Origin of the sequence: Hahella sp. CCB-MM4, from assembly GCF_002260525.1 — a bacterium.
GTDB lineage: Bacteria > Pseudomonadota > Gammaproteobacteria > Pseudomonadales > Oleiphilaceae > Hahella.
Genome location: NZ_MRYI01000016.1, coordinates 57,672 through 115,342, shown reverse-complemented (window position 1 = coordinate 115,342; position 57,671 = coordinate 57,672). Strand labels below are relative to the sequence as shown.

Annotated in this window: 49 protein-coding genes (2 of these 49 cut by a window edge); 18 read left to right on the top strand and 31 right to left on the bottom strand. The window is 50.3% G+C overall.

Annotated elements, in window-relative coordinates:
• From BTA51_RS22545 to BTA51_RS22505, 9 genes are all read right to left on the bottom strand, one after another.
• Positions 1 to 933: the 5' portion of a Gfo/Idh/MocA family protein gene (locus BTA51_RS22545; protein ID WP_094711343.1), read on the bottom strand. Its footprint begins 36 nt before the window's first position; the window shows 933 of its 969 coding nt (coding positions 1–933); its start codon is at positions 931 to 933; the stop codon falls past the left edge of the window.
• Between the two features lie 157 nt (positions 934 to 1,090).
• A complete protein-coding gene (locus BTA51_RS22540) occupies positions 1,091 to 1,918 on the bottom strand; it encodes a hypothetical protein (RefSeq protein ID WP_141215651.1) in 828 nt (275 codons plus the stop codon).
• Positions 1,919 to 2,071: 153 nt separating this feature from the next.
• Complete coding sequence (locus tag BTA51_RS22535) at positions 2,072 to 2,443, bottom strand: cytochrome c5 family protein (protein WP_094711341.1); 372 nt, start codon at positions 2,441 to 2,443, stop codon at positions 2,072 to 2,074.
• Positions 2,444 to 2,446: 3 nt separating this feature from the next.
• On the bottom strand, positions 2,447 to 3,121 hold the full coding sequence (locus tag BTA51_RS22530; RefSeq protein WP_246841140.1) for a DUF3365 domain-containing protein: 675 nt from the start codon (positions 3,119 to 3,121) through the stop codon (positions 2,447 to 2,449).
• 142 nt (positions 3,122 to 3,263) lie between these two features.
• The gene (locus BTA51_RS22525; RefSeq protein ID WP_094711340.1) at positions 3,264 to 4,592 is read right to left on the bottom strand and encodes a cytochrome c3 family protein; all 1,329 of its coding nucleotides are present in this window, start codon (positions 4,590 to 4,592) and stop codon (positions 3,264 to 3,266) included.
• A gap of 46 nt (positions 4,593 to 4,638) precedes the next feature.
• Positions 4,639 to 6,666 carry an FAD-dependent oxidoreductase gene (locus BTA51_RS22520; RefSeq protein WP_094711339.1) on the bottom strand — a complete coding sequence of 676 codons (2,028 nt, stop codon included), beginning with the start codon at positions 6,664 to 6,666 and terminating at the stop codon, positions 4,639 to 4,641.
• Positions 6,667 to 7,088: 422 nt separating this feature from the next.
• Complete coding sequence (gene mqo / locus BTA51_RS22515; protein WP_094711338.1) at positions 7,089 to 8,591, bottom strand: malate dehydrogenase (quinone); 1,503 nt, start codon at positions 8,589 to 8,591, stop codon at positions 7,089 to 7,091.
• Positions 8,592 to 8,970: 379 nt separating this feature from the next.
• Positions 8,971 to 10,233: a flagellar assembly protein T N-terminal domain-containing protein gene (locus BTA51_RS22510; protein WP_246841139.1), complete on the bottom strand. Its 1,263-nt coding sequence runs from the start codon at positions 10,231 to 10,233 to the stop codon at positions 8,971 to 8,973.
• Positions 10,230 to 10,895: an LPP20 family lipoprotein gene (locus tag BTA51_RS22505; protein WP_246841138.1), complete on the bottom strand. Its 666-nt coding sequence runs from the start codon at positions 10,893 to 10,895 to the stop codon at positions 10,230 to 10,232. The genes BTA51_RS22510 and BTA51_RS22505 overlap by 4 nt, the downstream gene beginning before the upstream one ends.
• A gap of 307 nt (positions 10,896 to 11,202) precedes the next feature.
• Between BTA51_RS22505 and BTA51_RS22500 the strand changes: the two genes are divergently transcribed.
• From BTA51_RS22500 to BTA51_RS22465, 8 genes are all read left to right on the top strand, one after another.
• The gene (locus tag BTA51_RS22500) at positions 11,203 to 12,435 is read left to right on the top strand and encodes a multifunctional CCA addition/repair protein (protein WP_094711336.1); all 1,233 of its coding nucleotides are present in this window, start codon (positions 11,203 to 11,205) and stop codon (positions 12,433 to 12,435) included.
• A gap of 170 nt (positions 12,436 to 12,605) precedes the next feature.
• The gene (locus tag BTA51_RS22495) at positions 12,606 to 13,784 is read left to right on the top strand and encodes an acetyl-CoA C-acetyltransferase (protein ID WP_094711335.1); all 1,179 of its coding nucleotides are present in this window, start codon (positions 12,606 to 12,608) and stop codon (positions 13,782 to 13,784) included.
• A gap of 189 nt (positions 13,785 to 13,973) precedes the next feature.
• Positions 13,974 to 14,438, top strand: a complete 465-nt coding sequence (locus BTA51_RS22490) for a chemotaxis protein CheW (RefSeq protein WP_094711334.1) — start codon at positions 13,974 to 13,976, stop codon at positions 14,436 to 14,438.
• Positions 14,419 to 16,125 carry a CheR family methyltransferase gene (locus BTA51_RS22485; protein ID WP_168188261.1) on the top strand — a complete coding sequence of 569 codons (1,707 nt, stop codon included), beginning with the start codon at positions 14,419 to 14,421 and terminating at the stop codon, positions 16,123 to 16,125. Before BTA51_RS22490 ends, BTA51_RS22485 begins: the two co-directional genes overlap by 20 nt.
• Before the next feature lie 2 nt (positions 16,126 to 16,127).
• On the top strand, positions 16,128 to 16,733 hold the full coding sequence (locus BTA51_RS22480; RefSeq protein WP_094711332.1) for a chemotaxis protein CheW: 606 nt from the start codon (positions 16,128 to 16,130) through the stop codon (positions 16,731 to 16,733).
• Positions 16,734 to 16,806: 73 nt separating this feature from the next.
• Positions 16,807 to 19,071, top strand: coding sequence for a response regulator (locus BTA51_RS22475; RefSeq protein WP_094711331.1), 2,265 nt, complete (start codon positions 16,807 to 16,809; stop codon positions 19,069 to 19,071).
• Positions 19,072 to 19,192: 121 nt separating this feature from the next.
• Complete coding sequence (cheB, locus tag BTA51_RS22470; RefSeq protein ID WP_094711330.1) at positions 19,193 to 20,218, top strand: chemotaxis-specific protein-glutamate methyltransferase CheB; 1,026 nt, start codon at positions 19,193 to 19,195, stop codon at positions 20,216 to 20,218.
• Between the two features lie 26 nt (positions 20,219 to 20,244).
• A complete protein-coding gene (locus BTA51_RS22465; RefSeq protein WP_094711329.1) occupies positions 20,245 to 23,880 on the top strand; it encodes an EAL domain-containing protein in 3,636 nt (1,211 codons plus the stop codon).
• Positions 23,881 to 23,967: 87 nt separating this feature from the next.
• Here BTA51_RS22465 and BTA51_RS22460 read toward each other — a convergent pair whose 3' ends face one another.
• The 6 genes from BTA51_RS22460 to BTA51_RS22435 all read right to left on the bottom strand — a co-directional run bounded on the left by BTA51_RS22460 (position 23,968) and on the right by BTA51_RS22435 (position 30,049).
• A complete protein-coding gene (locus BTA51_RS22460) occupies positions 23,968 to 24,498 on the bottom strand; it encodes a response regulator (RefSeq protein ID WP_094711328.1) in 531 nt (176 codons plus the stop codon).
• Positions 24,499 to 24,500: 2 nt separating this feature from the next.
• Positions 24,501 to 25,868, bottom strand: a complete 1,368-nt coding sequence (locus BTA51_RS22455; protein ID WP_094711327.1) for an HD domain-containing phosphohydrolase — start codon at positions 25,866 to 25,868, stop codon at positions 24,501 to 24,503.
• Positions 25,869 to 25,872: 4 nt separating this feature from the next.
• On the bottom strand, positions 25,873 to 27,732 hold the full coding sequence (locus tag BTA51_RS22450) for an ATP-binding protein (RefSeq protein ID WP_094711326.1): 1,860 nt from the start codon (positions 27,730 to 27,732) through the stop codon (positions 25,873 to 25,875).
• Positions 27,733 to 27,758: 26 nt separating this feature from the next.
• Positions 27,759 to 28,598, bottom strand: a complete 840-nt coding sequence (locus tag BTA51_RS22445; RefSeq protein ID WP_094711325.1) for an HDOD domain-containing protein — start codon at positions 28,596 to 28,598, stop codon at positions 27,759 to 27,761.
• A gap of 36 nt (positions 28,599 to 28,634) precedes the next feature.
• A complete protein-coding gene (locus BTA51_RS22440; protein ID WP_246841137.1) occupies positions 28,635 to 29,480 on the bottom strand; it encodes a response regulator in 846 nt (281 codons plus the stop codon).
• Positions 29,481 to 29,620: 140 nt separating this feature from the next.
• Positions 29,621 to 30,049, bottom strand: coding sequence for a hypothetical protein (locus BTA51_RS22435; protein ID WP_094711324.1), 429 nt, complete (start codon positions 30,047 to 30,049; stop codon positions 29,621 to 29,623).
• A 218-nt stretch (positions 30,050 to 30,267) separates the two neighbouring features.
• Here BTA51_RS22435 and BTA51_RS22430 point away from each other — a divergent pair, with 218 nt between their 5' ends.
• The 5 genes from BTA51_RS22430 to trmL all read left to right on the top strand — a co-directional run bounded on the left by BTA51_RS22430 (position 30,268) and on the right by trmL (position 34,094).
• A complete protein-coding gene (locus BTA51_RS22430) occupies positions 30,268 to 30,636 on the top strand; it encodes a response regulator (RefSeq protein WP_094711323.1) in 369 nt (122 codons plus the stop codon).
• Positions 30,637 to 30,639: 3 nt separating this feature from the next.
• The gene (locus BTA51_RS22425) at positions 30,640 to 31,242 is read left to right on the top strand and encodes a chemotaxis protein CheC (RefSeq protein WP_094711322.1); all 603 of its coding nucleotides are present in this window, start codon (positions 30,640 to 30,642) and stop codon (positions 31,240 to 31,242) included.
• A 92-nt stretch (positions 31,243 to 31,334) separates the two neighbouring features.
• Positions 31,335 to 32,648 (top strand): ATP-binding protein, encoded by a 1,314-nt coding sequence (locus tag BTA51_RS22420; RefSeq protein ID WP_094711321.1) that lies wholly within the window; start codon positions 31,335 to 31,337, stop codon positions 32,646 to 32,648.
• Between the two features lie 87 nt (positions 32,649 to 32,735).
• Entirely contained in the window at positions 32,736 to 33,458 is a 723-nt protein-coding gene (locus tag BTA51_RS22415; protein WP_094711320.1) for a hypothetical protein, read from the top strand.
• A 171-nt stretch (positions 33,459 to 33,629) separates the two neighbouring features.
• Entirely contained in the window at positions 33,630 to 34,094 is a 465-nt protein-coding gene (gene trmL, locus BTA51_RS22410; protein WP_094711319.1) for a tRNA (uridine(34)/cytosine(34)/5-carboxymethylaminomethyluridine(34)-2'-O)-methyltransferase TrmL, read from the top strand.
• On the opposite strand, the gene BTA51_RS30265 is transcribed toward trmL, so the two are convergent.
• From BTA51_RS30265 to BTA51_RS30810, 4 genes are all read right to left on the bottom strand, one after another.
• The gene (locus tag BTA51_RS30265) at positions 34,091 to 35,041 is read right to left on the bottom strand and encodes a hypothetical protein (protein WP_094711318.1); all 951 of its coding nucleotides are present in this window, start codon (positions 35,039 to 35,041) and stop codon (positions 34,091 to 34,093) included. The genes trmL and BTA51_RS30265 overlap by 4 nt on opposite strands.
• Positions 35,042 to 35,559: 518 nt before the next feature.
• Positions 35,560 to 36,546, bottom strand: coding sequence for a cytochrome d ubiquinol oxidase subunit II (locus BTA51_RS22400; protein ID WP_246841136.1), 987 nt, complete (start codon positions 36,544 to 36,546; stop codon positions 35,560 to 35,562).
• On the bottom strand, positions 36,547 to 37,992 hold the full coding sequence (locus tag BTA51_RS22395) for a cytochrome ubiquinol oxidase subunit I (RefSeq protein WP_094711317.1): 1,446 nt from the start codon (positions 37,990 to 37,992) through the stop codon (positions 36,547 to 36,549).
• Positions 37,985 to 38,110, bottom strand: a complete 126-nt coding sequence (locus BTA51_RS30810) for a hypothetical protein (RefSeq protein ID WP_256385751.1) — start codon at positions 38,108 to 38,110, stop codon at positions 37,985 to 37,987. Before BTA51_RS30810 ends, BTA51_RS22395 begins: the two co-directional genes overlap by 8 nt.
• A gap of 231 nt (positions 38,111 to 38,341) precedes the next feature.
• Between BTA51_RS30810 and BTA51_RS22390 the strand changes: the two genes are divergently transcribed.
• From BTA51_RS22390 to BTA51_RS22380, 3 genes are all read left to right on the top strand, one after another.
• Positions 38,342 to 40,279 carry a sensor histidine kinase gene (locus tag BTA51_RS22390; RefSeq protein WP_094711316.1) on the top strand — a complete coding sequence of 646 codons (1,938 nt, stop codon included), beginning with the start codon at positions 38,342 to 38,344 and terminating at the stop codon, positions 40,277 to 40,279.
• Positions 40,276 to 41,637, top strand: coding sequence for a sigma-54 dependent transcriptional regulator (locus BTA51_RS22385; RefSeq protein ID WP_094711315.1), 1,362 nt, complete (start codon positions 40,276 to 40,278; stop codon positions 41,635 to 41,637). Before BTA51_RS22390 ends, BTA51_RS22385 begins: the two co-directional genes overlap by 4 nt.
• 151 nt (positions 41,638 to 41,788) lie before the next feature.
• Positions 41,789 to 44,272 (top strand): RICIN domain-containing protein, encoded by a 2,484-nt coding sequence (locus BTA51_RS22380; RefSeq protein WP_168188260.1) that lies wholly within the window; start codon positions 41,789 to 41,791, stop codon positions 44,270 to 44,272.
• 91 nt (positions 44,273 to 44,363) lie between these two features.
• Here the strand turns inward: BTA51_RS22380 and BTA51_RS22375 are convergent, their stop codons facing one another.
• The 8 genes from BTA51_RS22375 to BTA51_RS22335 form a co-directional block, all read right to left on the bottom strand.
• On the bottom strand, positions 44,364 to 46,217 hold the full coding sequence (locus BTA51_RS22375) for a carbohydrate-binding protein (RefSeq protein WP_094711313.1): 1,854 nt from the start codon (positions 46,215 to 46,217) through the stop codon (positions 44,364 to 44,366).
• 1,167 nt (positions 46,218 to 47,384) lie between these two features.
• Positions 47,385 to 47,726, bottom strand: a complete 342-nt coding sequence (locus tag BTA51_RS22365; RefSeq protein ID WP_210404897.1) for a hypothetical protein — start codon at positions 47,724 to 47,726, stop codon at positions 47,385 to 47,387.
• A 255-nt stretch (positions 47,727 to 47,981) separates the two neighbouring features.
• Positions 47,982 to 48,332, bottom strand: coding sequence for a hypothetical protein (locus BTA51_RS29985; protein ID WP_141215650.1), 351 nt, complete (start codon positions 48,330 to 48,332; stop codon positions 47,982 to 47,984).
• 147 nt (positions 48,333 to 48,479) lie between these two features.
• Entirely contained in the window at positions 48,480 to 48,794 is a 315-nt protein-coding gene (locus BTA51_RS22355) for a DUF4288 domain-containing protein (protein ID WP_094711309.1), read from the bottom strand.
• Between the two features lie 24 nt (positions 48,795 to 48,818).
• Positions 48,819 to 49,214, bottom strand: coding sequence for a GFA family protein (locus BTA51_RS22350; RefSeq protein ID WP_094711308.1), 396 nt, complete (start codon positions 49,212 to 49,214; stop codon positions 48,819 to 48,821).
• Positions 49,215 to 49,298: 84 nt separating this feature from the next.
• Positions 49,299 to 49,757 (bottom strand): hypothetical protein, encoded by a 459-nt coding sequence (locus BTA51_RS22345; protein ID WP_094711307.1) that lies wholly within the window; start codon positions 49,755 to 49,757, stop codon positions 49,299 to 49,301.
• A 41-nt stretch (positions 49,758 to 49,798) separates the two neighbouring features.
• Positions 49,799 to 50,020, bottom strand: a complete 222-nt coding sequence (locus BTA51_RS22340) for a hypothetical protein (RefSeq protein ID WP_094711306.1) — start codon at positions 50,018 to 50,020, stop codon at positions 49,799 to 49,801.
• Between the two features lies 1 nt (position 50,021).
• Complete coding sequence (locus BTA51_RS22335) at positions 50,022 to 50,462, bottom strand: hypothetical protein (RefSeq protein ID WP_094711305.1); 441 nt, start codon at positions 50,460 to 50,462, stop codon at positions 50,022 to 50,024.
• A gap of 323 nt (positions 50,463 to 50,785) precedes the next feature.
• Here BTA51_RS22335 and BTA51_RS22330 point away from each other — a divergent pair, with 323 nt between their 5' ends.
• Positions 50,786 to 51,502, top strand: a complete 717-nt coding sequence (locus BTA51_RS22330) for a YebC/PmpR family DNA-binding transcriptional regulator (protein ID WP_094711304.1) — start codon at positions 50,786 to 50,788, stop codon at positions 51,500 to 51,502.
• Between the two features lie 71 nt (positions 51,503 to 51,573).
• Here BTA51_RS22330 and BTA51_RS22325 read toward each other — a convergent pair whose 3' ends face one another.
• The 3 genes from BTA51_RS22325 to BTA51_RS22315 form a co-directional block, all read right to left on the bottom strand.
• Positions 51,574 to 53,562, bottom strand: a complete 1,989-nt coding sequence (locus BTA51_RS22325; protein ID WP_094711303.1) for a methyl-accepting chemotaxis protein — start codon at positions 53,560 to 53,562, stop codon at positions 51,574 to 51,576.
• Positions 53,563 to 53,789: 227 nt separating this feature from the next.
• Positions 53,790 to 54,566, bottom strand: coding sequence for a hypothetical protein (locus tag BTA51_RS30535; RefSeq protein ID WP_210404896.1), 777 nt, complete (start codon positions 54,564 to 54,566; stop codon positions 53,790 to 53,792).
• Between the two features lie 71 nt (positions 54,567 to 54,637).
• Positions 54,638 to 55,261, bottom strand: a complete 624-nt coding sequence (locus BTA51_RS22315) for a SatD family protein (RefSeq protein WP_094711302.1) — start codon at positions 55,259 to 55,261, stop codon at positions 54,638 to 54,640.
• 295 nt (positions 55,262 to 55,556) lie between these two features.
• Between BTA51_RS22315 and BTA51_RS22310 the strand changes: the two genes are divergently transcribed.
• The gene (locus BTA51_RS22310; RefSeq protein ID WP_094711301.1) at positions 55,557 to 56,354 is read left to right on the top strand and encodes an ABC transporter substrate-binding protein; all 798 of its coding nucleotides are present in this window, start codon (positions 55,557 to 55,559) and stop codon (positions 56,352 to 56,354) included.
• 29 nt (positions 56,355 to 56,383) lie between these two features.
• Here BTA51_RS22310 and BTA51_RS22305 read toward each other — a convergent pair whose 3' ends face one another.
• Positions 56,384 to 57,671: the 3' portion of a LemA family protein gene (locus BTA51_RS22305; protein WP_094711300.1), read on the bottom strand. The gene runs 965 nt beyond the window's last position; the window shows 1,288 of its 2,253 coding nt (coding positions 966–2,253); the start codon falls outside the window, past its right edge; its stop codon occupies positions 56,384 to 56,386.

Here is a 57,671-nt window from a genome sequence, read left to right as displayed (position 1 = left end):
CGTCCTGGCCAGTCGTATGGAGTCCTGTGGAGTGTAGAGAGGACTATGAGTTCTACCTTCACTCAAGCACTCATTTACGTGAGTCGCTTCAAGATGCCAGCCAGCCCCGGCAAAGTCGAAAGAGGCCCATTCAGGCTCTTTGCCTTCCAGGCAATAACGTAGCGACTTCGCGGCAAACCAGTGGCCGGGAATTTCGATATATCCCCTGGTCCCACTGATAATCGCATTATTGGGCAGGAAGCGATCAATACTCGCCGTCAGGGAAGATGTTCCACCTCCGGCGTGTTCCAACCAGATGTCCTCGTGCACATCGACTCCAGTTTCACCAATTTCCACTCGGGAATCCATACTGGCGACCTCCCCCAGCACCAATTGCGCCAGAAACAGAGGATAGATACCAACGTCCAACAGGGCTCCGCCTCCCAGAGCGGGATTCAGCAGGCGATGATCTGGTTCCACATTCACGGCAAAACCAAAATTCGCATGAACGGTTTTGACTTCTCCTATCCGTCCCTCTCTGATCCACTCAAGCATTTCAATAATGGCGGGATTAAACCGGGTCCAGAGAGCTTCCATCAGAAACACACCCGCTTTATCTGCCGCCTCATACAAAGCTTCAGTGGCTTGCAGCGTGGTGGTCATTGGCTTTTCACACAAGACGGGAACTCCCGCTTTCAGTGCAGTCATTGCCGCGTCAAAGTGGTGACTGTGGGGACTGGCGATGTAGAGCAGATCCAACTGCCCTCCTCTTAACATGTCCTCCAGAGAGGAATACGCATGTTCCAGTCCGAATTCCCGGGCAAAGCCTTCCGCATCATTCTGTCTGCGGGAACAGACGGCAGATAGAACACCTCCCCGGCTATATTGAAAATCCTCGGCAAACTGGCGGGCCATGTTACCGGTAGACAAAATTCCCCATCGAATAGCACTCATTACAGTCCCCTGAATGAAAATCGAAGCAAACTGCAAGAGTATCGGTAATTTTAGGCGGCTGCGAGAAATAACTCTGTATCCCGAACGACTTATCCGGGATACAGGCCGTCCGTGGAAGCGGATTAGAAGCCCACTACGGGAAGCAATTAACCAGCGGCTAACTTTTCAATAAAGCCGAATCCCTGAAATCTAACGACTCTATAATCTGGCGAGAGTAACGGTTTACCACGAAGTTTACGTTGTTCTCGTTGTAGTTCATGTAGGAATTACGGATAAAGTTCCATTTGATCTGAGCCTTACGCAGAAGATCAAGGGTTGAGGCATCCGCGTACTCAAGCTGAAGTAGCTGCTGAAGATCGCGATCAAACTCAGATGCCAGTATATCCAGGGTTTCCTCTGGATCTTCCCCCTGGAACACCTGGCTGATATTGGAAGTACTGCGGGCGGCATATTTGGTCATCATCACCGCCATGGTATAAGCCGAGCGACGGCTTCGTGCCTGCACATCCGACAACACCACTTTTTGCTGGTCCGATACCAATTGATACATGCGCCCAAGCGTGGTGCCCACATCCACATTCAGCTGGGCAAGCTGAAATACGAGTTGCAGCTCGTGGTACCCAAGGGTCTTGATATCTTCAATGTTACGTTCCAGGAGAGCTTTATAATTCACCCAGTGTTCCTGCAACTTACTCAAAGCCGCAAGATATTCCGGCGAATCGTAGCCTGACGACAGGCTACTCACCAGGGAGTCCATTGAGGACTTGCCCTCGTCAAGCGCAATCATCAGCTGCTTGTCACCTGCATTGGCACTGAAATTATAGTAATCGGTTAACAGCAGGTATGCCTGCAGACGTGCTTGATGGATATCTTCAAGAAGATTATTCGCGTCCCGGGCAGCCAGAACGTTCATGGAGCCGAAAACTCCAGAGAAAAGCAGCAGAAGGCATAACGCTCTGCTGGTCCAGCGTTGATTATCGTGCATGGCGGAATTCTCACTCGTATTTTATTTTTATCAGTGAAGGCCGGCAGTTCCGTAGAGCTAACCGGCCTGTAGCTTTAAAGCATAACCTGACTGAGCCGGCTAGCCAGCGCCAAAATGTAATAACATGTAATATTCGTAGATATCTATCTGGCGTTAGCGGCTTTGGGACACCATATAGGCAACAGCCAGTTTCAATTGCTCATCCGGCAGATCGGGATTCCCTCCCCGTGGGGGCATCACTCCTGTTGCTCCCGAATATCCCTGTGTCGCATGCTCGATCAGCACGGGCACTCCTTGAGCAATCCTTGGAGCCCATTGCTTCTGATTCCCTATCATCGGAGCGCCTCCCAATCCCTGCTGATGACATACTCTGCAATTGGCTTCCCAGACTGTCTTACCGGCACTGACAAGCTCATTCTCGGCTCCACCACTACAACCTGCCAATCCCAGCGTCGCCAGAGCAGCAATCAGCAGGTTGATTGAAAATTGTCGCCAGTACCCCAATCGATTATCGGGCAGTTGCATGGCTTAGGATCCGACGGGCACCCTGATGACCACACCGCCCATCACATCGCCAATTTTGAAGTCGGTGCGCGGAGTATCCTTATGCTCATTGTGGCAGGATGCACAAACCGGAGCGACGGCAATGTCAGGATAGACAGCTGTAAAGTATTTCTGGCCACCGAGTTCCTCCTCGCTGTAGTAGTTCTGCCCCGGATTATCGGCGATAAACTTGAGCCCGGTTTTCTCCACTTCGGTTACCGGGGCATTCTGCTTGTTGATGGGCCACAGAGACTGTAACGAGTAGCTGAAATCATCTGTTTTTCCCGCCACCATTTCAGCTCCGAAACGGAACATCTGGGCAGGTAACGGCAGGGCTTTTTCATCCATGAAATGCTCACTCGCCTTGATAACCTTTTCTTCCTTGGCCAATCGGTTAACCACCTGCTTGGTATATACAGCCCGATCAGACTCCATAACTTTATGCAGCGCATCAGTAAACTGTTGTGGGGAGATACCCTGGGGTTCGCTTTCACACCCAGTCATCATCAATCCCGCCGTCACGGCCAACCCAAACACAGCGCCTTTGGTCCCGACATAAGACAAGTCCGCGATAGAAGACCAAGCCTTTACAGAAGACCGGCCCCATACAGATACTTTTTCCGATTTAGAATTTTTGGTTAGTAATTTCAGTTGTTTCATGTGTTTTTCCTCTCACCTTTTAGCGTTAACCCGACATGAATTGCCGAAAGCATTTCCACGCTCTGCTTTTTATGATTCCAGCCTTCTTGTGAGACTGTGTTTGGATTCATAAGATCCCGACAGGTAAAACATGTTGAAACGACTACTCTTCCCGGCGGCCCGTCGCCCAATCGATACTCTCCACATGCGCTGCCGGCTGCCCTTTGAAGTTGTTTCTGATCAGCTCAGGGTCTGCCAACGCATCCAGAGAAAAGGGGAATCCATGACAATCCATACAAACCGAGCGAATCATCTTTTCATTGGGACGAAGATTGTCATTCTGGTTGTGCATCACCTGTATTGCCTCACCACCGAGTCCGGCACTTTCAAGTCTGGGCATATGACAGGTGGCGCAACTTACCCCGGTACCAGGATCCGCCAGCCCCTGATGTTCCAGTTCGCGCAACGTTGCGTGAGGTGAATCCGGATAATTTCGTGAATGTTCATCGTTGTGACATCCCAGGCAACTTTCCACTGCGGCTTTCCAGGTATCGAACCGATGGGCGCCATGGCAAGTGGTACACGTAAGTTCAGTCTCCAGCGCATCTGTTTTGAAAGGTAACCGCCCCATGGCTGGAGTCATCGGAGAGAGTGGTAGATCCCCACTTCCAGCCAGACGCATACCATGTTTACCCTGCAGGAAAGTTTCGGCTTCCTGCTGATGGCAACTCTGGCAGGATTCGAGCCCCGGCTTATCCACCCAAGTGCTACCAGAAGACTGGTGACATCCGCTACAGTTAACCCCGGCAGCAGCATGAGAGGTCTGCAGCCAGTCATCCATTACTTCGGAACCTACATGTAAGGTTTGAGGTTTATCCGCTTCATTCAAGGTCAGGGGCCGGACCGCCCCTTTTTCTGCCACCACCTGCTCCAGCAGGTTACGCATGGGCTGGTGGGGATCCAGGCCAATGGCCGCTTGATCTGCATGCTTAACCAGAAAATCCTCATAGAGGGCCCGGTTATCGTGATAGTTATGACAGCCGGAGGTAAGACAGTCGGAGAACGGTACATTTTTATGGGTCGGACGATCCTCTCCGATATCCTCGTGACAGTAGAAACAGAAATCCTCCGGCAGTGTGACTCCCATCTCATGAGTTTCTTCATTGCGGTGTTCAATGTGGCAAGTAACACAGTACCGGGCGTCCAATACTTCTATTCGGGCCGCGTTACGTGGATCGGTAAATTTTGATTTCGGATGACTGTCATCAGCCCTTGCCAGTTCAGCACCATGGCAGTTCGTGCAAGCTTCCTGTATCAACTCAGCACCACCAAAGGGCTCCAGGTGACAACTTTCACAGGCCAGCTCGATTTGATGGTGACCGTCTGTGGTCTCACCGATCAGGTAACGGGCATTCTGTTCTTTGGTGAACAGACTCCACCCCCAGAAGACACCAAGCAAGATGCTGATCAGCCCCCAGCTCAACCACTTCATTTTGTGCGCTCGCTAATCATTATTTTGCTTCTCTTTCGTGCAACCATCAAAAGTAATAGACACTAAGAATATGGAACCCAAGCAATACAGGCAGAGGCCAGATGACCACCACATGCAGCCAGTACATCCACTCCCTTAATCGCTTGCCAGGTTTCCTTCCTATTCGGTGTTGCAAGGCAATCACGTAGGTGGTTAACGCTCCCAGAGCTGCAGCTGCCAAAAAATCCAGCATCAACCATTGATTCAGGTTGTAGCCAATCGCCAATCCGGTATGTATCACCAGTGCAGCCAATGCCAGCCCACCAAGAATCACATGAGCCAGGCGCCAATAATCGAATCCGCCGATGGCTCCCCTACCGGTTGAAAAGAAACGCACCCGTTTGCGCAGGGACAAAGCCAGACCAATAACCAGCAGCCCGAGTAAGGTAAAACCGGAGATTTGCTTGAACAGACCATCTCGCCAAAGAATATCCAGAGGCCAGACCTCCTGAACCGAATTGCGCACGCCAAAAGCAGGGTAGAACGACAAGAATAGCGCCAGTAACATGGCGGCAATCCCCCAACCGAGATGGGAACCTTTCGCTTTGATTGGCTCGATCCCGGCTGGTGAACCGACCATTTCCGCCAACAACGGTTTACAGCTACCACATACCGTAGACGCACCTGTGCAGGCTGCCAGTTGGTCCGTGGTGGAGGCTCCCTCCTCTATGGCAGCACTGAGCTTACCGCGGGAAACCGCCATGCACTGACACACCAGCGCATCTGCCGGCCACTGACTGACCCGGCTTTCTTCTGCGTCGCCCCATAACAGTCCTTTGCGCAAGAATGCGAAACGCTGCCAGGGCCACAGATAACGCCGGGTGGTCACGGCTTCCTGCAAACGATTTTTTTCAGGCCAATCCCCTACCGCCATGGCGGCTTCCAGCCGCCCTTCCCGAACGATTATCTTTCGGTAGTGCTGTTGATCGCTGTACACCAGTGCCCGCACCCGCGGTTGTCCTTCCAGTTTCTCCCACGGACCGATACTGGTAACGGGTATGCCGGCGACTTTCAGTTGGCTGGCCATCATGGAACCACGATAGACCGCCTCCTCTCCGTATATATGAGCGGCGGCCACGGCTGCCTGCTCCAATCCAGGAGCAACCAGGCCATACACATGCCCCTGATGTTCGGCACACTCCCCTATGGCATATATATCCGACTGGGAAGTCTGCATGACATCATTCACGCGTATCCCACGACCAACTTTTATCCAGGCAGACCGGGCCATTTCAATATTTGGGGTAATACCTGTCGCCAGCAGCACACTGTCACAGGGAATTTCGGTTCCGTCTCGAAGCCTGATGGAGGTCACTTGATGGTCACCACAGATTTCAGCGAGACCACTCCCCACCCTCACCCGGATACCAAGCAGCCGCAAATAATCGCTGACCCTTTCACCACCTCGTGAATCCAACTGACGGTTCATGACATGGGACGCCTGCTGCACAACTTCCACTTCAGTACCGTCCCGGGCCATGGCCTTGGCAGCTTCGAGGCCGAGCAATCCTCCACCGATCACCACCAGCCGACGGACTCTTGCACGCCTGGCCAACAGGGCTTCGGTATCGCTTAACGAGCGCAGAGAATAGACTCCACTGAGATTCACGCCGGGGACATTGGGAATAAAGGCTTTGGAACCTACGGCCAAAACCAGCTTGTGGTAGGCATGGATACGTCCATGTTGATCACGAATAGTCCGGGTATCAGGATCGATCGCCACGACCTGACATTGTTTGATCTGTACGACTTTGCTCATTGCCTCCGCCGGGAGGCTCATATTGATATCGCTCAGCCGAATGTCGCCGGCCAGCAGGCTGGAAAGTCTTACCCGGTTGTATGGATCCCAACGCTCTTCACCAAACAGCCAGATCGGCCGCTTCAACTCGTAACGCAACAACTCTTCCACACAGCGAAGACCCACAGGCCCCGCACCCACCACGATAACGGGATGCAGCTCCGAAGAAGCAACGGCTTCCGCAGAAGAAGGCTGATCGTCAGTCGATTCGGGCATGACAGCTGCCTCGCTGTGCATGGGCAAAAACTCCAAGATGGCTACCAATATTTTTAAGCTTTGGTAGGACTCAGGAGCAAAGTACTTGCCAACCTTAGCAACCTGCTGTTTTCCCTATAAATTTCATATTGTTATTTTTAGTCGCACAGAACTGGTGCAGCTTGCCGCAGCGGCTCGCACCAGAATTTGCCCTAATTTGGTATTTCATTTACCAGTTATAGCGTCAAAATGAATCACGGATTACCAGGATGATGTGCGGCCGCTTCAACAGGAGTTGGAGATACGTATAAAACGATCAACAAGCGGAACTACCGGTGGCAGTAGTAAGAGGAAGGAAGCGAAAGGAGAAAAGGGACAGAAGGGGGAAAGGGAAAGAAAGGTGAAATACGAAAAGCACCGAGCCAGTACCGGCTCGGTGCTTTAGGATGTGATCAAAAAAGAGATCAGGCAGAAGCCGTTTCAGCCGGCTTCAATCCCAGAGTCCCCAAAGTCCGCTGGCGAACCCTATCGGCAAGCTCAGCATCGTCAACCAGGGACTGACCATAGGAAGGTACCATCTCTTTCATCTTCGCCTGCCATTCTTCTGAGGCCATCCTGTCAGCAAAGCAGTTCTCAATGATATTGACCATGGTCTGTGCCGCCGTAGACGCACCTGGAGATGCACCGAGAAGCGCAGCGAGGGTAGAGTCTTTGGAAGAAACCACCTCGGTACCGAACTCCAGTTTGCCGCCATCTTTCGCACAGCGTTTAATGATCTGTACCCGCTGCCCGGCAACTGCCAGATGCCAATCTTCATCTTTGGCTTCGGGGAAGAAATTACGCAGCGAATTGACCCTGGCTTTCTGTGACTGGAACACTTCCTTGATCAGGTAACGGGTCAAATCCAGATTGTCCATGCCCGCCGACCAGATCGGTCCGAAATTGTCTCCTTTAAAGGAAGAAGGCAGGTCAAACACCGATCCATCCTTCAGGAAGCGGGTGGTAAATCCGGCAAATGGTCCGAACAACAAAGCAGGCTTGCCGTTGATAATCCGGGTATCCAGGTGAGGTACGGACATTGGGGGCGCTCCGATCGGGGCCTTACCGTATACCTTTGCATAATGCTGGCTGACAATCTCCGGCTTCTGGCACACCAGCCATTGACCACTGACAGGGAAACCACCGTAACCTTCGCCTTCTGGAATACCTGATTTCTGCAGTAACGGAAGCGCTCCGCCACCAGCGCCAAGAAAAACAAATTTGGCGTTGATGTACATGGATTCTTTGGTTTTACGGTCTTTCACTCTAACGTTCCAGCGTCCGTTAGGCTGTTGTGTCAGAGCTTTCACGGAATGGCTCAACATGAGCTCGAAGTCCGGTAGTGACTGGAGATGGCTGACCATATTTCGGGTCAGTGATCCGAAATCCACATCTGAACCATACTCTACTTTGGTCGCGGCCACTTTATGAGAGGTATCCCGCTGGCCCATTACCAATGGAACCCACTGTTTCACAACGTCAGGATCGTCGGTGAATTCCATATCCTTGAACAAATGATGCTTATGCATCATTTCGTAACGTTGCCGTAAAAATTGGATGTCATCCTCTCCCCACACAAAACTGAGGTGAGGAGCTCGGTTGATAAATTGGGTAGGCGTAGGTAGGGCCCCTTTTTCAACCAGGTAAGACCAGAATTGCAAAGACACTTCGAAAGCCGCATTGATCGATATGGCTTTGGAAATATCAATACTGCCGTCAGCAGTACGCGGGGTGTAGTTCAGTTCACAATAGGCGGCATGTCCGGTGCCGGCATTGTTCCATCCATCCGTGCTTTCGTGGGCGACATGGTCAAGTCGTTCGACCATGATGATTTTCAGGGACGGGTCCAGTTGCTTGAGCATCATTCCCAGGGTTGTGCTCATGACTCCGGCGCCGACAAGTAGTACATCAGCAGATTTTACAGTCATTCTGTTTTGCCTTTCACGAGAATCAGTTAGCTGAGGGTCATGTTTGGAACCCCAACGATAGACCTGTGCCACGATGATGTATGGCCCAGGCTGCCTGCCGGCTTAACGGTCATGTATAAGCCGCTCGAGATTTAGGTTCCGGATTATCTGTGTACCCGGTGGGTAGTGTCACCCGAGCCGATGTCACGGCCCTCCATCGAATTTGGCCCGCGCATTATACTTATATCTAATGCTGAATCCTAATTACCTTACGTTTATTACGTCTAGACAGACGATAGGAAGGGATGTTAATAGCGAGAATGGAGAAGAGAAATGGGACAGAGCCTCTGTATTGAATACCTTTTCGCACGTCCCAGAAAATACGACAACCTTTTATATATCACCAGCTTACAACAACATCATCGGCCTGGATATTAATACGGGTGGGGTCCAGACTAAGGTCCCCACTGGACATCTCCGGTTGAACCAGCCCAACCTGAAGAGCAAGTTTCATATCCGCCAAATGGGTTCCCTGAAACCGGGTACCATCGTATAACTGACGAGAGCGGTAGATCTGAAAGCGGTCTCCGGGCCGAATTCCTGAATTAGCACCGGCCTCAAACAGGATATTACGCCCCTCCACCCGGGTTATCCGGGTCATAAACGGCTGACAGGATAGATTGGCCTCAATATCCGCCGCCATGCTATGCAGAACATTGGCAACTTTTTTACCGTAATCCAGTTCCCGAAACTCCGCTGACAATAATGGGCGGTTCTGTTCCGGGTCCGCATCCCATTCACCGATGGTGCTGTAACGCTTTTCAAACATGATGGCACCGCTGAAACCGTCATGGATAAACAGATCCACCACAAATACCCTTTCCAGGTCACTGAGGGTCAGCCAACGGCTCACATTTTTAACAATTGAGCGGTTATAAGCATCCGGACTGCGCAGCGAGACATCCCTCACGACTCCCGAGACAATGAACTGAACACCAAGTTTCCGCGCTTCGTCCACCGCCTTGGTTAGAGTACGCTGCTCTGTTTCGTGGGTCGGTGCGTTAACCAGCTCCTGATACAGCTGAATATGGCTGGCCTGGCTCACCAGTAACCGGGGTGAATTCAATAACATGCCATTCAGCGCCGTGGGCAATTCACGATCGATATCATAAAGGCCACCAACACTGGCCTGAGTCTGATTTTCCAGGGCAAAACTGAGCAGGGCCACATGACGGCGATATTGGTTGGTCTGCATTCCTGCACATAATTCTGACTTCTGTGCCTGCATGTCCAGATCCAGCGTCAAGCGCAAGGTACCGTCAATAATTTCCTCAGATACCGGCACTATCCTGCTGGCATATGAATGACTTCTCACTTTGATGGTGGATTCAGTAAGAAGTCCCTGCTCCACGGTATCCTGGCTTGAAATAGACGCCCCGAACTGCAATGAAGCCTGGCTGATAGCATCCTGTTGAGCCGCCTTGCGTGCAGCGGCAACATCTCCGCCCCGAACCAGGGATTCCCCCGTGACACGCACCCATTCTGCCGAAGCCGGCTGGCCCACAAACAGGAGTATCGCCAATAGGCCGTTCAGAATGAGAGTATGAGCTGTTTTAAAGTGCATCAACGTCATTGCATTCACCGCAGATCTGAGAAGGATCATTCCTTCATGGTCTCGCCGCTTTCACTATTGCCAGACTGGCTGCCATTTTTATTTTCAGGCTGACTACCGATGTAGTACATACTGCTGGTTCCAGTGGCAGGGGCCTCCATGCTGGCATGGATTTCCGGATCACCGTGAGGCAACGGCATGCGGCATTCTTCTGTATAGCGGAAGTAGTTCACATTGGTAAGACACTGTCGGAACCTGGGCTCCAGAACCACTTCCAGGACTGTTTCAAAACCACCGCCCTTCATTTCTGAAATACTCATGACCCGAGCTCCCCGGATCACACTGTCCACCATGGTTTTGAATTCATCATGCTGCAGCACCAGTGCCTGGACAGATGAAGAACCATAGATCACAGTGCCATAGATTCGCTCCGCCAATGCCCGATAGGCATCGAGTTTGGACGCTCGCATTGCCAGCAATCTCATGCGTTGAGACGACGCATGCTTGGGGTCTTCATAGGTACCATACCCGGACACCCGGATCACGATCGGATCGTAGTCCTGCATGGCAGACTGTTGCCCATTGGCATTCTGGTTCTGAACAGGGGCCTGACAGGCTGCCAGAACGACTGAAACAGCCACCAGCGCCAACCAGCCAATCCCCGGACTGAGACGGAAATCATGGTTACGGTCAGAGGTTTTTGAAATCGTCACGTGCATTTACCTTTATTTATGGAACGTGCATTTGCCTTTTATGGAAGAAGGAGAGCAACGTTGCTACCTATTCTCTTTTGCCACCCTGCTCATCATTCACCGCCCTATTAACACCTATAACCAAACATAGGACATAGGTGAAGGCATGAGTGAGGACAGTGGCCCGGCACAATTTTGCCGCAATTGTGCGATGTCACGGTTTTATACAAGCAATGAAATTTTCGTGCCATAACAGCATCGGTCATGCCTTGTGGACGATCCACAAGCCGGGTAATCTAGCCGGTCAATATTCAGAATCAGGAAGTTTATGCAACGTTATCTGGTCGGTGGTGCAGTCAGGGACCAACTACTCGGTATCCCCAGCAAAGACCGGGACTGGGTAGTCGTAGGAGCTACCCCCGAGGAAATGCTGGCCCAGGGTTATCAGCAGGTCGGCGCAGATTTTCCGGTGTTTCTGCACCCGGAAACCAAGGAAGAGCATGCACTTGCAAGAACCGAGCGCAAGAGCGGCCGAGGCTATACCGGGTTCATCTGTGACTTTGCGCCGGATATTACCCTGGAGGAAGACCTGAAACGACGGGATCTCACCATTAATGCGATCGCTATGGACGAATCCGGCGAACTGGTGGATCCATATAATGGCGCAGAAGACCTGAAAAATCGGGTGCTGCGCCATGTCTCTGACGCATTTGCAGAGGATCCCCTGCGGGTGTTGAGAGTAGCCAGATTTGCAGCCCGCTTTCATCGCCTGGGGTTTGAAATCGCACCGGAAACGCTGCACCTCATGTCCACCATTGCTGCCTCCGGTGAGCTGGAAGCCCTGACCGCAGAGAGAGTATGGCAGGAAACCCAACGGGCATTGGGAGAAAAGTCGCCCTGGATTTTTATCAATGTCCTCCACGACACCCAAGCATTGGGACCTCTATTCCCGGAACTGGAAAGCTTATTCGGTGTTCCCCAGGAGGAGAAGTATCATCCCGAGGTGGATACCGGTATCCATCTCCTGCTTTGCCTGCAGGAAGCGGCAAAACTGAATGTCGACACGGACACCCGGTTCGCCGTGCTATGTCACGATATCGGCAAAGGGCTGACCCCGAAGGAAGAGCTACCCCGACATATCAACCATGGTGCCAACGGCTTACCGACCATCAGGGCATTGTGCGATAGACTGAAAACGTCCAAATCGGCCAAAGAGCTCGCTCTGCTGGTGGCCGAATGCCATACCGAATGTCATAAGGTACTGACACTAGAGCCGGTGTCTGTCGTGAAGCTGCTGGACCGCTGTGACGCCTGGCGCCGGCCTGAACGATTCAATCTATTTTTGCTGGCTTGTGAAGCTGATGCCCGTGGCCGCCCCGGATGGGAAACCCTCCCCTATCCCCAGGCAGACTTCCTGCGGTTGGCATTGGCTGCCTGCAAGAACATCAGCCCCAAGACCCTTGTCGAAAAAGGTTTTAAGGGTACAAAGCTCAGGGAACAATTGGACATGCTGCGAATCGACGCAGTCACACAGATAGACAAGGCGTCTCTGGAATCATAGGGGCGATCAGATATTGAGACAGAATTTCCAACTTTGACAGAGCGACAGGGGCAATTGGCGCTCAAGCATCGCAACAAGCGGTAAAATGGAACGCCAACGACCCCTTAATACGACGATAAAAATAATAACAATACACATTTTGCACACATCCAAATAAGGAGAGGCACATCATGAAAAAAGTGGTTATCGCAGCCGCCACACGAACCCCTATAGGAGCTTTCGGCGGAGCACTTTCCACAGTCAGCGCAGACACCTTGGGCAGTATCGTCATACAACACCTTTTGGAACAAACCGGCGTGGCCCCCACCCAAGTGGACGAAGTTCTATTGGGCCAGGTGTTGACGGCCGGAAGCGGGCAGAATCCTGCCAGACAGGCCGCCATCAGGGCTGGTCTGCCCAACGGAGTCCCGGCCATGACCATTAACAAAGTCTGTGGTTCCGGACTCAAAGCCGTTCATCTGGGGGCACAGGCGATTGCGTTAGGTGATGCGGATATCGTCATCGCCGGCGGCCAGGAAAACATGAGTCAGGCTCCTCATGTACTGCCCAACTCCCGCGGCGGTCAGCGCATGGGCAACTGGGAACTCGTGGATACCATGATCAAAGACGGCCTATGGGATGCTTTTAACGACTACCACATGGGAATCACGGCGGAAAACATTGTTGCCAAATACGACATCAGCCGGGAAGAACAGGACGCCTTTGCCGCTGCATCACAGCAGAAAGCCGAAGCGGCTCAGGTGGCCGGTCGTTTCGCCGACGAGATCACGCCAGTCAGTGTCCCGCAGCGTAAAGGGGATCCTCTCATTGTCGAGCAGGATGAAAATCCCCGTCACGGGACAACCGCTGACGCACTTTCCAAACTTCGTCCGGCATTCAAAAAGGATGGCTCTGTCACCGCGGGCAATGCTTCAGCCCTGAATGATGGGGCAGCAGCTGTTCTTCTGTGCAGCGAAGAAAAAGCCAAAGAGCTGGGCTTGACCCCGCTGGCCACTATCGCAGCCTACGCCAACGCCGGCGTAGACCCATCGATCATGGGAACTGGTCCGGTCCCTGCTACGCGTCGCTGCCTGGAAAAAGCCGGCTGGAGTGTCGACGACCTTGACCTGGTGGAAGCCAATGAAGCCTTTGCCGCGCAATCGATTGCCGTCAATCGTGATCTGGGCTGGAACACAGAAATTGTCAACGTCAATGGCGGGGCAATTGCGCTGGGTCACCCTATTGGCGCTTCAGGCTGCCGAGTGTTAGTAACCTTGCTGCATGAGTTGATCAAGCGGGATGCCCGCAAAGGGTTGGCGACCCTATGTATTGGTGGCGGAATGGGAGTTGCCCTGGCCATCGAACGCTGATCCCTACAGGCCCCGTTTCTCAACGGGGCCGGTTTCTTCTCTGCATCTTTCCGATGCCTGCTCTCCCCTTTTGATACCCACTCAGCCCCTTTTACAAACTGTAACTTCATAAGTTCATTTGCACCTCCACTCCGTTTGTACAAAAGACAGCATGGGGGCTATGCTTAAACTGATCTGAGGAGATATGCCATGCAGGAAGTCACGGAAGTTCAACTGCTGCGCTTTAGTCTCGATGAGCAAAGCTATGCAATTGAGCTGGACAGTATCAGGAAGGTACTACGGACTGTTGCGATTTGTCCTATACCACAGGCACCGCATGCTATTTGCGGGGTCATCAATGTGCAGGGAAAACTCCTGCCAGTGGTAGACTTACGCCAAAAATTCGGCCTCCCGCCCCGCCCGCCACATATTGAAGACCGTCTCATATGGGCTTCCTGCACAAGGCTTGATTTGCTTCTTCTGGTAGACAGCGTTGACGATGTGTTCTGTACAACGGTATCAGAATCCATCGCTAACGGAATTCTGCCATCTCCTTCTGCCATGCTAAAAGGCATTGCTTCGTTACCCGATGGCATATTACTGATTCATGATGTCTCTGCTTTGCTGAATCTGAATGAGCAAAAGGAGCTTAGGGATGCCATGCCTGACCACTAGTGGACACAGGAAATCAGAAGTTTCCAGAGTCAAACAGAAGCTGATTCAGCAGAAGATTGAGTCTTTGTGGGGACTCCACTTTCCCTTGGACAGATGGAGTGAACTCAGATGCCATCTGAGCCAGGCCGCCATGAGCGCAGGTTGTGAAAATGACAGCCAACTCATTCGGGAATTGTTGAAAAAACATCCTTCCCCCCACATCCTCCATCACCTTTCCCAGGAATTAACCATCGGCGAAACCTATTTTTTTCGGGACCCTGAATTCTGGCTGCACTTTGGTTCAAACTTTCTACCGGAGCTCGTTGCCGAGCGACGTCAGCAAGGCAGGAGACGACTAAGGTTCTGGAGTGCCGGGTGTTGCAGTGGAGAGGAAGCCTATACATTGGCTTTCCTGTTACATCAACTCATTCCCGATGCCGATCAATGGGATATTCGGATACTCGCAACCGATATTGATGCCAAGTCCCTGTCTAAGGGCCAACGGGGAGAATACAGCTCCTGGTCTTTCAGACAGACCAACCCCAGTTGGCGAAACAGATATTTCACGCCATTGACCGGCAAACGACATTGGAAGATAAAACCCGAGTTCACTCGGTGGGTTCAGTTCAGTCAATTCAACCTGATTGATGTAGAACGCTCCGGAAAACCTGATGTATTGGCGCCAACAGATGCAGAGTTTGACGCTATTCTGTGCCGCAATGTCCTCATGTATTTCAGTACTGAGCAGGCCAGCAATACTTTGCTGAATCTGTTGAAACGTCTGTCTGGAAATGGCGTTCTGTTGCTTTCTGCCGCTGAAAGCCTGATATGCCAGAATGCGGGAGTGGCATTGGATCACTGGCCGAGTTCCGTCGTCTTAAAGCAAACGCCCTTCGACCTTTACCAAGCAATGCCCCTGCCTCCGGATGACAGTGCCTGGACATCCTCTTCCGGAGAAATACAGGGGTTTGAGGCTGAACCTGCCCACTTATCGAATACTCCTCATTCTCTTCACTTTTCTGACTCATCTCACGTTTCTGACTCTTCTGGCTTTCCTGACTCCTCTGGCTTCCCCGAGTCTTCTGGTTTATCCGGCTTTTCTGATTTGGCTGAGCAGGCTCGAGAAAATTCTCAGGAAGAGCGCTGGTCGCCCGACACGCAACACTCTGCGGAACCGGACATCAGTCATCCTCTTGAATCACCTGGAACCGATTTTATAGTCGAAGCCAACAGGCTGTTCGTAGAGGGCGCCTACGCAGATTGCCTGGAGATTATCAAAAACCGGCCACCACATTCTCTCAGCCCGGGACAACGGATTCAATGCGGATTACTGAATGCACGCTGTCACGCCAATTTGAATCAACTGCTGCAAGCTGAAGAGTGGGCACGGGCAGTCATTGAATTGAACCGTCTGGAGCCGGCCCCCTATTGGATTCTAGCGACAGTCGACATTGAAAGAGAACAACCACACAGAGCCCTCAAATGGTTGGGCAATATGCTCTATTTACAGCCTGATTTTATTCTTGCCCATTATTTCACAGGACTTCTGAACCTGAGGTTGCAGCAGCCGAAAGAAGCCAAAAAGCATCTTAGAAATTGCCGGGAACTTTTGCTGCAATGGTCTCCTGAAGCACCAATCCCGGAGGGTGACGGACTGACAGTCAGTGACCTGAATACATTGATTGCTGAAACGTTAAGGGAGCTTTAGACATGTCATCAGTCTCCGGGGCCATTGACTGGGAAGCTCTCAAGCAGCAGCTGAGGCATAGCCAACACGTGCTTAGCGAAGAGTTCAGCCCGTCGCCGGAAATGACAAACCGGCTCTTAAAAGAGCGTGCCAAAACGCTCGCCACCGTGCAGGAAGATCTTCAGGAGCGAACCAGCAAAGATTGGCTTTTATTCCTGATTGCAGGAGAGGTATACGCCGTCCCCCCGGAATACGTGGTTACGGTAATACCCGCCAGGCAGATTGCCCCGATTCCCTGCACGCCGTCTCATATTATGGGCGTGGTCAGTTACATGGGCAGAATGGTTTCCATCGTCGACCTGAGGGTGTTGTTCAAACTTCCCCAAAAAGGCCTCACCGACCGTAACAGCCTGCTGATCATTGCAGAGGAAACCATGGAATTCGGACTGCTCACAGACCAGGTTATCGGCATGCACGCCATATACGAGAACGACATTTTACCGACGCCGGAATATCTGGGCGGCCCCCAAAGTGACTACCTTTACGGCATAACGTCGTCGCAATATGCCGTTCTTGATGCGGCCAGACTACTGGCCGACCCAAAATTGATTGTGAACGCACTGGGTTGAGGAAGGTTGTATGGCAAAAATTCTCAATATTGATTAAGCCAACGTGTAACACCAATGATTATCGGTCTCAGCTATGGGAAAGTATAACGAAAGTCTTCGCAAACGCCTGCTGGTCGCTTTTACTGCGGAGGCAGGGGAGCGCCTTGGTAACCTGGCCGATCGTCTTGCAATGGCAACCCCACCTGTCGACCCGGCATTGCTGGAAACCGTTTATCGTGAGATTCACAGTCTCAAAGGAGCTTCCCGCGCTGTCGCACTGGGAGACGTGGAAATCCTGTGTCAGGCCTGGGAAAGCCTGTTTGCCCGGATCAGGAAAAACCAACAGGAGTTTAATCAGCAGCACCTGGAGCTATGCAGACAAGCCGAAAAAATGTTGCATCACTTGATCAAACATCCGGATGCCAAAGCGCCGGACTCTTTACCAATGCTTTGCATCCAACTGGAGTCGGACAGCCTGGCAACAGGCGAACCGGACGCCAGCGCAACGTTTCCACAAGAAGAAGCCGCGTCAGATTCCGCTCAGGTATTGGAGGACTCGACTTCACCATTGCCCCCCATTGGTCCGGTCAACTCCAAGCGGCGCTTGAAGGTAGACGTTACAAGCCTGGACACTCTGCTGTTTCATATTGAAGACCTCCAACAATCCAAACTTGAAGCGGTCCAAACACACTCCCATGCAGAAGAGGCCGCCAATAATTTCACTGAGTGGCACAGACATCGTCACAACATTGCGATTGCCTGTCGTCAGATCAGGCAGCAGTCAGAGCATTTAAAACAGGCAATCCCCGACGAGCAGCAAACGCTTCTGGAATTCAGCGATTGGGTCATTGACTACCTTGGGCAATGGGAATATCGCCTGAGCATACTGGCCCGAAATGCTGAACAGGTTGCCAGGAACATTGCCACGGCCAGTGAAGCTCTGCATCTGGAAATGCAGAATGTCTTGCTGCTCCCCTGCAATGTTCTGCTGGAAGGTATTCCAGTCATGGCCAAGGAGATTGCCCAGGCATCGGGCAAGCAGATTAACCTGACAGTTGAAGGGGATTCGCTGACGGTGGACAAACGTATTCTGGATGAACTGAAGATTCCATTGCAGCATCTGATCCGGAATGCAATTGATCATGGCATTGAGCCTCCATCTGAAAGACTGGTCGCAGGTAAATCGGCCGCAGGAATATTGTCGATTGATTTTTCCCAGGATGACGCATCCAGATTTGTGATCACCATCAGTGACGATGGACGGGGACTGAATGCGGATAAGATCAGGAACAAAGCCGTCGAACAGAAAATTCTCAATGAAGAGGATGCTTCAGACCTGAGCGATCAGGAAATTTATCACCAGATATTCAATTCGGGATTATCCACCAGTTCCATGATTACTGACATTTCGGGGCGCGGACTGGGTCTGGCCATTGTTCGTGACAATATTGAACAGATCGGCGGACAGGTGCAGCTGGAGAGCACTCCCGGCCAGGGAACATCCTTCAGCATGCGCTTACCGGTAAGTATGGCGACTTTCCGTGCCCTATTGGTCAAGGTGGATGAATTCATCATGGCGATTCCGGCACAAGCGGTTATTCGAGCGATGCGTTTACCGCTGGAGTCAGTCAGAACCATTGAAAACAGGATGACCGTCACCGTCGCCGACAGAGTGCTTCCTGTCTGGAGGCTTGCCGAAATACTGCAGCTGGACGGCGAAACGGAAAGAAGAATTTCAGGCACCAGGTTGCAGACCGTGCAACTCTACGCCGCCGGCAAAGACTTCTGTCTGCAGGTGGACGAAATCATTGATGACACAGAAATCATCCTGAAATCACTGGGGCCACAACTGATCCGCGTTCCCAATATTCTGGGCGCCACACAACTAGGGGACGGCAGGGTCATACCTGTACTCAATCCCCAGGATTTATATCAAACGGCCTGTGCCACAGCCCACTCCTCCATAACAATGTACTCAGAGGAAGCCCCCGGACAACGATCAAAGATCCTGGTGGCAGAGGATTCCATCACCTCGCGAGGCCTGCTGAAAACCATTCTTGAAAACGCAGGGTACGAGGTGACGACAGCCAATGATGGGATGGAAGCCTGGAGCATGTTAAGACAATCCGATTTTGACCTGCTGGTCTCGGATATCGAAATGCCCCATATGGATGGATTCACGCTCACCGACAAAGTCCGCAGGTATCGATCATTATCCAGCCTGCCTGTGGTTCTGGTCACCGCTCTGCAAAGTCCGGAAGACCAGGAACGCGGACTCGATGTGGGCGCTAACGCGTATATCGTAAAAAGCAGTTTTGACCAGGTGAACCTGCTCAATACCATCAGACAGCTGCTGTAGAAACGCCGGACAATTGTTGCAGTTTCGTCGGATAACGGTTGTAGATACATCAGGCAACTGTTTTAGAAAATAGCGAGGATATGACCGTGAGCGGGAAAAGGAATCGACCAGAGGTCACTCTATGAAGGTACTCATCGTGGATGATTCATCCGTCGTCCGGGAACTATTACGGCATATCATTGAAGCAGCCGGGATGACGGTTGTCGGAGAGGCTGAGAATGGGCATCAGGCGGTGGAAATGGCGATGCTTTTCCACCCCAATGTCATCACCATGGATATTGATATGCCGGAAATGGATGGCTGCGAAGCATCTTGCCTGATCATGGAAAACCAACCTATACCCATTGTCGTCGTGACTGCCAGCTACAGCTATCACGATACAGCTTTGGCCATGAAGGTTCTCGAAGCCGGAGCCATCACCGTGCTCCAAAAACCACAGGGCCCCGGGCATCCGAACTTTGAAAAGGATGCGGCAGCACTGATCAGTACCATACGGGTCATCAGCGATATCAAACTGATACGCAGAACGCCCAGGCAACCATTGATAAAGGCTACCCCCAACCTGCTGAGTCGACAGAAACCGGAAATCATTGTGATCGGGGCTTCAACAGGAGGCCCGGTAGCGCTCAAGTTACTGTTGATGCATCTGACTCCGCCGGTCCCGGTTCCCATTCTGGTCGTACAACATATTTCACAGGGTTTTCTGAGCAGTTTTTGTGAATGGCTGGCAAATACCACCGGTTTTCCAGTTCAGATTGGTGAATTCGGAAGACTGGCCGAACCCGGCCATGTTTATCTGGCACCGGATAATTGTCATATGGAAATAGACAGTGACGGCCATATTCGCTTGTCAAACGGCCCGCCGCTGCGTCACAACCGACCGTCGATAGGGCACCTGTTCGAGAGCGTGGCGAAGCATTTCAAGCATCGTACAGTGGCCGTTTTACTCTCCGGCATGGGGCAGGACGGCGCGCAGGAAATGTCTCAACTGCATTCCATCGGCGCACTAACCCTGGCGCAGGACGAGGCAACTGCCGTGGTCAACGGTATGCCCGGAGAAGCGGTCCGACTTGGCGCTGTCTCGCAAGTGGCACCGCCACAAAAGCTTGCCGAAATTATTAACAGGGTGTTTGCCTCTTGCAGGTAATACGCGATCAACGGTAGGGAGGAGTTATGTTAAAGAATACCGAGATCCTGATCGTAGAGGATAGTCTGACTCAGGCATTACAACTGCAGGCTTTGCTTGAGGAGAATCATGCCAGCGTTGTGGTGGCCAGTAATGGTGAAGAAGCTTTAAAGCTGGTGTCCGATCACCCTCCCACTTTGATTATCAGCGATATCATGATGCCCAAAATGGATGGTTACACCCTTTGCAAGCATCTGAAAAACAACCCGGAGACAGAAGCAATTCCGGTCATTCTCGTCACCACGCTAACGGATCCTCAGGACGTCATACAAGGGCTGCTCTGCGGTGCGGATAACTTCATTCGCAAGCCTTATGACGAAGAGTATCTGATGTCCCGTATCCAATATTTCATGGCCAATATCCGGCACCGGGAACATGACCGGGTCAAAATGGGCGTAGAAGTGATACTGGGAGGCAAACGCCATTTTATTACGTCTGCCCGCCAGCAAATTCTCGACCTTTTGATTTCCACATACGAAGAAGGCATTCGCCTGAACCGTGAATTAAAGTCCAAACATCAGCAGCTGACCCGTTCCAATACACTGATCAACAGTCTGTTTCATTTTACGGCAGATCTAAGCGGCGCGACCAATGAACATGAGATCATTGAACGAGCCCTGTCCCAGGTCAAAGAGTTCCCCGATGCCGATTCCGTATGGCTTTTGATGCCCGACGACATTGACTGGAATAACCCGTGGAGATTGATGGGATTCAAGGGTCCCCAGGTGAACAAAGATACTCTTGCACGCTGTCATCCACAGTGCCCCTGCACCCACGCGATGCATAGCGACCAACTATCCGAAGCCATCAATATACAAGGCTGCCCGGCGCTGGATGGAGTATCCGAACAGCAGGCCCATGCCACCATTCCTTTGAAGCTCGGCAATGAAATCATCGGCATACTCAATGTGACCAACGAGACTGGAGAACCCTGGGACAGCGAATCCATGAAACCTCTGATCTCCATCGGTCACCAGTTCTCGGTCGCACTGGGCAGGGCTCGTTTATATGACAGTCTGGAGGCTCTGGTTGAACAAAGGACCTCAGCGTTAGTGGCCGAGATGGAGGAAAAAGAATCTGCGCAAAATGCGCTTACGCGTAGTGAAGCGCTTTTACGTACGATTCTGGAAACCCTGCCCGTTGGTGTATGCGTTGCACAGTCCAATGGGGAAATATTGCTTTATAACAATGAAATGGAGCATTTGTGGGAACGGCATGACTTCACAACGATCCATTCCCTGACCAATAAGGACTGCTGGTGGGAAAGCACCGGCAAATCCCTGGTTCCCGATGAATGGCCCCTGGTCGAGACACTGGAAGACGGGCATCCCTCACTAAACAAGGTTATTGGCGTTCGATCTGAGAACGAGGAGCCGAACCGAACACTGTTAGTCTCAGCAGTGCCGCTGCTGGATAACAACAAGCAACAGTCTGGTGTCATCGGGGTCTTTCAGGACATATCCATGCAACGCCAGGTGGAGCAGGAACTGATTCTGCGTACCCGGGCAGTGGAAGCCAGTATCAATGCGGTTGTGATTACCGATACAAGTTTGCCGGACAACCCCATAGTCTATGTGAATCCCGCCTTTGAACGTATTACCGGTTATCGAAAAGAAGAAGCCTTGGGTAAGAACTGTCGCTTTCTGCAGAATGATGACCGTAATCAACTCGGCATTGCCAGCATCAGACGCGCCATTGACTCAGGAGATAAGGGCGGCGCCCTGCTTCGCAATTATCGCAAGGACGGTTCCCTGTTCTGGAATGATCTGCAGATCGCCCCGGTAAGGGACCAGGCCGGTAATATCAGTCATTATGTTGGCGTGGTCAATGACGTCACCGAAACCAAGCGTTATCAGGAACAATTGGAATACAAATCCAACTACGACGAAGTCACCGGATTGCCGAATCGCAACCTGCTGATGGATCGAATCCAGAGAGCCATCGCGAATGCCGCCCGGCACAAGAATGGCTTTGCCCTGGCGGTCATTGATCTGGATAACTTCAAACTGGTGAATGACACCTTGGGTCATGACATTGGTGATCGCCTGCTGAAAAACATCGTCAGCATTTTCAAATCCTGCGTCCGGACTGCGGATACCCTGGCCCGACTGGGAGGAGATGAATTTGTCCTGCTCCTGAATGAGGAAAGTGATCTTGATAGCATTACCACTGTGTTGCAACGAATTCTGCTGCGTGTGGCGCAGCCTCAAATTCTGGACAACAAGGAACATGTCATCACCACCAGTATCGGGTTCTGCATGTACCCTTCAGACGGACAGGATGCGACAGCTCTACTTAAGAATGCAGATACAGCCATGTATCAGGCAAAGAACCGGGGCAAGAACCGGATTTGCAGCTTCACCAAAGACATGAATGCATCGATCCAGAAGCGCATGTCCCTGGAGCGTTTCCTGAGACAGGGAATAGAGCAGAATGAGTTAATGCTTTATTACCAGCCACAACTGAGTCCTGCCAGCCGACGTACTGCCGGATTGGAAGCTCTGGTGCGGTGGCAAAGGGATGACAGGATTATTTCGCCCCTGGAGTTTATACCCATCGCAGAGGAGACCGGGCTGATTTTGCAAATTGATGCCTGGGTATTACGAACAGCCTGCCAGCAGGCTATCAGCTGGCGCGAACAGAATCTGCCGCCGATCACGGTCTCCGTCAATCTGTCTTCCAGGCAGTTTCAGGATGCCAACTGTGTTCCTCTGATCAAACAGATATTTGAAGAAACCTCCATGGATCCGAGTCTCCTGAAAATTGAGATTACCGAAAGCATGGTCATGGCCAACGTGGACCAGGCCATCAAGACCATGAAACAGATCAAGGATATGGGCATCAAGCTTTCCATGGACGATTTCGGTACCGGATACTCTTCCCTGGGCTACCTCAAGCGTTTTCCATTTGACCAGATCAAGATAGACAAGAGTTTTGTCGAGCAGGTGACCTCCGACCCGCAGAGTGCCGCCATTGTTAAAGCCGTAATCTCCCTCAGTAAAACATTGGGGATGCAGATTGTGGCCGAAGGAGTGGAAACACCAGAGCAATACAACTTTCTGGTTCGTACCGGCTGTGACCTGATACAGGGCTATTTTTACTCACCTCCTCTGCCGGTGGAGGCCTGTAAACACTTTGTTCTTGAAGACCAGCCCTGGGGCACCAGCGAGGAGAGCGTCCTGGCACAACCGGAATCCCGCACCTTGCTGGTTATCGATGACGATATCAACATTCTGCGCTCGATCAAGCGGGAGCTGCGCTATGAGCCTTATCAGATTTTAACCGCCGACAATCCTACGGATGCCTTTGCATTGCTGGCGAAGCACGATGTAAAAGTGGTAATGGCAGATCAGCGAATGGGCGAAATGAACGGAACGGAGTTCCTGCGTCGAGTGAAAGACATTCACCCGGAGGCGGTCAGGATCGTCATGAGTGGTTACACCGATCTCAATACGGTTTTGGGCGCTATCAATGAAGGCTCCATATTCCGGTTTATCTGCAAACCCTGGGAGCCGGAACACCTGAGAGAGAACATGAAACAGGCTTTCCGTGAACACGACCTGGTCAGGGAAAATCAACAATTACGTCAGCAATTGGCCCAACTATCCGGGAACAACGGGTAACCAGAGAATCAGGGAACAACCTGATATGCGTGAATGGGGCTCAATATGAAACCTCTGGGCGCACCAGTGAGTGCGCCCTTTATGACCTCAGGAATCCTCATCCAATAGATTAATGCTTCCGTCATCGTTCCAGTGGACCTGGGTAATACCAGGCGACACACGCTCCAGTCTCTGAAGCTCATCCAGGTGCTTGCGCAACGCTTTTTTCTGGTCTCTTACAAGTTCAGCCAGACGCCGGTTTTCCTTTTCCAGCTCATTGTATTTGAGTGCATTTTCCAACGTCATGATCAGCTCGCTGTCATTCCAAGGCTTGGATATAAAGCGATAGACTTCGGCCTGGTTAATAGCCCCCATAACACCCGCCAAATCTGCCTGGCCGCTTAATAGAATTCTTAGCGCATCCGGCACCACGGTCTTCAGCAGGTTCAAGAGTTCCACCCCATCCATGTCCGGTAAACGATAATCTGAGATAATGATGTCCACTTCGTTGAATCGCAGTTCAGCCAGCGCCGTATGCGGATCGCTGAAGGTCAGGACCTCCCACCCCTGCTTACGCAATGTACGTCGAAGAGAGTTCAGAATGTTCTCTTCATCATCAATGATCGCGATCCTAACCATACTCAGGCTCCAGATGTGATTTTTCGGATATATACGCTGATTTTGCGTTGCTCGGCTTTCTCCAGCATGATGATCTTTTCAATGATATTAGTCGTCAGTTTATACCCCTTGGCGAACAACAGAATACCGTTACTGTTGATCAGATCACGGGACAGAGTCATGCCAGGTTCCAGAGCCGTAGACGGTAGTAACCGTTCATAGGGTAAGACTTTATCTGGAGAATATTCAGCGACCAGGGGTTCCAGACACTTCACCACTACCGGATCATATTTTTTACCGGCTGAAGCCGATATGTAATCGTAAGCCGCCTCCTTGGTGAGGGTTTCGGTTTTCATCAAACCACTTTGCAGGCCGATAAAATCTCTCACAACCCGGATAATCCGGGCGCCGACCGGAATTTCCTCTTCCTTTAACTTGCTGGGAAAACCAGTGCCATCCATATATTCTGCATGGCAGCGTATCAGATGAGCTGTGGGTTCAAGCTCATCAATGGCCATCAGAGCCATTTCTCCCAGGATCGGATAACGGACGTATTCGGGAATATCCTTGCGGGTCAATTTCGCCTCTGCCCGACTCAGAATTTCATCGGACAGGCTGAGCTTCCCAAGTTCATGCAAAAGACCCGCATAGTAAATATGCTTCACATCGTGTTCTGACAATTTCATCGCCAGGGCAATGGAGCGGGAAAGGTCCGCCACACTCTGGGCATGTCCTTTGATCAGTCCCCTGCTGGATATGAAAGAGGAGAACACCCGGACAAAAGCGTCATAACTATCCTTGAGCTGTTGGTAGGAAAGCTCCAGCATGTCCGCAGTCTGCCTGACTTCTTCCGTACGGGCTTCCACCATGAGTTCAAGGTTACGGTTAAATTCCTGCAGCTCATCATTCTGCTTGCGGGTAACCTCCAGCAGATGTTTCTTTTCCCGTTCAAGGCGTCTGATGCGCAGGCCTTCCTCAATGATTTCCAGCAGCTCATCACCGTCCCAGGGTTTGCTGATATAGCGGTAAATTCCCCCTTCATTCAATGCGGAAATCGTGGCTGAAATATCCGAATGACCGGTCAACAGCATGCGCACCGTCTGCGGCCATTTTTCACGGACAATGGCCAGAAACTGAGCCCCATCCATTCCCGGCATCCGCATATCGGAAACCACCAGATCGATACGCTTCTGCTCTAGAACCTTTATCCCCTCATCGCCGCTTGCGGCAAAATGACATTGGAAGTTCTGCTTGCGTAACAGCCTCTGCAGGGAGGAAAGAATGCTCGGCTCATCATCCACAAACAGGACCTGATCCATTTCTTCCTCAGTAGCAGAGAATACAGCCTCTTCAGAGGCCAGGTTGCTCGATGATGAGGAAATCTGGTGCATGACCCTAACCTTTTTTTGGTTGCACTATTGGCAGGTAGACCTTGAAAGTAGTTCCCTTCCCCGGTGTACTGTCGACTTCAATGCGTCCCTGATGCTTGTTCACGATACCGTAGGACAGGGCTAACCCCAGGCCGGTGCCGCGACCGACAGGTTTGGTGGTAAAAAACGGGTCAAACAGTTTTTCGAGATTCTCCTTGGGTATGCCCTGTCCATTGTCTTCCACTGACAGGCATACCTGATCTCCTTCCACTATCGTTCTGATAACGATCTGCCCTTGTTGTTCGATGGCATGGCCGGCATTCACGAGGAGATTGAGAATAACCTGCCCGATCTGGGATTCCACCATCTCAACTTCCGGGATATCGCCATATTCTTTGATGACCGTTACCCGGTGCTTCAACTCGTTATTCACAATATTCAGTGTCTGATCAATCGTCCGGTGCAGATCAGCGATGGTATATTCCCCGGTGTCGGGACGGGAGAAATCCTTCAGTGACTGGATAATTTGTCGTACCCGGTGAATCCCATCCTTAGACTCAGCAATGAGATCCTGTACGTCGCTGCGGATATAGTCCGCCTCATACTGGTGCTCCAGTTCACCAATGCGGGCCTTCAGGCGATCAGGATCACCGCCATCATGCTCCACACTCTTCTTGATTTCATCCAGCAACTCAAACATGGCATCAACATAGTCCGACAACGTGGAAATGTTGGAACTCACATAACCCACAGGGTTATTGATCTCATGTGCGACCCCGGCAGCGAGCTGCCCAATCGAGGCCAGCTTCTCCGATTGGACCAGTTTGGACGTGGTGTCCTTGAGTTTCTGAATGAGCTTTTCCTGCTCCTTGCGCTCCGCGTCCAGTTCCTGATGCCGGCTTTCCAGTCTTCGCAGCAGGATATTCTTTTCCAACCCGTAGTAGACCTGGGTAATCAGCTGGGAGAGCAATATTTCATCCAACTGGGAGTAGCCGCTCTCCTCTCCGTTTTTCAGCACATAGAGAACACAGTTGAGTTGCTTGTTATCCGTAAAAACTGGATAAGCCACCATATGTCTGACGGGTTTGTAGTCCCCGGAAACCGGATTGACGTTGAAGTCGTTGAATCTGCGGGTTTCGGCAGGGGCTAATACCGAATCCCGCCCCAACTGATCCGCCACGGCTTCGATGAACTCCTTCTGGGTTTTACGAACCAGCCACCGGTCAGGTTGTTCCTGACCTTCGGGTTGACCGGCATCCACTCCAGAATTGTCAATCCCTCCAACAGTTTCCTCCCTTCTGACACAAATTCTGATTGCCGAAGCAATCGACTGGGAAACCAGTTCTGCCCGGGTCAGGAGTTCCAGATAAAATTCGTCGTTGTCTTCGTCGACATTTTTGATCCATTCCTGCGCCTCAGCCCATATGGCCTGGAACCTGATATGCCGCTGCATATCCATTATGTGACTTTGCAGATCCTGGCTGAAGCTGAGCATTCCCATCGCCACCAGGGCAATGGTCAGCTTATCCCGCAGTTCTCTTTCAAAGGTAAATTCGCTACCGCCGAATAACAGGATACTGCTGAAGTAGTTATCCCCCAGATCAATTTTTGAAGCCCATCCGCACCCAGGGCTATTATTCGAGACATATTCAAAGCTTTCCCATTGACCTTCCACTGCTTTATGTGCAAGGGCGATGATCTCCCGCTCTCCCAACTCCAACGACTCACAAGAGCTTCCCGGTAACTTCAACAACCGATTCCCACCGGGTTCCACCCAATACCAACATAAATTGAAGTGAGAATGCTCCCTCAACAATTCATCCAGAAAGGCTTCAATATTGATCTCACCACTTTTCAGATATTTGGCAAAAGTTTCGAGCAACATACTCCGGTACCGGTTCTGTAATTCTCTTACTTATTGCTGGAGAAGAATTCTCCAGCCAGTTCCATATATAGCCGTTGGGCAGCCATAATCAGATTCGGCAGTTCCGCCAGATCGACGCCACAGGGCTCCAGTTCACACTCCTCAACCCTGTTCAAGCGTACTCCGGATACCAGCGGCCCCATAGTGCCGGAGGTCAAAACATCCGCCAGAGTCACAATCATTCCCTCCAATCCGGCCTCCGCCATGGGGCTGGAAATATTGTCGACAATGGCTTTGGGAAACGACCAGATATCCAACACAATTCCGGTTAACTCCTGGTGATCTTTTCCCATGGCAGCCCGCTCAACTTCCAACAGGTTTCGCTGCTCCGCTTCGGCCACTTTCATGCAATGTTGAAGCTGGTCCGTATACAGATAATCCATCAGCACCATGCCCAGGTTGTAAAACAGTCCGGAGGTAAATCCCACCTGGAAATCGAGCTTGAGGTGCTTGTATATCACTTGTGCGATGGACGCCGTCATCAGGCCATGCAGCCAGATTTTGTCGTAGTCGAGGCGGCTATCCTGTTTGGGGTTATTGAATCGGGCCAGGACGACAAGGGTATAAACCAGGTTTCGAATGGTATTGGCTCCAAGAATCACGCAGGCCATTTCCACATCCTTGACCTCTCGGGGAAATCCATAAAACGAACTGTTCGCCAGATGCAGCAGGCGTGCAGACAGAATGGGATCAAGCTTCACCTTCTGGGCAATCAACTTGAGATCACTGACTCCATCCTCCATCATCTGGATGACTGCTTCAATTTCCGGATTCGGAGATGATAGCTCGGAGAGTCTGGTTTTGACTTCTTTAATATCCCAACTCATGTTTTTCACCTTCCATAAGTCTTCCGGGGTGTATGGTCATAGTGCGATTCCTACAATGACAGTACCGGAAATATTGAAGTTACCCGAAAATCGTTTCATCAGAACACGATAATCCCGGGCCCCGAACATGGTGACAAACTCAGAAATCGAGTTTGCCACCTCCCCCTCCATCAAATTGTAATAGGCCTCAACGATATTGCCGGGTAACGAGCCGTCCAGCGGCATTCCGACAATTTTTAAAGGCTCCAGCAGACTGTCGGCAATGGAATTGGCCTCAACCACGATGCCTTCATCTGAGACGCCGAAAACGGCTATCGGTATCTGATCCAGAATTTCCTGTGAGACCCTCAGAGAACGCATCTTCACCAGCAATTCCCGATGCTGCTCTTCAACTTTCTCTTCAAGATTACGGTTCAATTCAGCCAATTGCTGGTTAAGACGTTCATTACGGGTTTTCAGGTGATAAATGGACATTGCCTCCCGGATGTGACCCAACAGTTTGTCGTCATCCCAGGGCTTCAGTAAGAACTTGAAGATAGCTCCATCATTGATGGCATTGGTAATGCTTTCCAGCTCGGTATAACCACTCATGATGAGCCGGATAGTACGTGGATATAGAGTTTTGACCTGCAAAAATAGTTCAGACCCGGTCATGCCGGGCATTCTTTGGTCTGAAAGGATGACGGATACCGGCGTGGTATTCAGCACTTCCAGGGCCTCAGCCCCCGAAGTCGCGGTAATAATCTGATAGTCTTCCCGCCGGAACAACCGCTTGAGCGAACGAAGGATATTCTCCTCGTCGTCAACAATAAGCAATGTAGACAAGTCAGTTTCTTCCACAATGAGATCCCTTTCTCCGTGTGGTTGCGCTATAGCGCCCATGGCATTCTGCAGTCTCCCTGATAATCGACTACAAGCCTCCTTCCGTGAGGCCTACTCCCACACTCCCCACGCGGGGCAATATGAGAAAATACTCTTCTTAATTAGTGTAGTTGGCCGCCAACCGACTGCAACCAAATTGATCAGATATCAGGCAAATCCTTTAAATATGTGCTCAGCAGCACAGATTCCTGTCCGTTGACCAGCTTACGTAATTCCACCTTTGCCGTTTCTACCGCAATTCCTTTGTCCTGAAGCATGACCACCAACTCGTCAAATCTATCACGAAGTTTCCGGCTATCATCGGAATGCCCCCGCCGGTCTCCACAGAATTCCATCAGAGAAGAACCGCAGGCACAGTTACGGAAAACTTCCACGACCACTTCGCCGTCTTCCTCTGTTACTTCTTTAAAGCCACTCCCTGAAAGACCACAGGGCACAGTCTGGGTAACAAATTCCTCAATGTTCTGGTATACCCGGCCACAGCAAACACAGCGCTTGGGAAACGAATAAGCCGCCAGGCTTCTAAGGCCAGAGGTTAACGCATTGTCCTGTTCCAGGTCAGAAGACATAACGTCCCCTCCATGATTGTCATTCCCTGTATTCTATTGTCGTCTGGAGTGACACATTCAGTGTTCAGGCGCTCCATCAACGCCATTTGGATTCATTAGATATAACGCTCGATGTCCAATACTGCAAGTCAGCCGGCCATTCATTACAAGCCGGCGGGACTACGTATCTGAAACTCTTGTCTATACTAATAAGTCAGGACGGTGTAGGGAGGACATCTATGACCATGCATATTGTCATTGCTGACGATTCATCACTATCTCGCAAAATGGTCATGAAAGCATTGCCATCGAATCTGAAGGATGTGGAAATCACTTTTGCCAGGAATGGGAAGGAAGCTCTGGACGCATACCATTGCGGCAAAGCGGACGTGATGTTCCTGGATCTGACCATGCCGGAAATGGACGGTTATACGGTACTCAAATCACTGAAGGAAATTGATGCCAATACCATTGTTATTGTGATCAGCGCTGACATTCAGCCGGAAGCCCAGCAGCGGGTGAAAGCGTTGGGGGCTGCGAGTTTTATTGGCAAACCGGTCACTACCGACGTTCTGCGTCAGCGTATCCGGGAAATTGGTCTGCTGTGAATCATGTTTACCCAGGAGCAGCTTGACGCATTACAGGAGATCATCAATATCGCCATGGGCCAGGGCGCCGACCGTCTGGCCAGGTTGATAGAAACCTTTGTTGTGCTTTCCGTCCCCCGGCTCTATGCCGTGAAAGGCAGCGATGATATGCATGAAGCTCATCAGCAGATATCCAAGCAACCGGTCATCACTACCCGTCAATCTTTTATTGGCCCCTTCAGAGGGGAAGTACTGGTCATTTTTGGAATGAATGGCGCTAATGAACTGGCGGAGCTGATGGGATACGTGGACGATGGCGAAGCACAGATCAAAGAAGAGTTGATTCTCGATTTAACTAATCTCCTGGTCGGCGCATGCATTTCTGGAATCTGCGAACAGCTGCACCTGGAACAGTCCACGTTTTCTTCTCCGACACTATTTTTTGAGGGTGAAACCCTGAACTCATTTATCCAGGGAACAGCCCTGAAGGATTCAAAGGCCCTGCTGGTGGAAATTCAATTCAGGATTGAGTCCCACGCTTTTGCCTGCGAGCTTTTGATATGCATATCCAACACATCCATCAAAGCCGTATCCGATGCGGTGGACCGCTTGATTGACAGTGTTTGAAAACTTGATTGATCGTGTTTGAAAAAAGTAGATGTTTGACAGGTTGAGACCGATTGAATTCTTGAACAAGGTAACAGAGACAGGGATGCAACATGATTCCGGACCCAAACTACTTTGAAGGCATTATCCAGCGACTCAATACCGGGATTGTCATTGTTGACCAGGTAGGCCACATTCAGTTCTGGAATCAATTCATGAAACTGAACAGCGGCCACGACCGGGAAGATGTATTGGGCAAAAGCATCTATGACATCTTCCCTGAAATTCCGCAAAGCTGGTTTCAAAAGAAAATCGACACGGTGTATACCCTGCAACACATGGCCTTCACTGACTGGAAAAAAAGGCCTTATGTATTTCGTTTTCCTACCACGCGGCCGATCACCGGCGAAGTCGAGTTCATGTACCAGAACTGCACTTTCAGCCCTTTGCTTGATGAAGAGAAAAAGGTGGCCGGTGTCCTGATAGTTGTGACCGATATTACCGAAGTGGCAGAACAGACACTTGCCATGCAACGTCTTACCAACAGCCTGGAACGCGAGAAACGCGAACAGCAAAAACTGATCACCAAGCTTGAGGAGGCCCAAAACCAGCTGCTGCAATCAGAGAAAATGGCCGCCATAGGTCAACTGGCAGCCGGTGTTGCTCATGAAATCAACAACCCGACGGGCTTCGTCTACTCCAACATGGGATCACTGGGACACATGGTGGAAGATCTGATGGCCGTGATTGATGTCTACGAAGATCAGCTATGCCGCAACGGAGTACCGGAAGCTCAGGAAGCCGTTCGGCAAGCAAAGGAAAAGTATGATTTTGACTACCTGAAGGAAGATCTGGTCAGTCTGGTAAAAGAGTCCAAAGATGGTATCGAGAGAATCAAACGAATCGTCGAAGACCTGAAGGGCTTTTCCCATGTCGGTGAGTCTGAGTGGCAGATGGCAGATATCCACAAGGGACTTGATAGCACCCTGAACGTGGTGTGGAACGAAGTGAAGTATAAAGCCGAGGTAGAGAAACACTTTGAGGATTTGCCGGAGATAGAATGTATTCCTTCACAGATTAATCAGGTATTCATGAATCTGGTGGTCAATGCAGCGCACTCCATCGAAAAGAAAGGCAAAATTACCATCTGTACCGGACAGCGTGGCGACCAGATCTTTATATCAGTGGCTGATACCGGATGCGGAATCTCGCAGGAGCACCTTAACCGTATCTTCGAACCCTTTTTCACCACCAAACCTGTGGGCAAAGGTACCGGGCTGGGATTGTCAGTGTCCTACAACATCATCAAGAAACATCACGGGCATATCGAAGTGAACAGCACACCGGGAGAAGGCACCAAGTTTGTCCTCTGGTTACCGGTTAAGCAGCCCGAAATCGAAACAGAACAGGAAGCAGCGCAGTCATAACACATTTGGCATTTTGTCGAGTTGGCTCTTTACTCCTCTCAGGCAATGTATTGATCAATCAATTAAAAGATGGCCAGGAATCCAGACATGGCGAATATCAATATCAGTTACATCTTTCGCTTCGAAGACGGGTCAGAGAATACCTTTAAACTGCATCTCGATGATAACTCGGCAGAGATGATTGACCCCAAGCATCATGAGGGTCCGGAATGGACTCAACTTGATTACCACAAATGCCCCCATTGTCCGCTGGACGACGGGCAGCACCAATACTGCCCTGCCGCCTTGAGCCTGGTGGACTGCGTAGATGCCAGTGCTTCTCTCATGTCCTACGATCAGGTCTCGCTGGAAGTCCGGGTGGACAAAAAGGTCATTACCACAGATTCCACCGTGCAGAAGGGCCTGAGCTCCCTCATCGGACTGTTACTCTCCTCCAGCGGATGTCCCTATCTGGGTTTCTTCAAGCCAATGGGCAGGCAACACCTGCCGCTGGCTTCAGAGAAAGACACCGTCTTCCGGGCAGTGGGCATGTACCTGCTCGCCCAATACTATCTGATGGAATCCGGGGCGACGCCGGACCTGACCCTGAAGGGGCTGAAAACCATTTATGAAAAGCTCCAGATAGTCAATCTACACCTGGCAAACCGCTTGAGAGATGCGACGGAAACAGATTCATCCGTCAATGCCGTCATTCTCCTGGATCTGTTCAGCAAAGCAGTGCCCATGGTCATAGAAGACAAGCTGGAAGATATCCATGGCTGGTTCAGTCACTACCACTCTGCACTATTTACTGACATTCTGAATGAATAGACGGCACACATGCCTGCATGCCCTTCTTTCAACGGCACCCTTCCTTCTTGCTTGCATGTATTTCTCTCTTAGCATGTCTTTCTCTCCTTGCACAGCTATCTCTCCTTGCATAGCCACCTCTTAATAGAAACAATAGGCGGGTTTTGATCTTACTCAACCGACGTACTTCCTATGCTGCATATTGTTCTGTTCCAACCTGAAATTCCCCCTAACACGGGAAATGTTATCCGGCTATGCGCCAACTGCGGTTTCCAGCTGCATTTGATTGAACCGCTGGGTTTTATCTGGGATGACAAACGCCTGCAAAGGGCTGGTCTGGATTACCACGAATATGCCGCCGTCGTGCGTCATGAGAGCTATCCGAAATTTCTTGAATCGGTAAACCCTAATCGGGTCTTCGCGTTATCGACCCGTGGTAAACGTTATTACCATGAAGTGGCATTTGCTCAAGGAGATGCATTGGTTTTCGGGCCGGAAACAAGGGGTTTGCCGCAGAATTTCCTGGATGACCTGGGAACAGAACATTGCCTGCGCATCCCGATGAAAGCCTCCAGCCGCAGCCTGAATTTATCAAACACTGTCGCACTGGTGGCATACGAAGCCTGGCGTCAACTGGGATTTGAAGGTGGGCTTTAAGAGCCTACAGCGAATTTCGGATCTCTCTTCGGCGATCCTGGCAGATCTTTCGGCGCAACCTCTTTCGACTCATCCACCTGGGGGGAGGTTGCCTTTATCATTTCCCGAGCACTATCTATTTCCCGAGCACTATCTATAGTATTCCGAGCACTATCTATAGGTTCCCGAACATCATCCGCAGACGACAAGACCCGATGGTGATCAGTGCCGCTGTCAAAAGACTCAGTATATTGCTCAGGATAACCTGAGTCGGGTCCGTCCATAGAGAAGAAGTCACCAATATAGTCGCTCAAGGCATTATCAACCGAGCTGAAAGACTCCTGTTCAGATTCACATTCAGCATCGTTCAAATGGTCGGATTTTTGCGTATTCTCAACGCCCATCGCAGCGTCAGGAACCTGGTCAGACTCGGTGTGTTCCTGTCGATCTGTTTCACTCTTTCTGTTTTCATCCAGATGGGTAAACAAATCGGCCAAATGGGAAAATCTTTCTGCCAGAGGTAGCACTTCCTCAACGGGAAGTGTTGCTTGGTCGGCTCCTTCCGGCGAACTCTCAACGACAGCCTGAGGATCCGATGCAGACTCTTCCTGAGTGACGGCAGCCGTCTCAGCTTCTATCTGATCAACAGCTTCTATCTGATCAACAGCTTCTACCTGATCGACATCGGCTGCTTCAGGTTCATCAAGGCTGTTCATGGTTGAGTGGATGAGTTCCACCATTTCACGTATTTCCCGCTCCATCACAGGAATGTCGTATACCGGATCAGGCTTGGAGTCATCGACTGGCTTGCGGGGAACTGAAGAGGTTTCCGGGATATTGAAAAACTGATGTGTGTGAGCTTTGTCTTCCAGCAAAGATTGCCGGTAAGTGCTGTGAAGACGATAGAAAAGGAATGCCACAAGACAGAAAGTCAGAACTTCAAGCAGATGTATAAATAGAGACATCATAACGGCTTCTATACAGCAATCTGGTCATCATGCAACCTGCAAGCAGGCTTCGCGCAGCTTACCGGTTAACGTTCATCTGAAAAGCAAACTCCGCAATGAGTTCTGGTGCGGGACTGTTGAGCGGTACACAAACAGCCCCTGAAAAATATCAAAGATCAAAACATTAACAAATGCCACGTTAATATAACCGTGTACGATATGCAAATTTTGACATAGGCCATATGACCTAAAAACGGGATATATGCTCTACCTGCTGAAAATCCTGCGCTGGAAAGCCGGAAACTTAATATCTAAGCACCGAAGATCCAGCCAGGAAACCCAAACACAGGCATAACTAAACATGAGAAATCCAGGCGCTGGGGATCAAAGCATCCCCAGCCCAAAGCGAACCATCGAAGCCGCAAGTAACATAATCACCACACCTCCGACATAGAGGGCACATGCGGCCCCCCATTCAGTCTTCAATACTCCCTGCAGTCGTTTTTGAGGCAACCGGCCCATTAGTAGCTGTCTCCCATTTAATAACCATCCTCCATGCGTGTCTTACCGGCAAATACCCGGTAGTTGTATATGTTGTAGCCGATGACAACCGGGAGCAGCAGTACGATTCCCACCAGGGCAAATATCAAAGTGCTTTCCGGCGCCAGCGCCTGCCATATCGTCAGCTGCCCAGGGACGATATAGGGGAACATGCCCGCAACCAGCCCGACAAATGACAACAGAAACAACAACATTGCTAACCCTAGCGGTTGCAGATCGTGTCCGTTCTTGTCTCCCAGCATTTTCCATAAGGACCAGCTCACCCAAGCGCAGAGAACCGGTACTGGAGCCAGCAGCAGAATACCGGGCATATGCAGCCAACGAGCTGCCACCTGAGGCTGGGTCAGCAACATCCCTAGACTTACCAATGCCAGAGAGACCAAGACACAAAGCAAGAGAATACGGGCCAATACCCGGCTCCTGGCAGCCATGCGTCCCTCACTTTTCCTGACCAGCCAGCAGCTGCCCAGCAGTCCATATCCGAACAACAGGCTCAAAGCTGTCAGCAAAGAGAAAGGCGTCAGCCACTCCAGTCTCCCCTGCTCTACTCCTCCCTGCACCAGAGTTCCCAGAATCAATCCCTGGCTCAAGGTGGCCAGAATCGAGCCGAAGCTGAAGCTGAAATTCCACCAACCGCGGCTGGTATCGGATTTGAAATAGAACTCAAAAGCTACACCCCGGAATATCAAGGCAATCAGCATCAGAATGATAGGTAGATACAGTTCAGACAAAACCAGTGAATATGCCTTAGGGAAAGCCACAAACAGCGCCACGCCCCCAAATACCAGCCATGTCTGGTTGCTGTCCCAAAGATGAGAAAGGCTTTTTACCGCCAGCGCGCGGTCTTCATCCCGTTCCAGCCAGGGGGCAACGACACCAACGCCCAGTGAGAAGCCGTCCAACAGCACATACATCAGAACACCGCAGGCAATTAAAGCCAGATAAACCAGCGCCAGATCCATCATTCAGCCCTCCTGTCCAGATTTGTTCAAGGCAGTGCTAATGCCTTCAGCAGACTCCCCCTCACGACCGTGGTAGTCAGGGTTAAGAGTGACGGGAAGAAGATCCTCAGAAGAGGTAACGCTGTTTTTCTCGCCTGCGCCCCCGGAATCCGGCCCTTTGCGCACCAGTTTGCGCATGAAATATATATAAGTACCGAACAACAGGGTGTACACCACAACAAACAGCGCCAGGCTGGTGGCCACTTGCTCAGCCGGCAGGGGGGAAACAACATCCATCGTCCTCACCAGCCCCTGTACCAGCCAGGGTTGCCGACCGACCTCCACCACATACCATCCGGCCAGAGTGGCAATAACTCCGGCTGGAATCATTGCCACTGAGAAACGTAGTAACAGGGGATGATCATATAGACGCCCTTTCCAACGGGCATAGGCCCCCAATGCTCCCAGAGCCAGCATCAATAGCCCCAGCCCCACCATCAGCCGGAATCCATAAAACACTACCGCCACGGGGGGACGCTCGTCAGCCGGTACCGCATCCAACCCCTGAATTTCGCCGTCTGCTTCGTGGGTCAAAACCAGGCTCGCCACATTGGGAAGAACGACTTCATAGTGGTTGGTCGCATTTTCCTGATCCGGCACGGCAAACAACCGCAGCCCAACACCTGAATGGGTTTCCCATATCCCCTCCATTGCCGCCAGCTTCACCGGCTGGTGTTCAAGAACATTCAAGCCATGCATGTCGCCCACCAGAATCTGTACCGGAGCCAGTACCATCAGCGCCCACATGGCAAAAGACAGCCCGACTTTGGCAAACTCACGGTGTTTTCCACGCATTAGATAATAGGCATGCACACCGGCGATCAACAAAGAGGAAGACAGCAGACTTGCAAATACCATATGAAAATATCGATAGGGAAACGAGGGGTTAAAGATGATTTCCAGCCAGCTCTCAGGATGGAACTGCCCATCAACGATGGTGTAGCCCGCTGGAGTATGCAGCCAGGAGTTGGCTGCCAGTATCCAGAAAGCGGATAACAATGTCCCGACGGCCACGATCAGGGTTGCGGCGAAGTGTACTTTCGGAGAGACCTTCTTCCAGCCGAACAGCATAATGCCGAGAAACCCCGCTTCCAGGAAGAAAGCAGTGAGTACTTCATAAGATAATAATGGGCTTAATACCGGCCCGACAATTTCGGAGAATCGACTGAAATTTGTCCCGAATTCATAGGAAAGCACCACCCCGGACACGACCCCCATACCAAAGGTAATCGCAAAAGGTTTCTGCCAGAACCGGGCTTGTCGCAGATATATTTCCCGACCTGTTTTCAACCATAGCCCTTCCATGGTGGCCAGATAAACGGCCATCCCGATAGTCAGAGTTGGAAAAATGATGTGATAACTGATCGTAAAGGCGAACTGGATCCTGGATAATAGGGCCGCATCAAGCATTCTCACCTCCCGCATCCAGTTTTCCTGAATCACGGAACAGCCGCGGCAGGATGCAGAGTGTGCCTGCTACCAACACAATTGCAGATATTGCCAGTACTTCTGTAAACCAAATACCCATGTCAACTCCTCCCAAACATCATTCACAGCTTGCGGGACTATGCCCTGATTAATCTGTCTGCTCTGTCTATGGGTGAGCAAGTTCAGTGCCAGACACAAAACCACCCTGCACGCCTTGATTTAACGCAAATTTAATGGATTAATTCAGCCACAAATGTAAACTTCGTTTACGTTTTGGCATAGAGCACTGTAAACATCGTTTACACCCTTCAAGTTATTCGGCCCGGCGGTTATGACTGACGATCAATTGTTTCTGACATCCATGTGGATCACCGTTTTTTCCGCCAGTGGCGTGGCCATCTGGCTATGGTTATTAAAACGTCAGGAACCTGCATTGACGGCCCTGGCCGGCTTCTGTCTGGCCATGGCGTCCTGGTGTTTCGGCCATATCCTGGTTATCAATGGCGAGGGTAGCGGAGGCAGTTCATCACTGGGCGTGTTGCTATTGCTCAGCAACCCCCTTTTGCCGACCTGCTTTCTTCATTTTGTCCTGTCCTGGCTAACGGAAACTCTCGGTTTACCCGGCAGACTGAAACGGTTGCTCCCCCTGTTTTATTTCACGGCAATCGTCGTCACTCTGGCCAGTTTTCTGATGGACGGCGGGAAACTGCAGCCATGGCTGACGTTTCCCCAATTCCTGCATCTGCAACCCTGGGGATGGTTGAATCTGGGCTACACCGTATTTGTCGGCGTTCTCGCCCACCTGATTCTGTTTGCCGCCTTCCTGGAAAGTCGGGGGAATCTGCGCCGCTCCATTATTGCCATGTTTGCCACTGGTGCCTGGGGCTTTATTCTGGCCACATCGTTTATTTCACCTTCCATTCATTTTGATCATTATCCGTTCCCCATGCTGGCACTTCCCAGCTACGCGGTTCTGGTGGTCTACAGCCTCGTCCGCTACCGCCTGGTCAGGGTTAACCGATGGGTCAGTTTCGGGGTCATGTTCATCACGCTGATGACCGCCACCATGGTGGTCATGTCCCTGATCGTGGCTTTTCTCGCCTTACTCGGTGTCGAAGGCTTGGCCCGGATACCCATGAGTGAGCTGGTACTCTATTCCGCCCTGTTGTTGGCAGTAGCCTGGGGCCTTTACCGCCCCATGACAGAGTTGGCAGAACGGGTGGTTTATCCTGGTGGTCGTATCGACCAGCACACTCTTAATCATTGGGTGACTGCCCTCAATAAAGCTGAGAGCTGGTCTGAATTGATCGACATTGCACAAACCCTGTGGACAGACAAAACCCGCATCAGGATCCCTATTTACCTGAAAACACCCGCGAAGATTTCACAAGTCCCTGCCATTGCCTGCTATTACTTCCATCAAAATGGCCTGGAGCCGGCTACCGGGCCACATGAATGGCTGTGTGAGGCCATTGACTGGAGTGAGCTCAGCCCCTCACACCAACGCCTGGGTGAAACTTTCACCCGTTTGCTGGCCTCAGCCTGCGGTAATCTGGAGAGATCGCTGCAGCTGGCGGAGACCCAGCAGAAGCGTTTGGAGGAACAGCACCTGGTGGAATTGGGAGGGCTGACTGCCGCTATTGCCCACGAGCTTCGGAATCCTCTTAACATCATCACGATGGCGGCGACACAAACTGACCCGGCCATTCGCGAACACATCAACAATCAGGTCAAACGTTCCGAGCTGCTGATCAAGGATATTCTCAGCTATGCCGGACGCATGGAATTAAAGGCTGAAACGGTCGATCTCTGCGGGTTGATACGCAATGTCTGCAGTCAGATACAGGACATACACCAAGTCACCATCGATCAGGAGCTTCCTCCATCATTGTCGATTGAGGCAGATGCCGGACGGCTGCAACAGGTATTCATCAACCTGCTCGAAAACGCTGCGGCCTTTATCAGCCAGCGTCAGGACGGACGAATTCTGGTCACCCTGCAAAAGTCGGGAGACACCGCCGTTGAAATCTGCATTCACAATAACGGACCCGCTATTTCATCTGAAATGCAAAGCCAGTTATTTCAACCGTTTGTCAGTAAACGGGCCGGAGGCAGTGGACTGGGTCTCGCCATCGTCCGCCGGATCATGGACGCCCATCATGGCCGAATCTGGCACAGCGCGAATGTCGGATGGCCGGTCACTTTCCACCTGAGCCTACCGGTTCATCATTCATTGGAACAATCCACTTTGACTACGGAAATCTCATGAGCCAGCCAACTGTTTTAATCGTCGATGATGAATCTGCTTTTTGCGAACTCTGCGCCATGTGGCTCACCAAGGCCGGCTATCAAGTGGAAACCTGCGGTGATGGCGCCAGCGCGGAGCAGATATTCAACACCAAACAGATTGATCTGGTTCTGCACGATCTGGCGCTCCCCCCCAGCTTTCGCCCGGAGGATGGCATTGCTTTGCTGCCCCATTATAAAGACCGCCCGGTTATCGTCATTACCGGACACGATGACAAGCCGCTGGCCATGCAGGCCATTGAGGCCGGCGCCTGGGACTTCATCGGTAAACCCGTAGATCCTGAACTTCTATTGGTCGTCCTGGAACGTGCGCTGATCAAAAGGCGTCTGACCCAGGAGGTTGATCGCCTGAGACAGGAACAATCCGGTAGCGATGATCATTTGGGTTTGATTGGGAACAGTCAGGCCATTGCGGATACCCGAGAGTTGATTCGCCGCATCGCCCCCACCGATGTTCCGGTATTAATCCAAGGCCCCAGCGGTACCGGCAAGGAAGTGATCGCCAATGCCCTGCACCGCCACAGCCTGCGGCGGGACGGCCCCTTTATTTCAGTACACTGTGGTGCCATTCCCGGAGAGCTGCTGGAAAGTGAATTATTCGGATACAAACGCGGCGCTTTTACCGGCGCAGACAGGGACCGAAAGGGACTCCTGGCTATGGCTCATCAGGGCACGCTGTTCCTGGATGAAATTGGCGAAATGCCGCTGAATATGCAGGTTAAGCTGCTACGCGTATTACAGGAAGGCACCTACTATCCGGTAGGAAGCCGGGAAATGGAAACCATCAATTTCCGTCTTGTCAGTGCGACAAACCGGGTTCTTCCAGAAGCTATCGAGAGCGGCCTGTTTCGCGACGATCTCTACTACCGGATTAAAGGCCTGACACTGACCACTCTCCCGTTGAAAGATCGCCCTTCCGATATCCCCGTGCTGATTCGTCATTTCCTGGAAAACCTGCATCACAACGATCTCCCATTGAGCCTGGACTCCGAAGCCATGCAATGGTTCTGTCAGCAACCCTGGCCGGGAAATGTGCGGGAACTTCGCAATATCCTGGAGAGTGCTGCGGCCATCTGCCTGGGCCAGACCATCACCCTGCAGGAGATCCAACTGATCACCGGACAAACCACCACACCAACCACTCTGCTGCCCTCTGGTGATGGTACGTTGGAACAACAGGTTAGCCGCTTGGAAATTCAATTGATCGAACAGGCGCTGGCGCAATTCCAGGGCAACAAAACCCGTACGGCTGATCATCTGGGACTGACTCGTCAGGGGTTGTTGAAGAAAATTCAGCGATATGGGATTGGTGCGCAATAGTGGTGATTCAGTAGGCAGTATCAATTCTCTCAAACCCAATTCTCCTAGAGCATACCAGCTAGGGTTTTACCTAGGTGGCACAGGTCGAATACATTCCCCAAACTACTGACCTTTTCAATCCAAAATGACTGGCAGTAGCATGATGCAAAGAATGACAAGAAGTCCTATTCATTTCAAAAATATCCGGCAAGCTCGTTTGTCGCGTTATTTAATCCTTCCCTTGGTTTCACTCATTGGCCTTCCCGCATTGGCTGACTCGACAATCAAGGTCGCGACAACCTATGAATCAGCGGGTTTTACCATTGATACGACCTCCGCGGTTACTGTCGATTACAGTTTGGGAAGCGATTGCTCCGGGCCATGGAAATCAGGTGACTCAGCTTACCTGGATACCTACAAAAATGTCAGGCGGGTCAGCCTGGTCAATCTTCAGGAAAATACACAGTACAGCGCACGAATCCGGATTAACCAGGGAAGTGAATACTGCCAGCCGTTTAAGACGCTAAATCCCAACGTCCCCGTTGCAAAGAGCTATTCGTTGTCGCAAATAAGAGCCAATTCTTCAAGCGACGGCATATATTTCGGCTCAAACGGCCAGTTGCAAATTGATCGAAGCGGTAGTGCCGATGGCTGGATCAGAATTTACGGCACGCCTGGTGATAATCTTGTCGATGCGGGATATAGCGTCCCATCTGCTGTAGTGTTCGACTCTAATGCTCACTATATTCTTCTTGAGGGTTTGGAAATTCGAGGAGGCAATTTACAAGGGATTGTCACCTCAAAATGGTCTTCTGACGTAATTATCCGCAATAACGATATAAGCCAATGGGGTCGTTCCGAAATAGGCCAAAGGGACCCTGCCATCAACTTAAAAAACGTCTCTCGTTACCGCATCGAAAAGAACTTTATTCATGACCCACGTGGAAATGCAAAAAACAGAAAGAATAACAAAGCTTATGAAGGTCCTGCGGGGATATCTCTGCAGCCAAGTACCGAGTCTACAGCTAACCACGTGATCACGGGCAATATGATCATCGGCAGTGATTCTCATCGTTTTGAAGATGGCATTATGGCGCAGGGCGAACCTTATAAATGGGATAATTCCGGAGCCAAACAGGATACTGATTTCAGCTATAACTATATTGCTTTTACCAATGACGACGGCGTAGAGCTGGATGGGGGAGGTCAAAATCTCCGCTTTTTTAAAAATAAACTGGAAGGTTCATATTCTGCTTTAAGTGTTGCTCCAATTCATCGTGGTCCTGTCTACGTGTACCGAAATATTTTTTCACGCACGGGTGACGTGCAGGAAGGCGGCGAATTTGTAGTTAAAGCTGGTGGTTACGAGGAAGACAGGGATAATCAATACAATGTGAGAGATGGCATTGTCTATTTCTATAACAACACCATCTTTACGGCTCATTCCGGTATCAACGCGCTGGTTAGAAACAATAACTTAAACCGCCCTATTCATTTTGTAACCCGCAACAATATCATTCAAGCCGGTTCCAGCGTGTACGCCATTCGAGATACCGACCTTTATGAGTGGACTTCCTATGACTACGACCTAATCAGCTCATTGTCCGGCAGCGGCAAGCTCAGCATCAGCGGTGATTCATGTTCACAAAACTGTGGTCAGGAGAGCCATGGTATTTTTGACCTGCCGTATTTCATCAATGACGATGTAGACGACTTCCGTATTTACCATTCCAGCCCGGCAATTGATAAGGGAGTCACTAGAGGTAATCTGACAGGTCAATACAATGGCCAGGCGCCCGATATGGGAGCCATGGAATATGGGAGCAATGTTCCTCCCTATCTTGAAAAAGTCGCTGTAATTGCTGACAAATATCGTGTCCTGCTGGCCGCTGACGAAACCAACAAAGCCACGATTACTTTTACTGCACAAAACAATTTCGGCAGCTCAAAGGTTGTCAGAGTGATGAAGCCACAAAGTACAGACTGGTTCCATTTTGTGGGGGATACGGAGAAAACCCTGTCCGCTAACGGCAAAGTATCGTTTACGATCGAGTTGGATCCCACCGTCGTTCCGAGTGTGAACCAAGTGGCTGGAGCCTTTATTCTTCGGGTAGTTGAAAGTGGCCTTTCAGTTCCTGTTTCAGTGTATGCCCGCTCGTTGGATAACGAATGGTGGACACCAAAAGTCGGCACCTATCTGATTAAAAATCAGTACACCCAAAAAGCGCTAAGACCCATAGGCTCAAGCCAAAACAGCAATGATTCAGTCGTACAATATGCCCCACACTCCGAGTGGAAAAGTGAGCAGTGGGAAATCAAATACAGCAATGACGCCGGCTATTACTACATTCAGAATGTCTATTCTGGCATGCGGTTACGTCCCAAAAACTCTGACCAGCCATCGGGCTATCAGGATGGTAACGCCATTGTACAGTTCACCCCCTATGACGCCTGGAATTCCGAGAAGTGGGAGTTACGCCCGGTGAGAGGTAAAGCGAATACGTTCTATATTGTGAATAAGCTCACCGGAAAGGCGCTCCGCCCTGAAACGGATAGCAATAACCAACTTAAGACGAACGATAATGCGCTGCTGGTTCAACATCACATGGAACCTACCTGGAGCTCTATGCAGTGGGTGCTTGAGAAAGTGGAATAGATAACGCTCAACCAGAGCGTTCGAGTCTTAATTCCTACAAATCTACCGGAAAGGGCGGACACATAGGTCCGCCCCTACGGGTTTTGCTCTGCTATTTTGTGCCTTTGGTGATCTTGAACCAGTTCAGGTTCCATCCGCCAGCGGGGGCATATATACCAAATCGTTGCCGACCAGCCTCCAGCGTCACCTGATGCTTGATCGTCGTCCAGTTCTGCCAACCGCCTGTGTTAGGCACATTAACGCTCCCATACACAATATCGCCACCGGCTTTCTCAAATTGCAGCATCCCGCCGCCATACAAGCTTGCTACTCGATATTCCACGGTATATGTACCACTCTCCGGAATGTCCACCTCGGGATAGGACATCCAATCATTGGCGTCGATATATCCAACATTTTGTCCACCGCCGACATCTGTGGTGTCTTCCAACTGCACTCCGCTCATCACCAGATAGTCTTCCGCCTGCATGGTGATCGCATCAGGTGCAGGAGCACCTTCTTCGGTAACGTTAAACCAATTGATGTTAAAACCACCCGTTACTGCTGCCAGGCCAAGACGTTGCTCTCCAGCGCTCAACTGAACTGTATGGGACATTGTGATCCAGTTCTGCCAACCGCCGGTTGATGGAATTTCAATCGACCCGTAAACAGGTGAACCCCCAGCTCTTTCGGCCTGCAATATGCCCCCACCGTTCAAACTGGCGACCCGGTAAGAAATGGTATATAAGCCATCTCTGGGCACGTTCACCTTGTAGGTCATCCAGTCACCAGAATCGATATAGCCGAGGTTTTGGCCGCCCCCCGTATCCGAAGTGTCTTCCTTTTGTATGCCTTCCATTTCACAGTAGTTTTCCGCTTGCACCTTGGCGGGGATGAGAACAGCAGCGCAGTCAGGATCAGGACTGTTACCTGGAATGGGATCAGAACTCTCAATAATAGACTTAACCAGCTTGCCGGACGGTGTCAGGTCACCATCGTTCCATCCACCTGTCGCGCTGACACCGGGCCAGAATGTAGATGCCCCCTCTGCTTTATCGTTAAGTGCCCAGTTAGCATGGCTGAGACCGTGATCACGCATGAAATCAACCCAGGCCCAGGTTTCCCCTTCATTTACACTTCCATCACCACTGGCATCCACGGTTCCCCACTCGGTTACAAACAGGGCGATACCGTTATTCATCGCATTCACGGCTTTATCGCGTAACCATTGCTTGTGTGTCCCTGCGTAGAAATGCAGGGTGTAGGCGATGTTGTTCCTCTGGATAGGATCCCAGGACGCTTCCTCAACTTCCTGCGACCAGTTACGGGTACCGACGATAATCAGATTATCCGGATCGATTTGCCGAATGGCGTCAATCACGGCTTCCGCATATGGCTTGATGGTTCCGCTCCAGGACACATCAAGAGGTTCATTATAGATCTCGTAGATAACGTTGTTTTTATCCCCATAACGATGGGCCATGTCCTGGAAAAACGCGATAGCTTCATTTTGATACTGATGAGCTCTATGGGAATGCCAGTCAATAATGACATACATGTCGTTCGCGATTGCAGCATCCACTGCAGTAATCACTCTATTTCGATTACCCTCTTTGTCCTGCAGATAGCCGCCATTCTCATCCACTCCCATAGCCGCACGAACGATACTGGCGTTCCAATCATTCCTGATCGCACCAACGGCCCCAGAATTATAAAAGCGTTCCCCGCCCCACCCGTTATTGCTCCAAAACAGGCTGTTACCACCCAGGCTGACTTGCTGGCCACCGCTAACAACTTTATTACCTTGAACTGATAATGGTGGTACCGCATAAACCGTCGTCGCGCAACCAAACAGCACACAGCATATGAAAACGCTTTCATTTCTGCGCAAAATTTTCCTTCGATACTTTTTCAATACGCCCTCCAGTATTAATTTGGTGGGCTTGTCTTCCGTTCTATTATTCATAGTGATTCCCTGTGCATTAGTGACTGTCATCCAAAGCCGGTAACCAGGCTTCCGTCTATGGTTGGCCTGACGCCTTTCTGTGCATCCATTACTTCAGACGTCGTTAAAATTCTTATGGAGATGGGTAGTAAAGGTCAATCACCCAATTTGCTGAGGGACTTGTCCGAATGGGGGAGAAGTGTTGGGAAATATCCGGGGCCCATATTGTGAGACTCCTGGCCCCAGAGTCCGAGCACGCAAGCTCGAACTCTGGGAGTGGCCTACACACTATGAGGCACTATGGTCGTGGTCCTAAACCCTGAGGCTTTGAGTACATAACGCTACCAAAACGCGGCTGGACATCTATCGAAGCAGACTTTCCTGCTGCGGGTTTGACATTTTATAGCTTCACAGCTCTCTCACAGCGCATTGCTCTCTCAGGCTTTTCCCGAACCCAGCCACCCTGGCATTTGACAGAACCTTGATGAATAAAGCATCGGCCCGAGGGCTCTTTGGCACAGTACGCGTTTCCATTATGTACCAGGCACTCGCCAGGACCAGACCATAATGAGCTATTGTTTTCGATGATCCCTCCTCCGGGATACGAAGAACAATATATATTCCCATCTTTCTCCAGACATTTTCCTGCACCGCACACTGGCGCACCATTATGGATTCGCGCCTGCCCGCCATTATTATCCGAGCAATATGCGCTACCATTAAGCTCTACGCATTCCCCTTTACCACAATACTGGCTCCCGTTTAGCTCAATGCAGTCGGCCCATGTCCATTGAGAAACGAAAGCCAAAAGTAATAATTTTATGTATCTCTTCATATCTTGGTATTCCGACATCCTTGCCCCTCCCTGTATTCAGTCCAGTATACGCGTCACGTAATCACTGCGTTCAACTAAGCCAGGGCCTGGCCCTAAAAAAATAAATTTCTCTTATGTTCTATGGGACAACAGTCGACATGACCATCCCCATCATCTGATCAATGTTTTTGACACATTGTGGAAATAACCTGGTCCGCTATCTCCCTCATTGTTTTTACATATCCTCTTACATGCCTTGTCTTCTCGCTCCTATCAAAATATTTCAAGGTCACTCTTTCAAGCAGCACAATTGCATCCGACGCCTGAAATATGATCCTGTCACGAATTCTCAGTGCTTCCCGTTTTGTTATGTTTTACCTGTTGTCATTGCAATAAAAAGGCAATTTTGGAGAATCAAAATCACCATTATCAAATTTATCGTTAATATGTTCAGGCATCATGCTCTGAATTTTCTCGTGAATCGAAGTGTGTAACAATTTAAAACCAGCGTTACCACTTACCGAACCAAGAAATCGATGAACATCCTCTAGTGTCTTATAGTGCAAAGGCTGATGGAGAAACCTTTGGTATTCCTGCAGCGTGGAGAAAACATACATTAGATCTTTCAAATTGACCTCTACTGTTTCATCAGGATCAATCGATTCAAAACCATATGTAGCGATTTCTTCCAAATTCTCCGTATATTCCCTACTCACTGGATTCCTCCCGAACATAACGCCTGAAGTAGCGGCCGGTAATTCTGCCTTAACGTCAACCTACTTCCAAACAAGACATTCCTCTACAGCCTATAAAGCTCCGCCAGGAATGTTCTCTCTATTAGAGGCACAGAGCTTAAAGTTATGCATTGGCTGGCTATATTCACCAAAGAATGATCCTAGGATCAATAGAGCCTTCCAAGAGGCTATGAAGGTATTACGATCAGACGAAGGGGTGGGTAATTATTTGGTCAGCTAGAAGGCTGGATGACATGGATCTTCCTCTCCATATGACCACAACGGAGAAATTGAGTGTAAATTGCCATCGTCTGTAAACTTGAGTCCTATCCCTCCAACCCAAGTACAACCATCCTTTTCAAATGGCTCCTCATCTGAATATTTGCTCGCCACAGTGACAATTTCTGCTTTGGTCAGCTTTTTAGCGAGTTCAGGCATGACAGCCATTAACTGTTTTTGTGTTTCTTCAAGTTTACGTAATTCTTGGTCCTGATAGGAAATAGCAATACTGGTATCAACGAATTGGTATATCCAAAAGACATTTGAGACTAATAAAAGAGTGCTAAGTATGAAAATGAGTTTCTTCATTACAGTTGTGACCAATCGTTTCAAAGGAGAAAAAGGCAAGGTGTTCAAACCTTATCAAGCAGGAGTGTTGCTTTCAGACGAGGGACTGCATCCTGTGTTTACTGTTTTGTTTTAAGTCCTGAAGCTCTACACCAGCACGATCAGTTACTAGTTTTCAGGGTGGTAAGTAAATTTTTCATACCGCTCCCGATAGAAATCATTAAGACTCATATCTGCCTCGTACAGTTCTGACCAAACTTCGTAACCATCAACAAGTGGCTCTCCATCCTGCTTATATGCAAGCTGTTCCTGATGAAGCTCAAATTCGCCGTCTTTTGCATATGCCTCGGCTTCAAGCTCGGCTTTTCTATGGGCCTCCTCAAATGAGTTCGCTCTAAAGACGACCACTCTTTCCTCAAATACATTGATGCCTTTTGAATTAATACCGAAGTGAAAAAGGCTTCTGACTCCGTACCATTCCATAATTCATCCAATTTTGTTTCATTTTTACTCCACACCTTCGGCAAAGGTTTTAACCCCTTCTGGAATAACTTCCCAAGAAGCTTTTGAGTTCACATAAATATGATAGCCGATCTCAATTTCAGGGTCTTCGTTTAAGCACCCAAGCGTCACACCATGAACTTGCCCCTGGTACGTGCCGCATAGAGTTGAACCACATTTACGGCAAAACTTCAGCCCAAAACCTGCTTGAGACTCATAGCTGATTAAATTCTCTTCGCCTTGCAACCACTTGAAGTCTTTGGGATCAACCAGTGCATATGCCGAAGCTTGTGAACTGAATGCTTTGCGACACCGTGAACAGTGACATGATCGGGCATCTTTTAAGGCTCCCACAATCTTGTACTTTATGTCCCCGCAGAAGCACTCACCGGTAATTACCATAAATTACTCCTAGATGATTAAGAGCATGCAGCACCACTCTGTAGCACTTAGACTTCTATCCGGCCAAGAGTATACCGACGCGAACTAGTCTTTTAACTCTAACCGTAGTGAACGATAATAATCTGGCTTTGGAATTTCACCTTGAACGTAGTCAAAAATAATCCTTCCAGGCGGCTCTATGAATATATGAGCGATATACTGATCGTTGTTATTTGCATCCTTATCATCTACTGACTCTCTATACAAAAGCGCTACCAAACTATTACCACAACTATCAAACACCGGTTCAACATTATAGAGTTCAAAGCTCTCAATTTTGTCGTGCCAACCGCTAATACGATGAACTAAAGCATAGCTTTGATTGCCAACCCTCCTTAGATCAATGATCGACACTGTATCAGTAGCAAAAGCACAGTCTGGGGAGAGACCAGAATCAGTGCAGCCTAATATGCTTAGACAGCTCATGAGAAGCGTAAAATAACGTTGGATCACCAAGATATTACCAATTACGAAGTCAGGCACAACAAGCGTAAGTTGTGTCAAATAGAGGTTCTATCATTGCATTCATGTCAATTATAAACCGCTTAGGTGCGGCGTTTCACTGAACTCAAGCTAGGACCTGAGGAATCGTATTCCTTGATCTTATGTTCTATAAGTCCGAGCAAGCGCTCTATGTACTGTATATCATCCTGAATTTCTGAAAATTCATCTTCTTCACATTCGTCCTCTGAAACCTCAGAAAGAGATACTTCATAATTTTGGAGTGCTGCACGAATATAAGTAAGATCTTTATAGCTGAAAGCCATATTAAAAATCCTTTTGCCTCATATGTTTTTTAAGCTCATTTAATTTCTCTATATACTCAGACAGCAACATATCTCGGTCTGGTTCCACTGAATAGTGGGTATTACCTTCGCTGTCTTTAAACATATCTTTAGCTATAACTAGTCCGTCAGCAATTTCAGCTCCTTTTGTAATAATCCACCAGCAGTCGTTTTTACCTTGAATTTTAAAAGTCACGATGTCGTTCTTTTTATCAGTTTCTCTTCCTGTGTGCTTATTTCGAATTTTCTGTGGCCGGCTATCTTCCTTATATCTAACTTTACCGATCTGCTCATCATCAAGCTTGCCTTTTCGAAATACCACATCTACGTCAAACCTGTACATGTAGATTTGATCAGATCGGCGGTTTCGCTTCAGATAACTTTGTGCTTCAACTTTACTGAAAGTAAGTTCACTTGCTTTCATATTGTCTCCCTTTGTCGGTAGGCTTCAATGCCACCGAAATCCGTTGTGTTTGTGTGGAATATTAATCTGAAGTGATTAGTTTTTAGCTGAACCCAATATTTATCCCTATAGCTCAAATAGACTAGAAAGCCGGAAGCAACTCCGTTTTCGTAAAAGTTTTAGTGGAAGAAAAATGACATTTCATACTATAGCGCCATGTCCGCCAAATCTGAGACACAGACTCCGCCCAACAAACTTTGATTTAATTTTGCACATAAAACTACCCAGAGCCCCCCACTTATCTGTAAAATCCGGCCTTTTAACACCAGTAACAGGACAGCGTGATGGGCAGAGCCTTCCAAAACCGCAAAGAATCCATGGCCAAAACGGCTGCGGCCAAGACCAAGGTTTATAGTAAATACGGTCGTGAAATTTATGTTTGTGCAAAATCCGGCGGGACTGACCCGGCGGGCAACCTGGCTCTGCGTGGCCTGATTGACAAGGCTAAAAAAGATCAGGTTCCGACCCATGTCATTGATAAAGCACTTGATAAGGCATCAGGTGCCGGCGGTGAAGATTTTTCTCCTGCCCGTTACGAAGGCTTCGGTCCCGGTAACTGCATGGTGATTGTTGACTGTTTGACAGACAATCCCAACCGTACCTTTGGCGATGTTCGTCTCTGCTTCACCAAAACCAAGTGCAAGATCGGCACTCAGGGCAGTGTCAGCCATATGTTCGATCATTGCGCCATTCTGGCCTTTGCCGGTGATGATGAAGAAGCCACACTGGAAGCTCTCCTGGGAGCTGATGTGGACGTCACAGACATCGAAGTTGAAGACGGCAAAGTCACCGTGTTCACTCCCCACACTGAATACTTCAAAGCCAAGCAGGCGTTACTCGACGCTTTCGGTGAGATCGATTTTGACGTGGATGAAATTCAGTTCCTCCCACAAACCACTACTCCGATTGCAGGCGAAGATCTGGAAATGTTCGAGAAGTTTCTGGATATGCTGAACGATCTGGATGACGTGCAAAACGTCTACCACAACGCTGAAGTTTAACGATCGCATTTTTCCGCCCCTTGGGAACATGTTCTGCAGCAGCATAGTTCCCAAGGGATCAGACTATCGAATCAAAGTTTGAATTTACCGACCATCGCCACCAAGCCGCTGTTGGCTTCCGATAGCGCATGAGTGTTTCTTGACGTTTCTTCCGCGCTTTCATTGATATCGTGAACAATCGATTCAATATGATTCATGATTTCACTGATTTCCCCACTGACCGTCCTCTGCTCATTGGCTGAGCTGGCGATCTGAAGACTGAGCTCATTTATCTCAGAAACAGATTCCGCCATGGAATCCAGTCGGGAATTCACCTTACGGGTATTATCCGCAGCGGAGTGACAGCTGTTTTTGGTTTTATCCATGGACTCCACCACCGAGCCCACACCCGCTTCCAGTTTCATCAGCATGCCGTTGATTTCTTCCGTACTGGTCTGGGTCCGGGCAGCAAGGTTCCTGACCTCATCGGCGACTACCGCGAACCCCCGACCCTGCTCACCGGCCCGCGCTGCTTCAATAGCGGCATTCAGTGCCAGCAGATTGGTTTGCTCTGCGATATCCCCGATGACCTTGATAATCGTGCCGATCTGAATGGTATTTTCATTCATATTGGAAACGCTGGTTGCCGCGCTATCCACCTCTTCCAGCAAATCCTCTACACTCCTGGAAGCTACTTGTACCGTTTGCTTGGATTCCAGGGCTTCATTGCTTACATTCTGGGTGAACGTTGCAGCATTTTCCGCATTAGTCGCGACGTGTTCGGCAGAAGCACTCATTTCCGTGATAGCCACGACCGCCTGACCGGTTTCGTCTGAATGGCGTCGGATGACTTCCCGGTTTTTCTCAATCTGCTGCTCCACCTCTCCCAGATATCCTGAAATTTCCTGGCAGGAGCCGGACACTGACACCATCATGCCATGCAGGAACTGGATAAACTTATTAACGGCCTCCCCGATCTCCCCGACTTCATCCTTGGAATTGATGTCCACCCGCGCGGTAAGATCCGCATTTCCCATCGATAGTTGATTGATTTTTCCTTTGAGGAACTCCAGTCGCATAGAGAGCTTACGGAAGGAAAAGAAACAGAATCCGACGATCAACAAAGCCAGGGGCACCTGAATTCCTGCCAGGGTTTTAAACACGTTGACGGTTTGTACATTGAGCAGAGAGGAAGGTATGGCAAATGCCAGACTCCAGGGGGTGCCCTCCATTTTCAGGACATAAAGCGTCTGTTCAACACCTTTTTCATCCTCAAAATCCGTGCGGAAATAAGCGCCGGAAGTTTTCTTTGATACCGCCCGACTGACTTGATCAGCAAAAGTGGAAACTGCACGAACTTCCGACAGGTTTCCAAGGATCAGGTCGCGCGATATTCCGCCGGTGTTGTTAAGTATCTTTCCATCATCCTCCACAATCAGGATCTGGCCATTCAGCTTCTTCTCCATTTCCTGGGCCAGATCGTTGAAGAATCCCAGCGTGACATCGATGGTCGATACGCCATAGAAAGATCCGCTCTTGTATATCCCCATGGCACAGTTGGTACGCGCTTCGGTACTCGCGGAATCCTTATATGCCGGCGCCCAGGCACACTCACCACGCGGCGCATTCTGACCGTTTTTGTACCAGACCTGCTCATAATAGTTTTGCGATTCCGGGGAGTTCCAGTAGGTGTTTACAATCAATTGATTGCTTGAATCCCGATGATAGAAGGTACTGAACTTGATCCGTCCCTGTTCACGCTTATTCGGCAGAGGCCAGATACCGCCTCCAAACACTTTTTTATCGCCGTACTGATCAATCAGGCTCGGTAGCAGGATATCGATTTGATCACTGGTCAGTGTCGCGACAGTTTGGGTAATGGCCCGTTGCTGGGCCTGGACTTTGTTGAGATCAGCGAGAAAATTGTCGGTCAGGTTTTCCAACACGCTGATAATATTTGCCTCTTCCGTCTGTTGCAGCCGGGGGGCCACAGTCTGGCCGATGCCCACTGTCGTCACCGCCGCAATCAACACCATAAAAGCCAGGAAGTAGACCGTGTAGGTAAATTTGATCGAGTTCATTATCCCCTCCGGCGCCGGCTTAACTGACAGAGCTTGTCCATAAGCAATCGATTGACAGAGCCAGCCATTAGTTATTGTTGTTTCGCAACAGGCACAGAGTTTTTCCACAATCCGGCATGTGTTCGTAGATCAGCATCCGGGAAAACGCAGCCCATATTGACTAAAGATTAGACCAATCCCACCAGTCTTGCGGCAGAATTGGCCGGCTGACAGCCTGAGTCAGCTACCTAGAGAGAAAATGAGAAGTAGAAATTGCCCAGCGCCAGGGCAACGACAAGGGTCAGAAAAGTAGACAGAAGCGTTCCCACGAGGACGTACTCGGCAAACACTTTCTCGTCTAACTGCTTAAAGCGCGCAAAGCTTTTGGCAGCCATGATAAAAGCCACGACCGACAGCTGGTTGGTGACCAGAATCACGACCATGATAATCCAGCGCTCCAGAATGCCGATAATCCGACCGGCATTGTATTCCTGATCATCCCGCTCCGCAGTCAGCACCATTTTCCGGGAAGTTGCTTCCTCCACCACTTTTCTGGGTTCAAGATGAAACATATGGAAGACCAGCCGGATAATCAGGTTCACCTCATTGGCGGTCAGTAGCATACCCAGCAGAATGACATTCAGTAATTGCCAGATATTCGGTTTGAGGGAAGGTATTAATGCCGAATAGGTCTGAACCCATTCCCCCACAGCCGTTGTCCAGGGTGCCAGGGTAAGGCCGTCTTTGGCAAAGGCCAGACTGGATCCGGCCATGAGGAATAGAAAGCTGAATAATCGCAGTCCATGGCGCTCGCTCTGTTCCTGCTGCAGGTGCAGTTCGGCAATCAGGACGACACCGAGCAATGCGGCACAATACAGCTGCATGAGATGCCACTGGAAGCACAATAGCCCCAGTAGTTGTACTGTGATCATCCCCATCCACTGAAGACGACTCAGGGCACCATCGGAAAACAGATATACTAGTCTGCCGATCATACAGATATTCAGAAACAGCGTGTATTCCATGGATACTCAATCCTTTTTATTGAAACGCCCTGAAGCGTCTGCTTTTTTCTATTGGAGCGGCCCGGCAGTGCTCATTCAAGGGCCTGGTTTAGCTGGAAAGTGATGTCCTCCAGCAGTCCCTGCACCGGATCCAATGCCCCTTCATCTATATTTTTATATATGGCCTTGTCACTCAACTGCATTTGCCCGGCCAGATCCCGCACTGACAATCCGTCCATCAATCCTACCAGTATTTTGAACCGGCTGTGCCGCCACTTGCTGCACATATGAGAGAATAACTGCAGGCTGTGGTTACAGAGACGATTCGTGGCCTCAGGCAGGCCTTCAATCCGAAACAGATCATCAGAAGATTTTAAGTGGGTCATCGCTTCCCTGGCCCGGTAAAAAGCCGGGCCATCCATACCCAATGCCTGCCGGGAATTGATTTCAGTGGAAATATCCCCTACCCCCAAAGCAAACCGGACATTGACCGGATGCAAATCGCTCAGAATCCCCAATATATCTCTCATCACCCTGTCTGCGCTGCTAAACAGTGCCTGGAATTCATCTCCCAGAGTAATAGTGTAAGGGGAAAGCAGACCTTGGTTCTCTTGATTCAACTGATCCAGACAACGTCCCAGCCCTGTCTGTAGCTCTGCACGTTTTTTTATCTGTCGGGACGATCGTATATCGGCTATCAGTGCCAGCATTGGCATATACAGGTCCTTATACCGTTCTCTTCAACAACTTATTTTCTACAATTTCTCTTATACAGCACCAACTTTCAACCATATTAGTTCAAAATACCATTTTCTACCAATTTAGTTGAATTCTATATTTTCAACCAAAATAGGTGAATAGAAAACCTTAAACCTTACGCCGAATAACGATTCGAAAAGCCGACTTTGCAGAGCTCGCCAATCAATACCATACTTGTCTGCATACCATCCGAGACTTTTTTACCAGGACCCTATCAGAACAGGACGTGCGATAAACGTAACGAGGAAGCCCATGAGCTTACCAAGGTTAATCGCAGGTATCCTTCTATTGCTCAGCAGCCAGACTGCACTCGCTCTCACTGTCTGCTATGAAGAAGGGGTAAGTTATCCCTATTCGCTTGGCCGCGCTGCACTCAAACAAACGCAGGGAGGCATTGTGGTGGATATGCTCCGCCAGGCCGCCGTCCATCATCATCTTATACTGGAACTGCGGGCCTGGCCGTGGAAGCGCTGCCTTCAATCTCTGCAGAATAATGAGGTGGACGGAGCTTTCGCCATTATCTGGTCTGCAGAGCGCGACGAGATCGCGGTATTCCCAAAAGAGAATTACTCGCCAGAGACGCCTCCCCTGGGGAAATATCGTCTCTGGCGCGCCCAATACCCCTTCTTTGTCAATCGTTCAGGGGAGATCCATTGGGACGGCAACCAGATCAGCGGATATAGATTTGGTTTTGCCGCACCAGCCGGCTATATCGCCCAACAAAAACTTATGAGGAGTGGTCTGCACGTATCAGGAGAACTGGATCTGGATACCGCGTTCAGAATGATTAATCTGAATCGTCTGGACGGGTATGTCATTGAAACCGCCATCGGCCTTCACCGGCTCAGGGAAATGGGGTTGGCCGACCAAATCATTACCCTCCCAATCCCCTACATGAGCGCGGATTGGTATCTGGCATTTTCCCGCGGCTACTTTAAAGAGCACCGGAATACAGCCTGGCAGATCTGGCAAACTCTGGCCGAGATCCGTCAGACCCGGGGCGAAGAGTTAATGGGCAATTACCTGCCGGGAAGCAATATCCTTCCGTAATGGGAGTTGGCGATCTTCGTCCCGCTCACTTATGCCGTGTATGCTTCCGCTTTAAACCTGAACATCTTCGCCAGAATGAGGTCCGGAAAGGCTTCAATGCGGCTCTGATAAGTCTCGACGGCATCGTTATAACCATCCCTCATCAGGCTGACGTAGGTTTCCTGGGATTCCAACGTGGCCATGAATTGACTGATCAGTTTCTGCTGGTGCAATTCCGGGTATTGTTCAGCCAGCATCCGAACATCACCGGCCATCGCTTTTTCCTGCTCGCTCCATTGCGCCATATTGGCCTGCCGCACCAACTTCTGAAGATCGCTTCGATAGCGGGTAATACGTTCCATCAACTCTTTTTCATACTGGCCATAAGCTTTCACCGTTCTGACCAGGTTATTGATCAAATCAAAACGGCGCTGCAGTGCTACCTCAATATTGGCAGCATTCCGGCGAATCCTCTGGCGCAGGAAGACAAGATCGTTGTAATGCATAATGACTGCCAGCACCAGCAAATAGCCGGTCGCAACAGAAGCAGTTGTCAGAAAATGATGAGGAGAGAAATCACCACTCAGCGCCTGCATAAACAGTCCGACGCCGATACAAGCCGCAACGGCGACTGTCAGCAGACCCAATCCCCGACGGGCTTTGTAGAGCATGACGTCCTTTTCTGAGAAATTGCTCAGAATATAAGGGAAACCGCCCTCGGCCGGTGCGGCTTTTACTTCGAGACAAGCCTGATGCTTCTCTATTGCCGACACGTCGGCATTTCCCAGCAGGTAAACCTGATCTCCCATCTGGATACTTTCTTCCACATATCGCCACTTACCCTGGGTACGGGTAACCTTATGACGAGTGATAATATCCGCGCCATCAGCGATGACTTTCACGTCTCCGCTTTTGTCTTTCAAATGGAATGTCACATCCCCCTGCTGATCAGTCCTCAGCTGCCAGCGTTTGTTCTTACCACTGCCAACCTGCTCATATTCGCGATAGCGAAACCAGACACACTCACAGTGACTGAGAGGGCCACTCAATGGATCGCCCTCTACCAGCACAACCTCTCCGTTGACCTCGTTCAGCCCCCAGGTCATTCCGGCAATCGCACAGGTGGGAATATTCTCAATACAACGCTTCTGCCTCACCATTTTCAGCCCCAGCCAGGTCATCAGCACCAGTATCCCCAAACCAATGGCCACAGCCACGACATAGGGAATATCGGTCTTTCCGGGCGGCTCAGGTGCAATCGTCAGATTTGGGTCGAACGGAAGAAAATCCGGCCAGTCCAGCTGCACACCATCCATTTCAGCAAACCAGCGGAATGGT

Bases quoted from the DNA above. Each gene is read 5' to 3' on its own strand.
- BTA51_RS22540 (WP_141215651.1), bottom strand. From the start codon at position 1,918: ATGCACGATAATCAACGCTGGACCAGCAGAGCGTTATGCCTTCTGCTG.
- BTA51_RS22535 (WP_094711341.1), bottom strand. From the start codon at position 2,443: ATGCAACTGCCCGATAATCGATTGGGGTACTGGCGACAATTTTCAATC.
- BTA51_RS22530 (WP_246841140.1), bottom strand. From the start codon at position 3,121: ATGAAACAACTGAAATTACTAACCAAAAATTCTAAATCGGAAAAAGTA.
- BTA51_RS22525 (WP_094711340.1), bottom strand. From the start codon at position 4,592: ATGAAGTGGTTGAGCTGGGGGCTGATCAGCATCTTGCTTGGTGTCTTC.
- BTA51_RS22520 (WP_094711339.1), bottom strand. From the start codon at position 6,666: ATGCACAGCGAGGCAGCTGTCATGCCCGAATCGACTGACGATCAGCCT.
- mqo (WP_094711338.1), bottom strand. From the start codon at position 8,591: ATGACTGTAAAATCTGCTGATGTACTACTTGTCGGCGCCGGAGTCATG.
- BTA51_RS22510 (WP_246841139.1), bottom strand. From the start codon at position 10,233: ATGATCCTTCTCAGATCTGCGGTGAATGCAATGACGTTGATGCACTTT.
- BTA51_RS22500 (WP_094711336.1), top strand. From the start codon at position 11,203: ATGCAACGTTATCTGGTCGGTGGTGCAGTCAGGGACCAACTACTCGGT.
- BTA51_RS22495 (WP_094711335.1), top strand. From the start codon at position 12,606: ATGAAAAAAGTGGTTATCGCAGCCGCCACACGAACCCCTATAGGAGCT.
- BTA51_RS22490 (WP_094711334.1), top strand. From the start codon at position 13,974: ATGCAGGAAGTCACGGAAGTTCAACTGCTGCGCTTTAGTCTCGATGAG.
- BTA51_RS22485 (WP_168188261.1), top strand. From the start codon at position 14,419: ATGCCATGCCTGACCACTAGTGGACACAGGAAATCAGAAGTTTCCAGA.
- BTA51_RS22480 (WP_094711332.1), top strand. From the start codon at position 16,128: ATGTCATCAGTCTCCGGGGCCATTGACTGGGAAGCTCTCAAGCAGCAG.
- BTA51_RS22475 (WP_094711331.1), top strand. From the start codon at position 16,807: ATGGGAAAGTATAACGAAAGTCTTCGCAAACGCCTGCTGGTCGCTTTT.
- cheB (WP_094711330.1), top strand. From the start codon at position 19,193: ATGAAGGTACTCATCGTGGATGATTCATCCGTCGTCCGGGAACTATTA.
- BTA51_RS22465 (WP_094711329.1), top strand. From the start codon at position 20,245: ATGTTAAAGAATACCGAGATCCTGATCGTAGAGGATAGTCTGACTCAG.
- BTA51_RS22460 (WP_094711328.1), bottom strand. From the start codon at position 24,498: ATGGTTAGGATCGCGATCATTGATGATGAAGAGAACATTCTGAACTCT.
- BTA51_RS22455 (WP_094711327.1), bottom strand. From the start codon at position 25,868: ATGCACCAGATTTCCTCATCATCGAGCAACCTGGCCTCTGAAGAGGCT.
- BTA51_RS22450 (WP_094711326.1), bottom strand. From the start codon at position 27,732: ATGTTGCTCGAAACTTTTGCCAAATATCTGAAAAGTGGTGAGATCAAT.
- BTA51_RS22445 (WP_094711325.1), bottom strand. From the start codon at position 28,598: ATGAGTTGGGATATTAAAGAAGTCAAAACCAGACTCTCCGAGCTATCA.
- BTA51_RS22440 (WP_246841137.1), bottom strand. From the start codon at position 29,480: ATGGGCGCTATAGCGCAACCACACGGAGAAAGGGATCTCATTGTGGAA.
- BTA51_RS22435 (WP_094711324.1), bottom strand. From the start codon at position 30,049: ATGTCTTCTGACCTGGAACAGGACAATGCGTTAACCTCTGGCCTTAGA.
- BTA51_RS22430 (WP_094711323.1), top strand. From the start codon at position 30,268: ATGACCATGCATATTGTCATTGCTGACGATTCATCACTATCTCGCAAA.
- BTA51_RS22425 (WP_094711322.1), top strand. From the start codon at position 30,640: ATGTTTACCCAGGAGCAGCTTGACGCATTACAGGAGATCATCAATATC.
- BTA51_RS22420 (WP_094711321.1), top strand. From the start codon at position 31,335: ATGATTCCGGACCCAAACTACTTTGAAGGCATTATCCAGCGACTCAAT.
- BTA51_RS22415 (WP_094711320.1), top strand. From the start codon at position 32,736: ATGGCGAATATCAATATCAGTTACATCTTTCGCTTCGAAGACGGGTCA.
- trmL (WP_094711319.1), top strand. From the start codon at position 33,630: ATGCTGCATATTGTTCTGTTCCAACCTGAAATTCCCCCTAACACGGGA.
- BTA51_RS30265 (WP_094711318.1), bottom strand. From the start codon at position 35,041: ATGATGTCTCTATTTATACATCTGCTTGAAGTTCTGACTTTCTGTCTT.
- BTA51_RS22400 (WP_246841136.1), bottom strand. From the start codon at position 36,546: ATGATGGATCTGGCGCTGGTTTATCTGGCTTTAATTGCCTGCGGTGTT.
- BTA51_RS22395 (WP_094711317.1), bottom strand. From the start codon at position 37,992: ATGCTTGATGCGGCCCTATTATCCAGGATCCAGTTCGCCTTTACGATC.
- BTA51_RS30810 (WP_256385751.1), bottom strand. From the start codon at position 38,110: ATGGGTATTTGGTTTACAGAAGTACTGGCAATATCTGCAATTGTGTTG.
- BTA51_RS22390 (WP_094711316.1), top strand. From the start codon at position 38,342: ATGACTGACGATCAATTGTTTCTGACATCCATGTGGATCACCGTTTTT.
- BTA51_RS22385 (WP_094711315.1), top strand. From the start codon at position 40,276: ATGAGCCAGCCAACTGTTTTAATCGTCGATGATGAATCTGCTTTTTGC.
- BTA51_RS22380 (WP_168188260.1), top strand. From the start codon at position 41,789: ATGACAAGAAGTCCTATTCATTTCAAAAATATCCGGCAAGCTCGTTTG.
- BTA51_RS22375 (WP_094711313.1), bottom strand. From the start codon at position 46,217: ATGAATAATAGAACGGAAGACAAGCCCACCAAATTAATACTGGAGGGC.
- BTA51_RS29985 (WP_141215650.1), bottom strand. From the start codon at position 48,332: ATGAAGAAACTCATTTTCATACTTAGCACTCTTTTATTAGTCTCAAAT.
- BTA51_RS22355 (WP_094711309.1), bottom strand. From the start codon at position 48,794: ATGGAATGGTACGGAGTCAGAAGCCTTTTTCACTTCGGTATTAATTCA.
- BTA51_RS22350 (WP_094711308.1), bottom strand. From the start codon at position 49,214: ATGGTAATTACCGGTGAGTGCTTCTGCGGGGACATAAAGTACAAGATT.
- BTA51_RS22340 (WP_094711306.1), bottom strand. From the start codon at position 50,020: ATGGCTTTCAGCTATAAAGATCTTACTTATATTCGTGCAGCACTCCAA.
- BTA51_RS22335 (WP_094711305.1), bottom strand. From the start codon at position 50,462: ATGAAAGCAAGTGAACTTACTTTCAGTAAAGTTGAAGCACAAAGTTAT.
- BTA51_RS22330 (WP_094711304.1), top strand. From the start codon at position 50,786: ATGGGCAGAGCCTTCCAAAACCGCAAAGAATCCATGGCCAAAACGGCT.
- BTA51_RS22325 (WP_094711303.1), bottom strand. From the start codon at position 53,562: ATGAACTCGATCAAATTTACCTACACGGTCTACTTCCTGGCTTTTATG.
- BTA51_RS30535 (WP_210404896.1), bottom strand. From the start codon at position 54,566: ATGGAATACACGCTGTTTCTGAATATCTGTATGATCGGCAGACTAGTA.
- BTA51_RS22315 (WP_094711302.1), bottom strand. From the start codon at position 55,261: ATGCCAATGCTGGCACTGATAGCCGATATACGATCGTCCCGACAGATA.
- BTA51_RS22310 (WP_094711301.1), top strand. From the start codon at position 55,557: ATGAGCTTACCAAGGTTAATCGCAGGTATCCTTCTATTGCTCAGCAGC.